The organism is Escherichia sp. MOD1-EC7011, assembly GCF_002965005.1.
Taxonomy (GTDB): domain Bacteria; phylum Pseudomonadota; class Gammaproteobacteria; order Enterobacterales; family Enterobacteriaceae; genus Escherichia; species Escherichia ruysiae.
Genome location: NZ_PTRD01000023.1, coordinates 1 through 57,671, shown reverse-complemented (window position 1 = coordinate 57,671; position 57,671 = coordinate 1). Strand labels below are relative to the sequence as shown.

35 protein-coding genes, 1 pseudogene and 1 other annotated feature (1 of these 37 running past the window's edge) are annotated in these 57,671 nt (G+C 54.8%); of the genes and pseudogenes, 22 read left to right on the top strand and 14 right to left on the bottom strand.

The genetic code is table 11. The annotated features are described in order from the left end of the window. Positions 1-455, bottom strand: partial view of a primosomal replication protein N'' gene (gene priC, locus A7098_RS11375; protein ID WP_032224799.1) — the 5' portion only. It extends 73 nt beyond the left edge of the window; 455 of the gene's 528 nt are visible here — the first part of the coding sequence; it begins with the start codon at positions 453-455; its stop codon lies off the left edge, out of view. Between the two features lie 69 nt (positions 456-524). Between priC and A7098_RS11370 the strand changes: the two genes are divergently transcribed. The 8 genes from A7098_RS11370 (at position 525) to hemH (ending at position 8,720) form a co-directional block, all read left to right on the top strand. Beyond that, positions 525-902, top strand: a complete 378-nt coding sequence (locus A7098_RS11370) for a DUF454 family protein (protein ID WP_001188910.1) — start codon at positions 525-527, stop codon at positions 900-902. 152 nt (positions 903-1,054) lie between these two features. Beyond that, complete coding sequence (gene apt, locus A7098_RS11360) at positions 1,055-1,606, top strand: adenine phosphoribosyltransferase (protein WP_001515901.1); 552 nt, start codon at positions 1,055-1,057, stop codon at positions 1,604-1,606. Between the two features lie 118 nt (positions 1,607-1,724). Continuing rightward, positions 1,725-3,656: a DNA polymerase III subunit gamma/tau gene (dnaX, locus tag A7098_RS11355; RefSeq protein ID WP_032224802.1), complete on the top strand. Its 1,932-nt coding sequence runs from the start codon at positions 1,725-1,727 to the stop codon at positions 3,654-3,656. Further along, positions 2,989-3,053 (top strand) — a sequence feature (DnaX frameshifting element). (Overlaps the previous gene by 65 nt.) A 52-nt stretch (positions 3,657-3,708) precedes the next feature. Beyond that, entirely contained in the window at positions 3,709-4,038 is a 330-nt protein-coding gene (locus A7098_RS11350; protein WP_001515903.1) for a YbaB/EbfC family nucleoid-associated protein, read from the top strand. Then, positions 4,038-4,643: a recombination mediator RecR gene (recR, locus tag A7098_RS11345; RefSeq protein WP_001195025.1), complete on the top strand. Its 606-nt coding sequence runs from the start codon at positions 4,038-4,040 to the stop codon at positions 4,641-4,643. The genes A7098_RS11350 and recR overlap by 1 nt, the downstream gene beginning before the upstream one ends. 109 nt (positions 4,644-4,752) lie before the next feature. Then, a complete protein-coding gene (htpG, locus tag A7098_RS11340; RefSeq protein ID WP_000678201.1) occupies positions 4,753-6,627 on the top strand; it encodes a molecular chaperone HtpG in 1,875 nt (624 codons plus the stop codon). Between the two features lie 258 nt (positions 6,628-6,885). After that, positions 6,886-7,530: an adenylate kinase gene (adk, locus tag A7098_RS11330; protein ID WP_001313630.1), complete on the top strand. Its 645-nt coding sequence runs from the start codon at positions 6,886-6,888 to the stop codon at positions 7,528-7,530. 227 nt (positions 7,531-7,757) lie between these two features. Beyond that, a complete protein-coding gene (hemH, locus tag A7098_RS11325; RefSeq protein WP_105280818.1) occupies positions 7,758-8,720 on the top strand; it encodes a ferrochelatase in 963 nt (320 codons plus the stop codon). Here hemH and aes read toward each other — a convergent pair. After that, positions 8,717-9,676 (bottom strand): acetyl esterase, encoded by a 960-nt coding sequence (gene aes, locus A7098_RS11320; protein ID WP_105280817.1) that lies wholly within the window; start codon positions 9,674-9,676, stop codon positions 8,717-8,719. The genes hemH and aes overlap by 4 nt on opposite strands. 151 nt (positions 9,677-9,827) lie before the next feature. On the opposite strand from aes, the gene gsk reads away from it, so the two are divergent. After that, positions 9,828-11,132, top strand: coding sequence for an inosine/guanosine kinase (gene gsk, locus A7098_RS11315; RefSeq protein WP_000671589.1), 1,305 nt, complete (start codon positions 9,828-9,830; stop codon positions 11,130-11,132). A gap of 117 nt (positions 11,133-11,249) precedes the next feature. Here gsk and ybaL read toward each other — a convergent pair whose 3' ends face one another. Continuing rightward, the gene (gene ybaL / locus A7098_RS11310) at positions 11,250-12,926 is read right to left on the bottom strand and encodes a YbaL family putative K(+) efflux transporter (RefSeq protein WP_000546195.1); all 1,677 of its coding nucleotides are present in this window, start codon (positions 12,924-12,926) and stop codon (positions 11,250-11,252) included. Between the two features lie 237 nt (positions 12,927-13,163). Continuing rightward, positions 13,164-14,384, bottom strand: coding sequence for a fosmidomycin MFS transporter (fsr, locus tag A7098_RS11305; RefSeq protein WP_001251623.1), 1,221 nt, complete (start codon positions 14,382-14,384; stop codon positions 13,164-13,166). 220 nt (positions 14,385-14,604) lie between these two features. On the opposite strand from fsr, the gene ushA reads away from it, so the two are divergent. Then, positions 14,605-16,257 carry a bifunctional UDP-sugar hydrolase/5'-nucleotidase gene (gene ushA, locus A7098_RS11295; RefSeq protein WP_105280816.1) on the top strand — a complete coding sequence of 551 codons (1,653 nt, stop codon included), beginning with the start codon at positions 14,605-14,607 and terminating at the stop codon, positions 16,255-16,257. Positions 16,258-16,293: 36 nt separating this feature from the next. On the opposite strand, the gene ybaK is transcribed toward ushA, so the two are convergent. Continuing rightward, positions 16,294-16,773, bottom strand: coding sequence for a Cys-tRNA(Pro)/Cys-tRNA(Cys) deacylase YbaK (gene ybaK, locus A7098_RS11290; protein WP_000186623.1), 480 nt, complete (start codon positions 16,771-16,773; stop codon positions 16,294-16,296). Between the two features lie 204 nt (positions 16,774-16,977). Then, complete coding sequence (locus tag A7098_RS11285) at positions 16,978-17,772, bottom strand: TraB/GumN family protein (RefSeq protein WP_000365146.1); 795 nt, start codon at positions 17,770-17,772, stop codon at positions 16,978-16,980. 132 nt (positions 17,773-17,904) lie between these two features. Between A7098_RS11285 and A7098_RS11280 the strand changes: the two genes are divergently transcribed. Together A7098_RS11280 and A7098_RS11275 are read left to right on the top strand one after the other, a co-directional pair. Continuing rightward, positions 17,905-18,207 (top strand): type II toxin-antitoxin system RelE/ParE family toxin, encoded by a 303-nt coding sequence (locus A7098_RS11280; RefSeq protein ID WP_032224814.1) that lies wholly within the window; start codon positions 17,905-17,907, stop codon positions 18,205-18,207. 35 nt (positions 18,208-18,242) lie between these two features. Further along, entirely contained in the window at positions 18,243-18,584 is a 342-nt protein-coding gene (locus A7098_RS11275) for a HigA family addiction module antitoxin (protein ID WP_000806439.1), read from the top strand. Positions 18,585-18,641: 57 nt separating this feature from the next. Here the strand turns inward: A7098_RS11275 and copA are convergent, their stop codons facing one another. Then, the gene (gene copA, locus A7098_RS11270; protein ID WP_105280815.1) at positions 18,642-21,146 is read right to left on the bottom strand and encodes a copper-exporting P-type ATPase CopA; all 2,505 of its coding nucleotides are present in this window, start codon (positions 21,144-21,146) and stop codon (positions 18,642-18,644) included. Between the two features lie 261 nt (positions 21,147-21,407). On the opposite strand from copA, the gene glsA reads away from it, so the two are divergent. The 7 genes and pseudogenes from glsA (at position 21,408) to cueR (ending at position 49,961) form a co-directional block, all read left to right on the top strand. Further along, positions 21,408-22,340 carry a glutaminase A gene (gene glsA, locus A7098_RS11265; protein ID WP_032224818.1) on the top strand — a complete coding sequence of 311 codons (933 nt, stop codon included), beginning with the start codon at positions 21,408-21,410 and terminating at the stop codon, positions 22,338-22,340. A gap of 2 nt (positions 22,341-22,342) precedes the next feature. Further along, a complete protein-coding gene (locus A7098_RS11260; protein ID WP_000982146.1) occupies positions 22,343-23,635 on the top strand; it encodes an APC family permease in 1,293 nt (430 codons plus the stop codon). 343 nt (positions 23,636-23,978) lie between these two features. Beyond that, positions 23,979-25,334, top strand: coding sequence for a TolC family outer membrane protein (locus tag A7098_RS11255; RefSeq protein ID WP_000113318.1), 1,356 nt, complete (start codon positions 23,979-23,981; stop codon positions 25,332-25,334). A gap of 108 nt (positions 25,335-25,442) precedes the next feature. Continuing rightward, a pseudogene (locus A7098_RS11250) lies at positions 25,443-46,219 on the top strand (Ig-like domain-containing protein). Between the two features lie 3 nt (positions 46,220-46,222). Then, positions 46,223-48,385: a type I secretion system permease/ATPase gene (locus tag A7098_RS11245; RefSeq protein WP_105280814.1), complete on the top strand. Its 2,163-nt coding sequence runs from the start codon at positions 46,223-46,225 to the stop codon at positions 48,383-48,385. Continuing rightward, the gene (locus tag A7098_RS11240; protein ID WP_105280813.1) at positions 48,382-49,557 is read left to right on the top strand and encodes an HlyD family type I secretion periplasmic adaptor subunit; all 1,176 of its coding nucleotides are present in this window, start codon (positions 48,382-48,384) and stop codon (positions 49,555-49,557) included. Before A7098_RS11245 ends, A7098_RS11240 begins: the two co-directional genes overlap by 4 nt. Continuing rightward, positions 49,554-49,961 (top strand): Cu(I)-responsive transcriptional regulator, encoded by a 408-nt coding sequence (gene cueR, locus A7098_RS11235; protein WP_001026747.1) that lies wholly within the window; start codon positions 49,554-49,556, stop codon positions 49,959-49,961. The genes A7098_RS11240 and cueR overlap by 4 nt, the downstream gene beginning before the upstream one ends. Positions 49,962-49,965: 4 nt before the next feature. Here cueR and A7098_RS11230 read toward each other — a convergent pair whose 3' ends face one another. From A7098_RS11230 to A7098_RS11220, 3 genes are all read right to left on the bottom strand, one after another. Next, positions 49,966-50,169: a hypothetical protein gene (locus A7098_RS11230; protein ID WP_000650964.1), complete on the bottom strand. Its 204-nt coding sequence runs from the start codon at positions 50,167-50,169 to the stop codon at positions 49,966-49,968. After that, positions 50,166-50,588 carry a hypothetical protein gene (locus A7098_RS11225; protein WP_105280812.1) on the bottom strand — a complete coding sequence of 141 codons (423 nt, stop codon included), beginning with the start codon at positions 50,586-50,588 and terminating at the stop codon, positions 50,166-50,168. The genes A7098_RS11230 and A7098_RS11225 overlap by 4 nt, the downstream gene beginning before the upstream one ends. Before the next feature lie 117 nt (positions 50,589-50,705). Further along, positions 50,706-52,148 (bottom strand): YadA-like family protein, encoded by a 1,443-nt coding sequence (locus A7098_RS11220; protein ID WP_105280811.1) that lies wholly within the window; start codon positions 52,146-52,148, stop codon positions 50,706-50,708. A gap of 365 nt (positions 52,149-52,513) precedes the next feature. On the opposite strand from A7098_RS11220, the gene A7098_RS11215 reads away from it, so the two are divergent. Next, positions 52,514-52,876 (top strand): hypothetical protein, encoded by a 363-nt coding sequence (locus A7098_RS11215; RefSeq protein ID WP_001001645.1) that lies wholly within the window; start codon positions 52,514-52,516, stop codon positions 52,874-52,876. Positions 52,877-52,986: 110 nt separating this feature from the next. On the opposite strand, the gene A7098_RS11210 is transcribed toward A7098_RS11215, so the two are convergent. Then, on the bottom strand, positions 52,987-53,445 hold the full coding sequence (locus tag A7098_RS11210; RefSeq protein WP_000571573.1) for an NfeD family protein: 459 nt from the start codon (positions 53,443-53,445) through the stop codon (positions 52,987-52,989). Further along, positions 53,442-54,359 (bottom strand): SPFH domain-containing protein, encoded by a 918-nt coding sequence (locus A7098_RS11205; protein WP_000904498.1) that lies wholly within the window; start codon positions 54,357-54,359, stop codon positions 53,442-53,444. The genes A7098_RS11210 and A7098_RS11205 overlap by 4 nt, the downstream gene beginning before the upstream one ends. A 145-nt stretch (positions 54,360-54,504) precedes the next feature. Here A7098_RS11205 and fetA point away from each other — a divergent pair, with 145 nt between their 5' ends. Both fetA and fetB read left to right on the top strand, forming a co-directional pair. Continuing rightward, positions 54,505-55,182: an iron ABC transporter ATP-binding protein FetA gene (fetA, locus tag A7098_RS11200; RefSeq protein ID WP_001157528.1), complete on the top strand. Its 678-nt coding sequence runs from the start codon at positions 54,505-54,507 to the stop codon at positions 55,180-55,182. Beyond that, positions 55,169-55,948 carry an iron export ABC transporter permease subunit FetB gene (gene fetB / locus A7098_RS11195; RefSeq protein ID WP_010347707.1) on the top strand — a complete coding sequence of 260 codons (780 nt, stop codon included), beginning with the start codon at positions 55,169-55,171 and terminating at the stop codon, positions 55,946-55,948. The genes fetA and fetB overlap by 14 nt, the downstream gene beginning before the upstream one ends. Before the next feature lie 62 nt (positions 55,949-56,010). Here the strand turns inward: fetB and cnoX are convergent, their stop codons facing one another. Both cnoX and ybbO read right to left on the bottom strand, forming a co-directional pair. Next, entirely contained in the window at positions 56,011-56,865 is an 855-nt protein-coding gene (cnoX, locus tag A7098_RS11190) for a chaperedoxin (protein WP_001295322.1), read from the bottom strand. Positions 56,866-56,925: 60 nt separating this feature from the next. Beyond that, positions 56,926-57,671 (bottom strand): NADP(+)-dependent aldehyde reductase (gene ybbO / locus A7098_RS11185; RefSeq protein ID WP_105280810.1); only part of this gene is annotated, 746 nt, incomplete at its 5' end.

The following is a 57,671-nucleotide window of genomic DNA, read 5'->3' as shown; positions in this document are numbered from 1 at the left end:
TAGGCTTCTACTTCACGATGCAGCGTTTGCTGCTCTACGAGATCGGTTGCCTGCGCCAGACGGGATTTTCGTTCCGCTACCATCTCACGTAATCGCCGTTCAAAATCCTGATGTTGAATCCTTTTTCGTTGCCAGCGGGCAATTTTTGGTGGCGCGCTGTCCCACTCGCGCAGTGACCAGGATGCCGCTTCACGGGCAATCGCTTCCAGTTGGGCGACCAGGTGTTCTGCCAGCCAGGCTACTTGCGGCAGCTGCTGCTGTTCGACTGCGTGACGAAGCGCAGCCATGTTATCGCCCGCCTCATCAAGACAAGCCTGTAACGTTGTCGCGCGAGTCTGAAAAAGATGTCTGTCGAAACGGGCGCTTAACGTGCTGAACTGCGCCACCGGGACACAACGCTGGCGCAGCGTGGCGAGCTGACCTTCCAGTTTTTCCAGCAGCAAGGTAGTTTTCACGATAAGACCTCAATGAAAATGATAATTGTTATGCTAAAGTAGCCACTCTGTAAGCTGACAACACTCAATATGCAACGAATCATTTTAATCATCATTGGCTGGCTGGCGGTAGTGTTGGGGACGCTGGGCGTGGTATTACCGGTATTGCCGACTACGCCGTTTATCCTGTTGGCGGCCTGGTGCTTTGCGCGCTCTTCCCCGCGTTTTCACGCCTGGCTGTTGTACCGCTCATGGTTTGGCAGCTATTTACGTTTCTGGCAGAAATACCATGCAATGCCGCGTGGCGCAAAACCACGGGCGATTTTATTGATACTCGTGACTTTTGCTATTTCACTATGGTTTGTGCATATGGTGTGGGTACGCATTTTGTTGCTGGTGATCCTCACTTGTTTGCTGATTTTTATGTGGCGAATCCCGGTGATTGATGAAAAGCAAGAAAAGCACTGAAGCACAACAATCGCTGTTGCAATTATCGCGCACAGCCAGTACATTCTGGCGTTTTCGAGCACAGGCGCAGGCGGTCAAAGGTTAAACAAAAGTTACTTTTGATACGTTTAAAACGCGCCGTGAGTACCACCGTAACAAGCAGGCATACACTTATGACCGCGACTGCACAGCAGCTTGAGTATCTCAAAAATAGCATCAAAAGCATTCAGGACTACCCAAAACCCGGCATTCTGTTCCGTGATGTCACCAGCTTACTGGAAGACCCGAAAGCTTACGCTCTCAGCATCGACCTGCTGGTTGAGCGTTACAAAAATGCGGGTATTACCAAAGTTGTCGGCACCGAAGCACGTGGCTTCTTGTTTGGTGCTCCGGTAGCATTGGGTCTGGGCGTAGGTTTTGTACCGGTACGTAAACCGGGCAAACTGCCGCGCGAAACCATCAGCGAAACTTACGAACTGGAATACGGCACCGATAAGCTGGAAATCCACGTTGATGCCATTAAACCAGGCGACAAAGTATTGGTAGTCGACGATTTGCTGGCAACTGGGGGCACTATTGAGGCGACAGTGAAATTGATCCGTCGTCTGGGCGGTGAAGTCACTGACGCTGCATTCATCATTAATTTGTTCGACCTCGGCGGTGAACAGCGTCTCGAAAATCAAGGCATTACCTGTTATAGCCTTGTCCCGTTCCCGGGCCACTAATTTTCGACAGCCCGCGCCATGGGCAGCACAAGATGTACATTCAGCCTCGCCGTTCTGACGGGGCTGTGTTAGCATTACCCCTTCGTGAATCCACCTTCCAGCGTTTCAGAGCCTGCCAATGAGTTATCAGGTCTTAGCCCGAAAATGGCGCCCACAAACCTTTGCTGACGTCGTCGGCCAGGAACATGTGCTGACCGCACTGGCGAACGGCTTGTCGTTAGGGCGTATTCATCATGCTTATCTTTTTTCCGGCACCCGTGGCGTCGGAAAAACCTCTATCGCCCGACTGCTGGCGAAGGGGCTAAACTGCGAAACAGGCATTACCGCGACGCCGTGCGGCGTATGCGATAACTGCCGCGAAATCGAACAGGGGCGCTTTGTTGATCTGATTGAGATCGATGCCGCCTCGCGCACCAAAGTCGAAGATACCCGCGACCTGCTGGATAATGTTCAGTACGCGCCAGCGCGCGGTCGCTTTAAAGTCTATCTGATCGACGAAGTGCATATGCTGTCGCGCCACAGCTTCAACGCACTGTTAAAAACCCTTGAAGAGCCACCAGAGCATGTGAAGTTCCTGCTGGCAACCACCGATCCGCAGAAATTGCCGGTGACGATTTTGTCGCGCTGTCTGCAATTTCATCTCAAGGCGCTGGATGTCGAGCAAATTCGTCATCAGCTTGAGCATGTTCTCAACGAAGAACATATCGCCCACGAGCCTCGGGCGCTGCAACTGCTGGCGCGCGCCGCTGAAGGCAGCCTGCGAGACGCGTTAAGTCTGACTGACCAGGCGATTGCCAGCGGTGATGGTCAGGTTTCGACCCAGGCGGTCAGTTCGATGCTCGGTACGCTCGACGACGATCAGGCGCTGTCGCTGGTAGAAGCGATGGTGGAAGCCAACGGCGAGCGCGTAATGGCGCTGATTAATGAAGCCGCTGCTCGTGGTATTGAGTGGGAAGCGTTGCTGGTGGAAATGCTCGGCCTGCTGCACCGCATTGCGATGGTACAGCTTTCGCCTGCTGCGCTTGGCAATGACATGGCTGCCATTGAGCTGCGGATGCGTGAACTGGCACGTACCGTGCCGCCAACAGATATTCAGCTTTACTACCAGACGCTATTGATTGGTCGCAAAGAATTACCGTATGCGCCAGACAGACGCATGGGCGTTGAAATGACGCTATTGCGCGCGCTGGCGTTCCATCCGCGTATGCCTCTACCCGAACCGGAAGTGCCGCGCCAGTCCTTTGCGCCAGTCGCGCCGACGGCGGTAATGACGCCAATGCAGGTGCCGCCACAGCCGCAATCAGCGCCGCAGCAGGCACCGACCGTACCGCTCTCAGAAACCACCAGCCAGGTGCTGGCGGCGCGCCAACAACTACAGCGCGTACAGGGAGCAACCAAAGCAAAAAAGAGTGAACCGGCAGCCGCTACCCGCGCGCGGCCGGTGAATAACGCTGCGCTGGAAAGACTGGCTTCGGTCACCGATCGCGTTCAGTCGCGTCCGGCACCATCGGCGCTGGAAAAAGCGCCAGCCAAAAAAGAAGCGTATCGCTGGAAGGCAACCACCCCAGTGATGCAACAAAAAGAAGTCGTCGCCACGCCGAAGGCGCTGAAAAAGGCGCTGGAACATGAAAAAACGCCAGAGCTGGCGGCGAAACTGGCGGCAGAAGCCATTGAGCGCGATCCGTGGGCAGCACAGGTGAGCCAACTTTCGCTACCAAAACTGGTCGAACAGGTGGCGTTAAATGCCTGGAAAGAGGAGAACGGCAACACGGTGTGTCTGCATTTGCGCTCCTCTCAGCGTCATTTGAATAACAGCGGTGCACAACAAAAACTGGCTGAAGCGTTGAGTACGTTAAATGGCTCAACGGTTGAACTGACTATCGTTGAAGATGATAATCCAGCGGTGCGTACGCCGCTGGAGTGGCGTCAGGCGATATACGAAGAAAAACTTGCGCAGGCGCGCGAGTCCATTATTGCGGATAATAATATTCAGACCCTGCGTCGATTCTTCGATGCGGAGCTGGATGAAGAAAGTATCCGCCCCATTTGATCGTAAGCACAGCTTACGATCGTCATCCTTAACGTGATTGAGAGAGAAACCTATGTTTGGTAAAGGCGGTCTGGGCAACCTGATGAAGCAGGCCCAGCAGATGCAAGAAAAAATGCAGCAGATGCAGGAAGAAATCGCGAAGCTGGAAGTGACCGGCGAATCCGGCGCAGGTCTGGTGAAAGTGACCATCAACGGCGCACACAACTGCCGTCGCGTTGAGATCGACCCAAGCCTGCTGGAAGATGACAAAGAGATGCTGGAAGATCTGGTTGCTGCGGCATTCAACGATGCGGCGCGTCGTATCGAAGAAACTCAGAAAGAAAAAATGGCCTCTGTTTCCTCCGGAATGCAGTTGCCGCCAGGCTTTAAGATGCCGTTCTGATGCAAACCAGCCCGCTGTTAACACAGCTTATGGAAGCACTGCGCTGTCTGCCGGGCGTTGGCCCGAAGTCAGCGCAGCGTATGGCGTTCACGCTGCTTCAGCGCGATCGTAGCGGCGGGATGCGTCTGGCGCAGGCGCTCACCCGGGCGATGTCGGAAATCGGTCACTGCGCCGATTGCCGCACCTTCACTGAACAGGAAGTCTGTAACATCTGTTCAAACCCGCGTCGTCAGGAAAACGGTCAGATTTGCGTGGTAGAGAGTCCTGCGGATATCTACGCCATTGAGCAGACGGGGCAGTTTTCCGGTCGCTATTTTGTGTTGATGGGGCACCTGTCACCGCTGGACGGCATTGGCCCGGATGATATCGGACTTGATCGTCTGGAACAGCGTCTGGCGGAGGAAAAAATCACCGAAGTGATCCTCGCCACCAACCCAACGGTCGAAGGTGAAGCCACCGCTAACTACATTGCCGAGCTTTGCGCGCAGTATGACGTGGAAGCCAGCCGTATTGCCCACGGCGTACCGGTTGGCGGCGAACTGGAAATGGTCGATGGCACCACGCTGTCGCACTCACTCGCCGGGCGTCATAAGATTCGTTTTTAAGCAAACGAGAGCAGGATCACCTGCTCTCGCTTGAAATTACCCCCCCTTGTCCCCATCTCTCCCTCATCCTGTTTTTAACCTTAAAATGGCATCATTGAGGTAGACCTACATGAAAGGACAAGAAACTCGTGGTTTTCAGTCAGAAGTGAAGCAGCTTCTGCATCTGATGATCCATTCTCTCTATTCCAATAAAGAAATCTTCCTGCGTGAGCTTATCTCTAACGCCTCCGATGCGGCGGACAAGCTGCGTTTCCGCGCGCTCTCTAATCCGGATCTGTACGAAGGTGATGGCGAACTGCGCGTTCGTGTCTCTTTCGATAAAGACAAGCGCACGCTGACTATTTCCGACAACGGCGTGGGGATGACCCGCGACGAAGTGATCGACCACCTGGGGACTATCGCTAAATCCGGCACCAAATCGTTCCTCGAATCTCTGGGGTCTGATCAGGCGAAAGACAGCCAGCTGATCGGTCAGTTTGGTGTTGGTTTCTACTCCGCATTTATCGTGGCCGATAAAGTAACCGTGCGTACTCGCGCGGCAGGCGAAAAACCAGAAAACGGCGTCTTCTGGGAATCGGCTGGCGAAGGTGAATACACCGTTGCCGACATCACCAAAGAAGATCGCGGTACTGAAATCACCCTGCATCTGCGTGAAGGCGAAGATGAATTCCTCGATGACTGGCGCGTTCGCTCCATCATCAGCAAATACTCCGACCATATCGCGCTGCCGGTAGAGATCGAAAAACGCGAAGAGAAAGACGGCGAAACCGTTATTTCCTGGGAGAAAATCAACAAAGCGCAGGCGCTGTGGACGCGTAACAAGTCGGAAATCACCGATGAAGAGTACAAAGAGTTCTACAAACACATCGCCCACGACTTTAACGATCCGCTGACCTGGAGCCACAACCGCGTTGAAGGTAAGCAGGAGTACACCAGCCTGCTGTACATCCCGTCCCAGGCTCCGTGGGATATGTGGAATCGCGATCATAAACACGGCCTGAAACTGTATGTTCAGCGTGTGTTCATCATGGACGACGCAGAACAGTTCATGCCGAACTATCTGCGCTTCGTGCGTGGTCTGATTGACTCCAGCGATCTGCCGCTGAACGTTTCCCGTGAAATCCTCCAGGACAGCACGGTAACGCGTAACCTGCGCAATGCGCTGACCAAGCGTGTGCTGCAAATGCTGGAAAAACTGGCGAAAGACGACGCGGAAAAATATCAGACCTTCTGGCAACAGTTTGGCCTGGTACTGAAAGAGGGGCCGGCGGAAGATTTCGCTAACCAGGAAGCGATCGCCAAACTGCTGCGTTTTGCTTCTACTCATACCGACTCTTCTGCGCAGACTGTGTCTCTGGAAGACTATGTTTCCCGCATGAAAGAAGGGCAGGAGAAAATCTACTACATCACCGCAGACAGCTATGCGGCAGCGAAGAGCAGCCCGCACCTGGAACTGCTGCGTAAGAAAGGCATCGAAGTTCTGCTCCTTTCTGACCGCATCGATGAGTGGATGATGAACTATCTGACTGAGTTCGACGGTAAACCGTTCCAGTCTGTGTCCAAAGTTGACGAGTCGCTGGAAAAACTGGCTGACGAAGTTGATGAGAGCGCGAAAGAAGCGGAGAAAGCACTGACTCCGTTTATCGACCGTGTGAAAGCCTTGCTCGGCGAGCGTGTGAAAGATGTCCGTCTGACTCACCGTCTGACCGATACGCCAGCGATTGTGTCTACTGATGCGGACGAAATGAGCACTCAGATGGCAAAACTGTTCGCCGCTGCGGGGCAGAAAGTGCCGGAAGTAAAATACATCTTCGAACTGAACCCGGATCACGTGCTGGTGAAACGTGCGGCAGATACTGAAGATGAAGCGAAGTTCAGCGAGTGGGTAGAACTGCTGCTGGATCAGGCGCTGCTGGCAGAACGCGGTACGCTGGAAGATCCGAACCTGTTTATTCGTCGTATGAACCAGCTGCTGGTGTCGTAAGCCTTTTACCCCCTTACCCTAACCCTCTCCTCAAAGGGGAGAGGGGATCGATCGTGCAGATATTAAAGAACTGCGCTGGTTTTCACCCTCGCCCCTTTGGGGAGAGGGCCGGGGTGAGGGGCTTCAACCGCACTTTCCCCCAAACTTTCTCCCCTTAACCGTTTCAGCCCCATGTGCCTTTCTTGAGGCAATTGCCTGTTGGTGGTATCGTTTATCGCTTTTTCAAAAAATTCGACACATTTTAAGGGGATTTTCGCAATGCGTATCATTCTGCTTGGCGCTCCGGGCGCGGGGAAAGGGACTCAGGCTCAGTTCATCATGGAGAAATATGGTATTCCGCAAATCTCCACTGGCGATATGCTGCGTGCTGCGGTCAAATCTGGCTCCGAGCTGGGTAAACAAGCAAAAGACATTATGGATGCTGGCAAACTGGTCACCGACGAACTGGTGATCGCGCTGGTTAAAGAGCGCATTGCTCAGGAAGACTGCCGTAATGGTTTCCTGTTGGACGGCTTCCCGCGTACCATTCCGCAGGCAGACGCGATGAAAGAAGCGGGCATCAATGTTGATTACGTTCTGGAATTCGACGTACCGGACGAACTGATCGTTGACCGTATTGTCGGTCGCCGCGTTCATGCGCCGTCTGGTCGTGTTTATCACGTTAAATTCAATCCGCCGAAAGTAGAAGGCAAAGACGACGTTACCGGTGAAGAACTGACTACCCGTAAAGACGATCAGGAAGAAACCGTGCGTAAACGTCTGGTTGAATACCATCAGATGACTGCGCCGCTGATTGGCTACTACTCTAAAGAAGCGGAAGCGGGCAACACCAAATACGCAAAAGTCGACGGCACCAAACCGGTTGCTGAAGTTCGCGCGGCTCTGGAAAAAATCCTCGGTTAATTCGAAAGCGCGCACGGATAGTCCCCTTGCCCTCGGGGAGAGGGTGAGGGGAACAGGCTCGCACAAGCAAACTTATCAGCAATCTCAGGCCGGATTTTCATTCGGCCTTTTACAAAAACCTCAATCTGCGTTATTCCTTTTTCTGATTTGACCTCTCACAGCAATTAGTTCTTCTTCCTCACTTTTCCGCTACAATTATCAACAAGTTGAATCGATAAGAGGCGGTAATGCGTCAGACAAAAACCGGTATCCTGCTGGCAAACCTGGGCACACCCGATGCCCCCACACCTGAAGCGGTAAAACGCTACCTGAAACAATTTTTAAGCGACAGACGCGTAGTCGATACTTCACGGCTGTTGTGGTGGCCATTGCTGCGCGGCGTGATTTTGCCGCTGCGCTCGCCGCGTGTGGCGAAGCTGTATGCCTCTGTCTGGATGGAAGGTGGCTCGCCGCTGATGGTTTACAGCCGCCAGCAACAACAGGAGCTGGCACAACGTTTACCGGAGACGCCCGTGGCGCTGGGAATGAGCTACGGCACGCCATCGCTGGAAAGCGCCGTAGATGAACTACTGGCTGAACATGTTGATCATATCGTGGTACTGCCGCTCTACCCGCAATACTCCTGTTCAACGGTCGGTGCGGTGTGGGATGAACTGGCTCGCATTCTGGCGCGCAAACGTAGCATTCCGGGGATATCGTTTATTCGCGATTACGCCGATAACCACGATTACATTAATGCGCTGGCGAATAGCGTTCGCGCCTCTTTCGCTAAACATGGCGAACCGGATCTGCTGTTGCTTTCTTATCATGGCATTCCCCAGCGTTATGCAGATGAAGGCGATGATTACCCGCAACGTTGCCGCACAACGACTCGTGAACTGGCTTCCGCACTGGGGATGGCACCGGAAAAAGTGATGATGACTTTCCAGTCGCGCTTTGGTCGGGAACCCTGGTTGATGCCTTATACCGACGAAACGCTGAAAATGCTGGGAGAAAAAGGTGTCGGCCATATTCAGGTGATGTGTCCGGGTTTTGCTGCGGATTGTCTGGAGACGCTGGAAGAGATTGCCGAGCAAAACCGTGAAGTCTTCCTCGGTGCAGGCGGAAAAAAATATGAATATATTCCGGCGCTTAATGCCACACCGGAACATATCGAAATGATGGCTAATCTTGTTGCCGCGTATCGCTAAAGCTGAGCGGTAAAGAATTGAGCGCCGTCGCGAAGAGCATCGTCGGCGGTTTTCATCATCCGTGAATAATGCAAAAAGGCGTGCAGCGTGCCTGGGTAGAGTTTGAACTCACAGGGCTGCTGATGCGCCGCTAACGTCTGGTAAAGCAGACGGCTGTCATCCAGCAGCGGATCGAACTCCGCCCCGGCAATAAAACAGGGCGGAACTTCGCGAGTGAGATCATTATTAAACAGACAGTAATACGGTGACTCGCGGTCCGCGTCGTTGCTTAAATACGCCTCTTCATACATCTGCAAATCCTGTTGCGTTAAGCCATCCCAGTTACCCCCCAACAGACGACGAGTCACGGAATCGCGTAATCCGTAAAGCCCATACCACAGCAAAACACCCACAACTTTGCCGCAATCGATCTGCTTTTCACGCAACCATAAAGCACTGGCGAGCGCCAGCATGGCGCCAGCGGAATCACCGGCAAAACCAATGCGTGACATATTGATCTGATAATCGCCCGCCTGCTGGTGGAAGTGACAACAAGACGCCACGATTTCCTCTATCGCTTGCGGAAAACGCGCTTCTGGCGAAAGGGTGTAACCAATGCCAATCACCGTACACTGGGTGTACTTTGCCAGCAGACGCATAATGCGATCGTGGGTATCGAGATTGCCGAGAATAAAACCACCGCCATGTAGATAAAACAGCGTCGCCGGACTATCCGGGTTCGGACAAAATTGCCGTGCTTTCACCTGTCCATATTTTGTCGGAACCGCGTAAGCTCTGGTTTCCATTTCTGGAGTGTCAGCGTTCCAGAATCGGCGCTCAAGCGTGTAATGCTGGCGTTGTTCGGCAATCGTTCCCGTTGCGGGCCAGGGCGGTAAATCGGGCTGAAGAGTATTAACAACCGCCTTCATTTCGGCAGAGATTAGCTCCAGCACGGGTAGTTTGTTTTCCGGCTTCATGCAAAAACTCCTTTCAAATGGCACCATTGTAAGGAACATCTCCCATGAAAATGCGATCCCGTCGGCTGATATTGAAACTGCCTGCATCTCGCGCGTTCAGGCATGATTGTGTTAACATTCGCCGCTCAGTTAACCACCCGTAAAAACAACCATGAAATTTCCCGGCAAACGTAAATCCAAACATTACTTCCCCGTAAATGCACGCGATCCGCTGTTGCAGCAAATCCAACCAGAAAACGAAACCAGCGCAGCCTGGGTGGTCGGTATCGACCAGACGCTGGTGGATATTGAAGCCAAAGTGGAAGACGATTTTATTGAACGTTATGGATTAAGCGCCGGGCATTCACTGGTCATTGAAGATGATGTTGCTGAAGCACTTTATCAGGAGCTGAAACAGAAAAACCTGATTACTCATCAGTTTGCAGGTGGCACTATTGGCAATACCATGCACAACTATTCTGTACTGGCAGACGACCGTTCGGTGCTGCTGGGCGTGATGTGCAGCAATATTGAAATTGGCAGCTACGCCTATCGTTACTTGTGCAATACATCCAGCCGTACCGATCTTAACTATCTGCAGGGTGTGGATGGCCCGATTGGTCGTTGCTTTACGCTGATTGGCGAGTCTGGCGAACGTACCTTTGCTATCAGTCCAGGTCATATGAACCAGTTACGGGCAGAAAGCATTCCGGAAGATGTTATCGCCGGAGCGTCGGCGCTGGTATTAACGTCCTATCTGGTGCGTTGCAAGCCGGGTGAACCGATGCCGGAAGCGACCATGAAAGCCATTGAGTATGCGAAGAAATATAACGTACCGGTGGTGCTGACGCTGGGCACTAAATTTGTCATCGCCGAGAATCCGCAATGGTGGCAGCAATTCCTCAAAGAACACGTCTCCATCCTTGCGATGAACGAAGAAGAAGCTGAAGCGTTGACCGGAGAGAGCGATCCGCTGCTGGCATCTGATAAGGCGCTGGACTGGGTTGATCTGGTGCTGTGCACCGCCGGGCCAATCGGCTTGTATATGGCGGGCTTTACGGAAGACGAAGCGAAACGCAAAACCCAGCATCCGCTGTTGCCGGGCGCTATCGCGGAATTTAACCAGTATGAGTTTAGCCGCGCCATGCGCCACAAAGATTGCCAGAATCCGCTGCGCGTCTATTCGCACATTGCGCCGTATATGGGCGGGCCAGAAAAAATCATGAACACTAACGGTGCCGGTGATGGGGCGCTGGCGGCGCTGTTGCATGACATTACCGCCAATAGCTATCACCGCACTAACGTGCCAAATTCCAGCAAGCATAAATTCACCTGGCTGACTTATTCGTCGTTAGCGCAGGTGTGTAAATATGCTAACCGTGTGAGCTATCAGGTACTGAACCAGCATTCACCACGTTTAACGCGCGGTCTGCCGGAGCGAGAAGACAGTCTGGAAGAGTCTTACTGGGATCGTTAAGCCATTGAACCAATGACAGTCGGATGCGGCGTAAACGCCTTATCCGACCTACGGAAGATGGCACCTGTGGGCCGGATAAGATGCGGCAGCATCGCATCCGGCAATGGCGTCAATGTATTACCCCGTCACCACTTCACCCGCCGGTGGCGTTTCCAGCAGTTCCAGCATAGTACGGGCGATTTCACGTTCACCCATCACTACCTGATTCGCGCCACGTTCGGTGATATACGCCACCTCATCGTCATAATGGGCGCGGGCGATAATCTCAATATCCGGGTTTTTGGCGCGAGCAGAGGCCACAATCTCGCCAGCTTCGTAACCGTTAGGAATGGTCAGAATCAGCCATTTCGCGCACTCCAGATGCGCCAGTTGCATGATCTCTTCATTCGCCGCGTTGCCCAGTACCGCGCGAACGCCACGCTCACGCAGTTCATCGACGCGGGTTCGTGATGTTTCAATCACCACTAACGGAATATCAGAGGCGAGTAATTTCTCCCCCAGCAGACTGCCTACACGACCGTAGCCCACCAGTAGCGCATGGTTGCAAATATCCACCGGGATCTGCTTCTCTTCTTCGATAGCTTCTTCCAGCGTCTGTTCTTCCAGCGTTTCGGTTTTTGCCAGATATTTCTCCAGCAGCGCGAACAGCACCGGGTTGAGCATAATCGACAGGATCGCGCCTGCCAGTACCAGGTTTTGTCCGGCCTGCGGCAGTAAATTCAATGCCATTCCCAGTCCCGCCAGGATAAACGCGAACTCACCAATCTGCGCGAGGCTGGCGGCGATGGTTAACGCCGTGCGCTGGGAGTGACCAAACAGCCGGACGAGGAACAGTGCCGCCACTGATTTACCAAACAGAATAATTGCCAGCGTTGCCAGCACTGCCAGCGGTTGCTGAATCAGAATTAACGGATCAAATAACATCCCGACGGAGACAAAAAACAGCACCGCAAAGGCGTCGCGCAATGGCAGCGTATCGTGTGCGGCGCGGTGGCTAAGTTCGGATTCATTCAGCACCATCCCGGCGAAGAATGCACCGAGCGCAAAGGAGACGTCAAACAGTTCTACCGCACCAAAAGCAATGCCTAACGCCAGTGCCAGCACCGACAGGGTAAACAGTTCACGCGAACCGGTTGCCGCGCTGCGTGCCATAATCCACGGCACCAGACGGCGACCCACTAACATCATTATGGCGATAAATGCTACCACCTTGCCGATGGTGATCCCCATATCAACCGCCAGCGTCGCGAAGCCCACATCGCCCTGTTCCAGCATCCCTGCCACTGCGGGCAGCAACACCAGCGTCAGAACCATCACCAAATCTTCCACAATCAACCAGCCGATGGCGATTTGCCCGCGCTGACTGTCTATTAATTGCCGTTCTTCAAGTGCGCGCAGTAACACCACGGTACTGGCGGTGGAAAGACATAAACCGAACACGATACCGGTCATTAACGACCAGCCCAGCACGGCAGAGAGCGCCATACCCAGCAGCGTCGCCACGGCTATCTGGGCGATCGCGCCGGGAATGGCAATGGACTTTACCGCCATCAAATCCTTGAGCGAAAAATGCAAACCGACGCCGAACATCAGCAAAATAACGCCCAGCTCCGCCAGTTCCGGCGCAAGCTTGGTATCGGCAACAAACCCTGGAGTGAATGGCCCTGCCAGCACGCCCGCTAACAGATATCCCACCAGAGGAGAAATACGCAGTTTATTAGCAATCATGCCGAGGATAAAAGCGAGCACAAGGCCGCCAACAATGGTGGTGATAAGCGGGGTGGCGTGATGCATTCCGTCTCCTGTTCCTGGTGGTTGTTGTCCATTTTTGGCTGGGAAAACCAAAATTACAGGTAATAGTTTATGACAATTTCATGGTTGATGTTTATGAATAATTGTTGAATTTTGCAGAAAAATGGAATTAACCGCAAAAAAGGCACGGATCGGAAAAGTGATAAGGTGTATGAAGAGGAAAGGCTTATGGCTACTGCAAAATGAAGCAGCCAAAGTTTACCTTTGGCTGCATGGAAATCAGGATTTATGCCGGTTATCAGGCAGGAATATGGTCAACATACCAAGAAGTGGAAGGAAAGCACAGATTTTATAAACTAACTCGATACTGGTATGATCGGCGATAAGCCCCAGAACCGCAGCGCCCAGCCCCCCCATACCGAAAGCAAAACCGAAAAACAGTCCAGAAACCATGCCGATACGTCCCGGAAGTAGCTCCTGAGCGTAGACCAGAATGGCGGAAAACGCCGAGGCGAGGATAAATCCAATAATCACCGTTAAAACCCCCGTCCAGTACAGGCTGGCGTAGGGTAAAATCAAGGTAAATGGCGCAACGCCGAGGATAGAGCCCCAAATCACATATTTTCGGCCGATTTTATCGCCTACAGGCCCGCCAATCACCGTACCCGCCGCGACGGCAAACAGGAAGGCAAACAGATGAAGCTGGGCATTCTGGATAGATAATCCGAATTTTTGCATCAGATAAAAGGTGTAATAGCTGCTGATGCTCGCCATATAGAAATATTTCGAGAAAATCAGCACTAACAGCACACAAACAGCCAGCACGACCTTATTACGCGGCAGTGGATTGATTATTATTGCTTTCGGTTTGCCTTTACTCATCCGATGCTGTGCAGAGTACCAACGGCTGATTTGCGCCAGTACCACGATAGCCAGCAACGCCGCCAGCACAAACCATGCAACGTTGCCTTTGCCGTAAGGGGCGATGATCACCGCCGCCAGCAATGGCCCCAACGAACTACCAAAGTTACCGCCTACCTGGAAGATAGATTGCGCCAGGCCATGACGTCCACCAGACGCCATACGCGCCACGCGGGAAGATTCCGGGTGAAAGACCGACGAACCCGTACCGACCAGCGCCGCCGCCAGCAGAACCGTGCCAAAACTACCCGCCAGCGCCAGCAGTATCAGGCCGCTCATGGTAAAGCACATGCCAATCGGTAATGACCACGGCATTGGGTATTTATCTGTCCAGTAACCGACTACCGGTTGCAACAGCGAAGAGGCGAGCTGAAAGGTGAGGGTAATCATCCCAATCTGCATAAACGTCAGGGAAAACTCTGACTGAAGCAGCGGATAAATCGCAAGAATTAGCGATTGGATCATGTCGTTCAGCAGATGCGAAAGGCTGATTGCGCCTAAAATACCAAATGATGTACGAGCCTTAGTGGTCGATGCAGCCGCGCCCGCCGCAGGCTGGGTTTGTTCACTCATTGCCATAGGAAAGTCACTTTTTCAGAGTTGCGATGTAAAGAATGATCTTATTTGTGATTATTACCCGACTAACATACCTGTATGCGCTGTCTGAAGGAAGTCTCAATGCTTAATACAGAATTTCCATTTTTGTATGTAGATTTACCATCACCGAACACAGACTTGTCTATTATGTCGCGTCATACTAATTTTCAACACGTTGATATCTGGTCAGGGAGAGAGAAATATGAAGTTTTTGCAGCGGGGTGTGGCATTAGCACTATTAGCCGCATTTACACTGGCGAGTGAAACCGCCCAGGCTTATGAGCAGGATAAAACCTACAAAATTACGGTACTTCATACCAACGACCACCACGGTCATTTCTGGCGTAATGAATATGGCGAATATGGTCTGGCGGCGCAAAAAACGCTGGTGGATGGTATCCGCAAAGAAGTCGCGGCTGAAGGCGGTAGCGTGCTGTTACTTTCTGGAGGTGACATTAACACTGGTGTTCCAGAGTCTGATTTACAGGACGCCGAACCGGATTTTCGCGGCATGAATCTGGTGGGTTATGACGCGATGGCAATCGGTAATCATGAATTTGATAACCCGCTCACCGTATTACGTCAGCAGGAAAAATGGGCAAAGTTCCCGTTGCTCTCCGCCAATATCTATCAAAAAAGTACCGGCGAGCGTTTGTTTAAACCCTGGGCGTTGTTTAAGCGTCAGGATCTGAAAATCGCGGTAATTGGTCTGACGACCGATGACACGGCGAAAATTGGTAACCCGGAATATTTCACCGACATTGAATTTCGTAAACCTGCCGACGAAGCGAAGCTGGTGATTCAGGAACTGCAACAGACAGAAAAGCCGGACATTATTATTGCAGCCACGCATATGGGGCATTACGACAATGGCGAACACGGTTCAAACGCACCGGGCGATGTAGAGATGGCGCGCAGCCTGCCTGCCGGATCGTTGGCGATGATTGTCGGCGGTCACTCGCAAGATCCGGTCTGCATGGCAGCAGAAAATAAAAAACAGGTCGATTATGTGCCGGGTACACCTTGCAAGCCGGATCAACAAAACGGCATCTGGATTGTCCAGGCGCATGAGTGGGGCAAGTATGTGGGACGAGCCGATTTTGAGTTTCGCAATGGCGAAATGAAAATGGTCAATTACCAGTTGATTCCGGTGAACCTGAAGAAAAAAGTGACCTGGGAAGACGGAAAAAGCGAACGCGTGCTGTACACCCCGGAAATCGCCGAAAACCAGCAAATGATCTCGCTGTTATCACCGTTCCAGAACAAAGGCAAAGCACAGCTGGAAGTGAAAATTGGTGAGGTTAGTGACCGTCTTGAAGGCGACCGCAGCAAAGTTCGTTTCGTACAGACCAATATGGGACGGTTGATTCTGGCAGCACAAATGGATCGCACCGGAGCCGACTTTGCGGTGATGAGCGGAGGCGGAATTCGTGACTCCATCGACGCGGGTAACATCAGTTATAAAAACGTGCTGAAAGTGCAGCCGTTCGGCAATGTGGTGGTGTATGCCGACATGAGCGGTAAGGAGGTGATTGATTACCTGACCGCCGTTGCACAAATGAAGCCGGATTCCGGTGCCTATCCGCAATTTGCCAACGTCAGCTTTGTGGCGAAAGATGGCAAACTTAACGACCTGAAAATCAAAGGCGAATCGGTCGATCCGGCAAAAACTTACCGCATGGCGACGTTAAACTTCAATGCCACCGGCGGTGATGGTTATCCGCGCCTTGATAACAAACCGGGCTATGTCAATACCGGCTTTATAGATGCTGAAGTGCTGAAAGACTATATCCAGAAAAACTCGCCGCTGGATGCGAGCGCGTATGAGCCGAAAGGTGAGGTGAGCTGGCAGTAATCTGAAAGTGCCGGATGTTTGCATCCGGCACAATGCTTAATCCCGGCGGGCGATATCGGCAAATTTCGCATCGAGGATCTTCGCCAGATCGCCTGCCGCAAGTTCAATATCCAGTCCGCGCTTGCCACCGGAAACATAAATAGTGGCAAATTCTTGCGCGGGGGCATCAATAATCGTCGGCAGACGTTTTTTCTGTCCTAGTGGGCTAATTCCCCCAACTAAATATCCCGTCGAACGCTGTGCCACCATCGGATCGGCCATCTCTACCTTTTTGGCACCCAGCGCCTTTGCCACCTTTTTAAGATCCAGTTGACCGGCGACCGGCGTAACGGCCACCGCCAGATGTTTCATATCGCCGTTCACTGCGACCAGCAGCGTTTTGTAGACCTGATCTGCATTCAAGCCTAATTTTTTGACCACTTCATCGCCAAAGTTGGTTTCAGCCGGATCGTGATCGTAGGTATGAATCTGGAATGAAATCTTGTTTTTTTCGAGTAATTTAACTGCGGGTGTCATCGTAATTTTCCTGCCTTAAACAAAAAAACGGAGAAAGCATACGCCTGATGGCGGCTCAAAAAAAAGAGTCATCTTGCCTAATAGTATTGGCAGGATGGTGAGATTGAGCGACAATCGAGTTACACCGTCGCTTAAAGTGACGGCATAATAATAAAAATATGAAATTCCTCTTTGACGGGCCAATAGCGATATTGGCCATTTTTTTTAGCGCAACATTTGTGGCAAATTCCCTTCTCCATACAGATGTAACGCACCGACCGCGACCACATAGCGCCCCGGTGGCATGGCCCGTAATTTATCCCGCCAGGCAAGATTTCGCTGATGCATCAACACGTCGTACAGCGACTGGCTGAACGTATTGGGCAGCGTTATTTCATTATTTTGTGGCGGCGCATTCAGCCACCAGCTCATCATTTGTTGTAGTAGCCGTGCGTTGGTATGCCAGTGGGTCAGCGTATCGTCCAGCAGCGCCAGTCCTTTGTCGGGCAGCTGGAGCAACATGGCAATCTGATTTTCTGCCCCTTCCAGTTCAATCACGGGCTTATGTTGTTGTTTCGCCGCCTGCAATAGCTGGTAATCGATACCATATTCTGCCCGCAGCCCCAGTTTTTGCGCCTGCGTCGCCTGGAGAACCATCGCGATTTGCCACAGTGGTTGGGTAGAAAAGAGCGACGGAGAAATGCCCATTTCCTGGCTGATGTGCTGCAGATTTTGTAATTGTTCTTCGCTGATGCGCTCTTCCAGCGCCTCGCAGGCAGGCAAATTAGCAAAAGGCGTATCGCTGGTGGAAACATCTGCCTCGACAATCAGCGCATCGGCTTGTTTGAGCTTTTTAAGCAAACGGGCGGGTAGAGGAGCCATATCGTGGCTACCCATATGAATACTGCCAATCAGATGAAAATGGCGATTGCCGGGGAGGGAGATATCGATGGCAGGCCAGGTGTAATGATTACCGCGCAGCGCGGCCCAAAGTGTTTTTACCCGGTACAACAGATCCATACGACCTCCCTTTGTGAAATATCATGCTAGCGCGCGGGGAGGGATGGCGCAAATGGAGTTGATTGTTGCACTTGTGCACAGTGCTTGTGTGCATTATAATGATTAAATAATGGACAAGGAGATGAGAATGGAATGGCTCAAAAAATCAACATAAGGAGTTTTCGTGATCCCTGGCTGGCTGGTTTTTTTGTCCACTCAACGCCACATCGAAAGATCCCTGCTGAAATCCATAACGCGTTATCAAGAAAATTGGACATCATTAATGCTGCCACTTCCCATCGGGATTTACGTTCCCCACCAGGGAACCGGTACGAAGAGTTATCGGGGAAATTGCAGGAATACTCCTCCATTAGAGTGAATAAACAGTACCGACTGATATTTAAATGGGTTAATGGCAAGGCCGAAGAATTGTTTTTAGATCCACACAACTACTAAAACATAGCTGTCGTATTGACGAGAAAGGTAAAACCATGAAACAGGCAACAAGAAAACCGACGACACCCGGAGATATTCTTCTCTATGAATATCTGGAACCGCTCGATTTGAAAATCAATGAGTTAGCAGAGTTGCTGCATGTTCATCGTAATAGCGTCAGTGCACTGATCAATAATAATCGTAAACTCACCACTGATATGGCATTTCGTCTGGCGAAAGTTTTTGATACCACAGTCGATTTTTGGCTAAACCTCCAGGCGGCAGTTGATCTTTGGGAAGTTGAAAACAACATGCGCACCCAGGAAGAATTGGGACGGATTGAAACAGTGGCTGAATATTTGGCACGCCGTGAAGAGCGTGCAAAAAAGGTCGCGTAGAATCATTTCCCTATAACGGATGCGCCACCCTAAAGCAGCGCATCCGCAATGACATACTTATTCCTTCGGTTTAAACCGCAGCAATCGGTTAGCGTTACTCACCACCGTAATCGACGAGAGCGCCATTGCCGCTCCGGCGACCACCGGGTTAAGCAGTGTTCCGGTGAACGGCCACAAAATACCGGCGGCGACCGGAATACCGATACTGTTGTAGATAAACGCGCCAAGCAGGTTTTGCTTCATATTGCGTAGCGTCGCGCGGGAGATGGCGAGTGCGTCTGCAACCCCCATCAGGCTATGGCGCATCAGGGTAATCGCCGCTGTTTCAATGGCAACATCACTCCCGCCACCCATTGCAATACCGACATCCGCCTGGGCCAGCGCCGGCGCATCGTTAATGCCGTCGCCCACCATTGCTACCTGGCGACCCTCGCTTTGCAGACGTTTAATCGCTTCGGCTTTTCCATCCGGCAATACACCCGCAATCACTTCATCAATCCCTGCTTCTTTGGCGATCGCATTGGCGGTGGTTGGGTTATCGCCGGTTAACATTACCAGACGATATCCCGCTTTATGCAGACGTTGCAGCGCCGCCACGCTATCGCTACGCAATGGATCGCGTACCGCCAACAGAGCCACCGCTTTGCCATCAACGGCCAGTAACACCGGCGTTGCGCCTTGTGATGCCTGGGCTGAAATATCAGCTTCAATCGCTTTCGTATCGACTTGCTGGTCATTTAACAGAGCCTGATTCCCCAGCAGCAGTGAATGGCCTTCCGCTTCGCCACTTACCCCCAGTCCGCGCAATGTACGGAAGCTATTGACCTGTGGCAGCGTGATATCGCCTGCTTTATCGAGGATTGCCCGCGCCAGCGGATGGCTGGAACCTTGCTCCAGTGCCGCCGCCAGACGCAATGCCTGCGCTTCATCAACATCAGCAAACGTTTTTACTGCGACAACCTGTGGTTTACCTTCGGTCAGCGTCCCGGTTTTATCGAACACCACGGTATCCAGCGTACTGGCACGTTGCAGCGCATCGGCGTCACGCACCAGCACCCCAAATTCTGCCGCGCGCCCGACGCCGGAAATAATCGACATCGGCGTTGCCAGCCCCAGCGCACACGGACAGGCGATAATCAGCACCGTGGTGGCAATCACCAGGGTATAAACAATTTGCGGTGCGGGTCCAAAGAAATACCAGATTGCCGCACTGATCAACGCAATCACCACTACCACCGGCACAAACACGGCAGAGATTTTATCCGCCAGTTGACCGATTTCTGGCTTACTGCTCTGAGCCTGGCGCACCATGCGAATGATCCGCGACAGCGTGGTATGGCTGCCGACTGCGCTGGCGCGAAACAGCACACTACCGTCCTGTACCACTGTCCCGGCATGAACGCTATCGCCTTCGCCTTTTTGCTGTGGAATAGGTTCGCCCGTTAACATCGCCTCATCCAGCCACGCTTCACCCTGAGTGATTTCGCCATCCACCGGCACACGGTCACCGGTTGTCAGGCGCAGCAACATACCTGGCTGAACGTCTGCCAGCGGCACACTCTTTTCACCTTCGTCAGTAACCAGTCGCGCCGTCGGCGGGGTTAAATCGAGTAATTTCTCCAGCGCCTTTGAAGAACGCTGACGCGCACGCGCTTCCAGCATATGACCGAGATTAATCAGACCGATAATCATCGCGCTGGCTTCGTAATAAAGATGTCGTGCTTCCATCGGGAACCACTGCGGCCACAGGTTAACGCTCATTGAATAGAGCCATGCCACGCCAGTACCCAGCGCCACCAGCGTATCCATCGTCGCCGCGCCGTTGAGCAGGCTTTTCCATGCACTGCGGTAAAAATGTCCGCCAGCGAAAACCATAACCGCCAGGGTTATCAGCCCAATAACCAGCCACAGGCTGCGGTTGTCGGCGGTGACCATCATGTTATCGCCGATCATCCCCCAGACCATTACCGGGATACCCACCGCCAGAGCGACAATTGCCTGCCAGCGGAAGCGTTTCATGGTAGCGACGGCTGTTTCCTGCTGGCGCTCACGGCGTTTAGCGTCATCTTCAATCGCTTCTGCGCCGTAGCCCGCTTTTTCCACCGCCTGCACTAAATCTTGTGCGGAGGCACTGCCCATCACCAGCACAGTGCGCTCCGCCAGGTTTACCCGTGCCTGGGTGACGCCCGGTACGCTTTGCAGCGCATTTTGTACGCGGGTGACACAACTGGCGCAGCTCATGCCGCTCAACAGCAACTGCTGGCTATCGTCGTCATCGGCGGTTGCTGCCGGAAGCTCATCAGAAACCGCTGTCAGTGCTTCCGACGGGATTGATGACTCCGCCAGCGGTTTAGCCTTTGGGTGGCTTACAGATGCGTCATAACCCGCTTGCTTGATGGTTTCGATAAGCTGTTCCGCGCTGGCAGTACCTGTGACGTGCGCTTCAGTAATTGACACGTCTGCCTGCTCAACGTCCGGGCGCTGTTCGAGACTTTCTTTCACGCGTTTAACGCAGTGACCGCAGGACAAGCCGTCCAGGGTCAGGTCGATAGTTTGTGACATAACGTACTCCTTTAAGACAGTTTTGACTGACTGTGATAAAGGGTAAACCTTCCAGCAAGGGGAAGGTCAAGAAATTATTTCGTAGCGCAATGAAAACGCGGTGGAGATTAAAAGATTGGCTCAATTTGCATCAGGATTAGACATTTATCTCTTTGTTTTCCTTTGGTTAAGTTGCGGGTGCTAAGTTAAATCAGGATGCCTGAAAATTGGCATCGGGATGAGGAATAGCCTCCCGCATCTATAAAAAGGAGTTAACAACAGATGTCAGATGCAAAAAATTTACAGCAGGCAGTGGATCAGGCATATGCCCAATTTCACTCACTTAGCGGCGGGCAAAATGCCGATTACATTCCCTTTCTGGCGAATGTCCCCAGCCAACTGGCGGGGGTAGCTATTGTGACTTGCGATGGCAACGTCTATCGCGCGGGTGATAGTGATTACCGCTTTGCGCTGGAATCCATCTCGAAAGTCTGTACTTTAGCCCTCGCGCTGGAAGATGTCGGCTCGCAGGCGGTGCAGGACAAAATTGGCGCTGATCCGACCGGATTACCTTTTAATTCAGTCATTGCCTTAGAACTTCATGGTGGCAAGCCGTTGTCGCCGCTGGTAAATGCAGGCGCTATCGCCACTACCAGTCTGATCAAAGCCGATAATGCTGAACAACGCTGGCAGAGAATTTTACACATCCAACAACAACTTGCTGGTGAGCAGGTGGCGCTTTCTGAGGAAGTGAACCAGTCGGAACAGACCACCAACTTCCACAACCGGGCGATTGCCTGGCTGCTGTATTCCTCTGGATATCTCTATTGCGATGCGATGGAAGCCTGTGATGTGTACACCCGCCAGTGCTCCACGCTTATCAATACCGTTGAGCTGGCTACGCTTGGCGCGACACTGGCGGCGGGCGGTGTTAATCCGCTAAGCCAAAAACGCGTTCTCCAGGCTGACAATGTGCCGTACATCCTGGCCGAAATGATGATGGAAGGGCTGTATGGTCGCTCTGGTGACTGGGCGTATCGCGTTGGCTTACCCGGCAAAAGCGGCGTCGGTGGCGGCATTCTGGCGGTAGTGCCTGGCGTGATGGGGATTGCCGCGTTCTCGCCACCGTTGGATGAAGAAGGCAACAGTGTTCGTGGACAAAAAATGGTGGCATCGGTCGCTAAACAACTCGGCTATAACGTGTTTAAGGGCTGATCATGATGAACACGGAAGGTAATAACGGTGACAAACCTCTGGGACTATGGAATGTGGTTTCCATAGGTATCGGGGCGATGGTGGGGGCGGGGATCTTTGCCCTGTTGGGGCAAGCGGCGTTGCTAATGGAAGCCTCGACCTGGGTCGCTTTTGCTTTTGGCGGCATTGTGGCGATGTTTTCCGGATATGCCTATGCGCGCCTTGGTGCAAGTTATCCCAGCAATGGCGGGATTATTGACTTCTTTCGCCGGGGGTTAGGCAACGGTGTTTTTTCGCTGGCGCTCTCGTTGCTGTACCTGATGACGCTGGCGGTGAGTATCGCGATGGTTGCCCGTGCCTTTGGTGCTTATGCCGTGCAGTTTTTGCATGAGGGCAGCCAGGATGAGCATCTTATTTTGCTCTACGCGCTGGCGATCATTGCCCTGATGACGCTGTTCAACTCCTTAAGCAACCATGCGGTAGGGCGACTGGAAGTGATCCTTGTCGGCATCAAAATGATGATCCTGTTGTTGCTGATTATTGCGGGCGTCTGGTCGCTGCAACCGGCGCATATTTCCGTCTCTGCGCCCCCCAGCTCCGGCGCATTCTTCTCTTGTATCGGGATTACCTTCCTTGCTTATGCGGGCTTTGGCATGATGGCAAACGCGGCGGATAAAGTGAAAGATCCGGCGGTCATTATGCCGCGAGCATTTTTGCTGGCGATAGGCGTTACCACACTGCTCTATATTTCCCTGGCACTGGTGCTGCTTAGTGATGTTTCGGCATTAGAGTTAGAAAAATATGCCGATACCGCCGTAGCGCAGGCCGCTTCTCCACTGCTTGGGCATGTGGGTTATGTGATAGTGGTGATAGGTGCTTTGCTGGCGACGGCATCAGCCATCAACGCAAACCTGTTTGCGGTGTTTAATATCATGGACAACATGGGCAGCGAGCGTGAACTGCCGAAGCTAATGAATAAATCCCTGTGGCGGCAGAGTACGTGGGGCAACATCATCATAGTGGTGTTGATCATGCTGATGACGGCGGCGCTTAATTTAGGTTCCCTGGCCAGTGTTGCCAGCGCCACCTTTTTGATCTGCTACCTTGCGGTGTTTGTGGTGGCGATCCGTCTGCGTCATGATATTCACGCCTCGTTGCCAATCCTCGTTGTCGGTATGATGGTCATGCTATTGGTAATCATCGGTTTTATTTACAGTCTATGGTCCCAGGGCAGCAGCGCACTGATGTGGATTATTGGCGCACTATTACTAAGCCTTATTGTGGCAATGGTAATGAAACGGAATAAAACCATATAAAATCTACCTGCGCGCAGTGCTTTCTGTGCTGCGCCTTTATTTTTTTTCTTAATCAAATCCTCCGTCTTATACTTTTAATAAATAAGTCACAAAAAAATGGTATATACACGATAAAACTGTGATTCTTATCACTTCTTACTATGGATTATTCTCAATGCGGATGATGGTAATCTAAAACTCGTAGTGTATTCTTAATAAATAACGTATAAGCTTTTTAGCTGCATTTCTTTTAATAGGGGGAATAAAAACGAAAGAGATGCACAAGTTATTACCCTTCTTAAATAAAATGAGGCTGGTTATAAAAACCAGTTAAAATAATGACCTGGAAGGAAGTGACTTATCTATGGCGCGATTACAATTAAAAAACCGTAAAAATAAATGCCTGATATTTTTAATAAGTTTTATTGTGATGGGAGAAAACGCGCTTGCAGCGCCATTACCACAATGGGCTAACGCCCCTGCGGTTACGTCGGTTGCCAGTTTATCCTTACAGGAAAGTATATTACGCGCATTTGCGCGAAACCCCGACGTCACCCAACAGGCGGCGCAGATAGGTATTGGTGAAGCGCAAATCGATGAAGCCAAAAGTGCCTGGTATCCGCACGTTGGCTTAACCGGTAACGCGGGGCCGTCCCGACAAACGGACTCCAGCGGCAGGCTTGATAACAACGTTTCGTATGGCATAACCCTGACGCAGTTGGTGTATGACTTTGGTAAAACGAACAACGATATCAAACTGCAAACTGCCGCTCGTGACAGCTACCGATTTAAATTGATGGCAACCCTAACCGATGTCGCAGAGAAAACGGCGACCACCTATATGGAAGTTAGCCGTTATCAGGCTTTGTGCGATGCGGCTCAACGTAATATCCACTCGCTGGAAAATGTCTACAACATGGCGGCACTGCGTGCTAACGCCGGCCTGAACTCATCTTCTGATGAATTGCAGGCTCAGACACGCATTGCCGGAATGCGCTCGACGCTGGAGCAATATCAGGCGCAAATGGCGAGCGCCAAAGCGCAACTGGCGGTGCTGACTGGCGTACAGCCGGAGGCGATAGCCGCGCCACCTGCGGAATTAGCCGAGCAGCCGGTATCGCTAAAAAATATTGATTACCAGTCCATTCCGCTGGTGCTGGCGGCAGAAAATTTACGCCAGTCGGCACAGTACGGCGTGGAAAAAACCAAAGCGCAATACTGGCCGACGCTCAGTATTCAGGGAGGCAAAACGCGCTACCAGACCAGCGATCGCTCGTACTGGGACGACCAGTTACAGCTGAACGTTAACGCGCCGTTGTATCAGGGCGGTGCGGTTTCTGCCCAGGTACAACAGGCCGAAGGGCAACAAAAAATCTCCGCCTCGCAGGTCGAACAGGCAAAACTGGATGTATTACAACGGGCATCAGTGGCGTATGCCAACTGGACTGGCGCACGGGGGCGCGAAGAAGCCGGTTTAGCGCAATCCGAAAGTGCGCACAAAACGCGAGATGTGTATCAAAATGAATATAAATTAGGTAAACGCAGTCTGAATGATCTATTAACCGTCGAGCAAGATGTCTTTCAGGCGCAATCGGCTGAAATAAATGCCAGTTATGATGGCTGGGTTGCCGCAGTAAATTATGCCGCTGCGGTTAATAACCTTATTCCATTAGCGGGAATTAAACAGGGCTTATACAACGACTTACCCGATTTAAAATAATCCTGCCATTATTAATATCAGGTAGGCATCGTTGTTGAGTTATTACCTTTGTCTTATTTAGATAAATGGACTCGCTAAGGATGTGCGCCATTTATCAGGAATGCCATTATGAGCCTGATTATTGATGTTATTTCGCGAAAAACATCCGTCAAACAAACGCTGATTAATCCTGGCGACGTTACGGTTGTTATTTATGAGCCCTCTGTGGTGCAGGTTCATGCTCAGGCATCTGCCGTTGCGCGTTACGTTCGCGAAGGAAATGATCTGTTGATCTATATGCAGGATGGCACGGTTATCCGTTGCAACGGCTATTTCCTGCAAGCGGCAAATACCACTGAACAATCGGAACTGGTCTTTGCCGATGGACAACAGCTAACTCACGTAACGTTTGCCGATGCCGCAGCGGGGGGATTAGCCCCCGTAGAACTGAGCGCCCAGACCACCGCTATTGAAAGCATTGCGCCATTTCTTGATACCGTTGCTCAGACCAGCACCTTCCCGTGGGGATGGTTAGCCGGTGCGGCGGTAGGTGGCGGTGCGCTTGGCGCTTTACTGGCAAGCGGTGGCGATGACGATTCAAAAACTGAAGTGGTTAACAACCCTCCGCCACCCGCCGAGCCAGGCAATGCGACCCCATCATTTTTAGTCACCGATAATCAGGGCGATCAGCGCGGTATTCTTGCCACCAATGACATCACCGATGACACCACGCCAACCTTTAGCGGTAGCGGGCAGGCGGGTGCGACCATCCAAATCAAAGACAGCAACGGCAATACTATTGCCAGTGCTCAGGTAGACAGCAACGGGCACTGGAGCGTCTCTTTACCCACGCAAAGCGCAGGTGAACATACCTGGTCAGTGGTGCAAATTGTCGGTAGCACCATCACTGACGCTGGTTCGATAACGTTAACCATCGACGACAGCCAGGCCAGCGTGCAGGTCGCCACCACCGCAGGCGATAACATTATTAACGCCAGCGAACAGGCCGCCGGATTTACGCTTTCAGGTACGACGAGCAACTTGCCGCAGGGAACAGAACTCAGCGTCACGCTAAACGGTAAAACCTACACGACCAGCGTAGGTGCTAACGGCGCGTGGAGCGTGCAGGTGCCGACCGCTGACGCCCAGGCGTTAGGCGAAGGGAATCAGGCAGTGCTGGTCAGCGGGAAAGATGCCACGGGCAATACGGTCACCGGCGCGCAGCTGTTAACCGTCGATACCCAGCCGCCGACGCTTGCTATCAACACTATCGCCCAGGACAACATTGTCAGCGCCGCAGAACATAACGCCGCGCTGGTACTGAGCGGGACTTCGAATGCTGAAGCCGGGCAAATCGTTACACTGACAGTAAATGGTAAAAGCCATACAGCAACCGTCGGTAGCGATGGCACATGGCAGGTGGCGCTGCCTGCCGCAGAAGTGCAGGCGTTGGCAGATGGTAACTACGCCGTAAATGCCAGCGTCAGCGACCGGGCAGGAAACACCACCAGCAACAGCGCGAATTTCGTGGTAGATACCAGCGCGCCGACGATTAACGTCAACACCGTGGCGGGCGACGATATTCTTAATAATGCCGAACAGGCCGTCGCACAGATCATCTCCGGAAATGTCAGCGGTGCTTCTCCTGGCGATACGGTGACTGTGAAATTGGGCGCTCATGTCCTGACGGGCGTCGTGCTGGCAGACGGTAGCTGGAATGTGGCGCTGGATCCGGCGGTAACCCGCACGCTGGATCGCGGAGCCAATACGATTTTCGTCACTGTGACAGATGCCGCCGGAAATACCGGCGCGGCGTCTCGTGCAATCATGCTGGTAGGTGTTTCTCCGTTGATCACCATTAACACCGTCTCCGGCGATGACATTATCAGTGGCGCAGAAAAAGGTGCGCCACTGACCCTTACCGGTAGCACTCAACAGGCCGAGACAGGACAAACCGTCACAGTAACCCTCGCCGGACAGAGTTTTACCACTACCGTGCAGGCCGATGGCTCCTGGAGTCTGACAGTACCCGCTGCCAATATGGGTGATCTGCCTGACGGTGCGGTAGCGATTACCGCTTCTGTGACGGATCTCAGCGGTAATACCGGCAACACCTCCCGCACCATTACCGTCGATAGCCAGGCGCCGGCCTTAAGCATTGATCCACTGACCGCCGACAACATCATCAACGCCGCCGAAAGCGGGCAGGATCTGCACATCACTGGCACCACTGACGCCCAGCCGGGGCAGACGATAACGGTGACGCTTAACGGGCAGACGTATCAGGGCATCGTGCAGTCAGATGGCACATGGAGTGTGACGGTTCCCGCCGCCAACGTTGACGCACTGGCTGACGGCAACGCCACGGTCACCGCCAGCGTGAACGATGTTGCTGGTAACCCGAGCAGCGTTTCACGCGTGGCGCTGGTCGATGCCACGCCGCCTGTGGTGACCATTAATCCGGTGGCAAGCGATAACGTCATTAACACGCCGGAACATACCCAGGCGCAAATCATCAGCGGCACGGTTACCGGCGCGCAGGCTGGCGATATTGTCACCGTTACGCTGAATAATGTGGATTACACCACGGTGGTGGATGCTTCCGGCAACTGGAGCCTGGGCGTTCCGGCTTCCGTTGTCAGCGGGCTGGGGGACGGCAGTTATCCGATCAACGTTTCAGTGACTGACCGCGCCGGAAACAGCGGCAGCCAGGCACTCACCGTCACGGTTAATACCGCCGCGCCAGTGGTTGGAATTAATACCATTGCTGGCGATGATGTGATTAACGCCAGCGAAAAAGGAGCCGATGTCCAGATTACCGGCACCAGCGATCAGCCTGTTAATACCGTCATCACCGTGACGCTGAACGGGCAAAATTACACCACCACGACCGACGCCTCCGGCAACTGGAGCGTCACCGTTCCGGCGTCGGTGGTAACCGCATTAGGCCAGGCCAACTACACGGTGACGGCAGCGGTGACCAGTAGTATTGGCAACAGCGCCACCGCCAGCCATAACGTGCTGGTCGATAGCGCGCTGCCCGGCGTGACCATTAATCCTGTGGCGAGCGACGATATTATTAACGCCGCCGAAGCGGGCGCTGCGCAAACCATCAGCGGACAGGTGACGGGAGCAGCCGTTGGCGACACGGTAACTATTACGTTGGGCGGTAATACCTACACGACTACCGTCCAGGCTGGTTTAAGCTGGAGCGTGAGCGTTCCGGCAGCAGATATTCAGGCGTTGGGTAATGGTGATTTAACGGTTAATGCCTCGGTCACCAATCAAAACGGTAACACCGGCAGCGGCACGCGGGATATCACCATCGACGCCAATCTGCCCGGTCTGCGGGTCGATACGGTAGCGGGTGATGATGTGGTCAATATCATCGAGCACGGGCAGGCACTGGTGGTCACCGGCAGCAGTTCGGGGCTGGCTGAAGGCACGCCGCTAACCGTCACAATTAATAACGTCGAATACACTACTGCGGTGCAGGCCGATGGTAGCTGGAGCGTGGGTGTTACAGCGACGCAGGTTAGCGCCTGGCCTGCGGGGACGGTGACGGTTGCCGTGTCCGGGGAAAGTAGCGCCGGAAATCCGGTGAGCATCGCCCATTCCGTTACGGTCGATCTCACACCGGCGGCGATCGCCATCAATACCATCGCCACGGACGACGTGATTAACGCCGCAGAAAAAGGCACTGATTTAACGCTTTCCGGCACCACCACTAACGTAGAAGCCGGACAAACGGTCACCGTCACTTTTGGCGGTAAAAATTACACAGCCACGGTTGCAGGCGATGGTAGCTGGACAACCACTGTACCCGCTGCCGATTTAGCGTCATTAACCGATGGTAGCGCCACCGCGCAGGCCAGCGTCAGCAACGTCAACGGCAATAGCGCCTCGGCGGTGCATAACTACAGCGTCGATAGCAGCGCGCCGACCATCATTATCAATACTGTTGCCAGCGACAATATCGTTAACGCCAGCGAAGCCGATGCGGGCGTGACGGTGAGCGGCAGCACCACCGCTGAAGCGGGGCAGATTGTTACGGTAACGCTCAATAGCCCGACCGTGCAGACCTATCAGGCAACGGTACAGGCCGATGGCAGCTGGAGTATTACTATTCCGGCGGCAGATCTTGAGGCATTGACAGATGGTAGCCACACCCTGGCCGCCACGGTCAATGATAAAGCGGGCAACCCGGCGAGCACCACGCACAATCTGGCGGTGGATCTCACCGTTCCTGTACTCACCATCAACACCATTGCGGGCGACGATATTATTAACGCCGCCGAACACGGGCAGGCGCTGGTGATTTCCGGTTCCAGCACCGGCGGGGAAGCGGGGGATGTCGTTACCGTCACGCTAAACAGTAAAACCTATACCACGACGCTGGATGCCTCCGGCAACTGGAGCGTCGGCGTTCCGGCGGCGGATGTCACCGCGCTTGGTAGCGGCTCGCAAACTGTTACCGCCACGGTGACTGATGCGGCAGGCAACAACGATAGTGAGACGCACACGGTCACCGTCAACCTTACCGCGCCAACCATTGGCATTAACACCATCGCCACCGATGACGTGATTAACGCCACGGAAAAAGGCGCGGATCTGCAAATCAGCGGCACCAGCAACCAGCCCGCAGGCACCGCAATTACGGTGACGCTTAACGGGCAAAATTACACCGCGACGACGGACGCAGCAGGTAACTGGAGCACCACGGTGCCCGCTTCCGCAGTAGGTGCGCTGGGCGAAGCCAGCTACACGGTGACGGCGAACGTCACCGACAGCGCAGGTAACAGCAATTCCGCCAGCCATAACGTGCAGGTCAATACCGCGCTGCCTGGCGTCACCATTAATCCGGTGGCGAGCGACGATATTATTAACGCCGCCGAATCGGGCGTGGCGCAGACCATCAGCGGCCAGGTGACGGGCGCGGCGGCGGGCGATACCGTCACCGTAACGCTGGGCGGGAAAACCTACACCGCCACCGTGCAGGGCAATTTAAGCTGGAGCGTGGACGTTCCGGCGGCGGATATTCAGGCCATCGGTAATGGCGATCTGACGGTTAACGCCTCGGTAACCAACGGCGTTGGCAATACCGGCAGCGGTTCGCGCGATATTGTGATAGACGCCAACCTGCCGGGTCTGCGCGTTGATACCGTGGCGGGCGATGATGTGGTCAACAGCATCGAGCACGCTCAGGCGCTGGTGATCACCGGTAGCAGCAGTGGGCTGGCGACGGGCGCGGCACTGACGGTGGTGATTAACACGGTCACTTACGCTGCAACAGTATTAGCCGATGGCACATGGAGCGTTGGCGTTCCGGCGGCAGATGTGGGCAACTGGCCTGCGGGGACGGTGAATATCACGGTTTCAGGCGCCAGTAGCGCCGGAAACCCGGTCACTATTACCCACCCGGTCACCGTCGATCTGGCGGCGGTGGCGATCTCCATTAACACCGTTTCCGGTGATGATGTGATTAACGCCGCCGAAAAAGGGGCAGATTTAACCCTGTCCGGTAGCACCTCTGGCGTGGAAGCGGGGCAAACGGTCACCGTCACCTTTGGCGGAAAAACCTATACCGCGACCGTAGCGGGCGATGGTAGCTGGACAACCACCGTGCCTGTAGCCGATCTCAACGCGTTACGCGATGGCGACGCCACGGTACAGGCCAGCGTCAGCAACGTTAACGGCAACACGGCTTCGGCGACGCACGCCTATAGCGTCGATGCCACGGCACCGACACTTGCCATTAACACCATCGCCACTGACGATATTCTTAACGCCGCCGAGGCGGACAATCCGTTAACCATCAGCGGCACCACTACCGCTGAAGCGGGGCAGATGGTCACCGTTACCCTTAATGGCGTGACTTATACTGGCACCGTCCAGGCGGACGGAAGCTGGAGCGTCAGCGTGCCGACAACGGATCTCAGCAATCTGACCGCCAGCCCGTACACCGTCAGCGCCTCGGTAAACGACAAAGCGGGTAACCCGGCGTCCGCAACTCACGGTCTGGCGGTGGATCTCACCGTGCCGGTGCTGACCATCAACATCGTCTCCGGCGATGACATTATTAACGCCGCCGAACACGGGCAGGCGCTGGTAATCTCCGGTTTCAGCACAGGTGGGGAAGCAGGCGATGTCATCACCGTCACGTTAAACAGTAAAACCTACACCACCACGCTGGACGCTTCCGGCAACTGGAGCGTCGGCGTTCCGGCGGCAGATGTCACTGCGCTGGGCAGCGGCGCACAAACCATCACCGCGACCATTACCGACGCGGCAGGCAACAGCGACGACGCCAGCCGCACGGTTACTGTGAATCTCACCTCGCCGACAATTGGCATCAACACCATTGCTACAGATGACGTGATTAACGCCACGGAAAAAGGCGCGGATCTGCAAATCACCGGCACCAGTAATCAGCCAGCGGACACTACGGTTACGGTGACGCTAAACGGTCAAAATTACACTGCCACTACCGATAGCAACGGCAACTGGATCGCCACGGTGCCAGCCTCGGCGGTTAGCGCGCTGGGTGAGGCCAACTACACAGTAACGGCAAACGTCACTGACACGGCAGGCAACAGTAATTCCGCCAGCCATAATGTGCTGGTCAACAGCGCGCTGCCTGGCGTTACCATTAACCCGGTGGCGAGCGATGACATCATTAACGCTACCGAATCGGGCAATGCACAAACCATCAGCGGGCAGGTCACGGGTGCGGCGCAGGGAGATACGGTCACCATTACGCTGGGCGGCAATACCTACACCGCCACGGTGCAGGCTAATTTAAGCTGGAGCGTCAGCGTTCCGGCGGCGGATATTCAGGCGCTGGGTAATGGCTCCTTGACGGTTAACGCCTCGGTGACCAACGTCGTCGGCAACACCGGCAGCGTCTCGCGAGACATCACTATCGATGCCAATCTGTCTGGCCTGCGTGTCGATACCGTAGCGGGTGATGATGTTATTAACAGCATTGAGCACAATCAGGCGCTGGTGATCACCGGGAGCAGCAGCGGATTAACGGTGGGAACCGCGTTAACGGTCGTTATCAATAACGTCACTTACGGCGCGACAGTGTTAGCCGACGGCACATGGAACCTCGGCGTTCCGGCGGCAGACGTCAGTAACTGGCCTGCGGGTACGGTGGATATCACGGTAAGCGGCACCAACAGCGCCGGAACAACCTCCACCATTACCCATCCAGTCACCGTCGATCTGGCGGCGGTCGCTATCACCATTAACACCCTTTCCGGCGATGATGTGATCAACGCCGTCGAAAAAGGCGAAACGCTGGTCGTAAGCGGCAGCACCAGCGGCGTGGAAGCCGGGCAGACGGTGACCGTGACCTTCGGCGGCAAAAATTACACCGCTACCGTGGAAGCCAACGGTAGCTGGACGGTGAATGTGCCGCCTGCCGATCTCGCTGCGCTGCCGGACGGCGCGGGCAACGTGCAGGCGAGCGTCAGCAACATTAACGGTAACAGCGCCCAGGCCGATCGCGCGTACAGCGTCGATGCCACCGCGCCGCTTGTGACCATTAACACCATCGCCAGCGACGATACTCTCAACGTGAGCGAAGCGGGCGCGGGGATAACCATCAGCGGTACCACCACGGCACAGGCCGGACAGACGCTGACCGTCACGCTCAATAACAACACGTACCAGACCACCGTTCTCGCGGATGGCACCTGGAGCGTGAATGTTCCGGCAACGGATTTGAGCGGATTAACCGCCAGTAGCTATACCGTGACTGCGACGGTGAGCGATAAAGCGGGTAACCCGGCAAACGCCGACCACTCGCTGGCGGTTGATATCACCGCGCCGGATCTCACCATTAATACCGTCGCGGGCGATGACATTATCAACGCCATCGAACACGGTCAGGCGCTGGTGGTGAGCGGCACCAGCACGGGCGCGGCGGCGGGTGATGTGGTAACCGTCACGCTGAACGGTAAAAACTACACCACCACGCTGGACGCCTCCGGTAACTGGAGTGTGGGCATTCCGGCGGCGGATGTCACGGCGCTGGCAACCGGAAGCCAGACGATCACCGCCAGCCTGAGCGATCGCGCGGGCAACAGCGACAGTACGACTCACGATGTGACCGTTGATCTCAGCGGCCCGACGCTGACCATCAACACCGTCTCCGGCGATGACATCATTAACAATACCGAGAAAACCCAGGATCTGATCATCAGCGGCGGATCCAGCGGTCTGGCGACCGGCACCACGGTCACCGTGATGTTGAACGGACTGGCGTACAGCGCCACCACCGATAGTGCTGGCAACTGGAGCGTTACCGTGCCGGCTTCGGCAGTCGGCGCATTAGGCGAGGCGGTGTACCAGATTAGCGCCAGCGCCACCGACAGCGCCGGCAACAGCGGCGCTACCACCCATACGGTGAATGTCGAATCGCTCCTGCCTGGGGTGATCATTAATACCGTGGCAGGCGATGACATTATCAACGCGGCTGAAAGCGGTGTTAACCAGACTATTAGCGGCCAGGTAACGGGGACGGCGCAGGCGGGGAATACGGTGACGGTCACGCTTGGTGGCAACCAGTATACCGCTACCGTGCAACCAGATTTAAGCTGGAGTGTCAGCGTGCCGGCGGCAGATTTGCAGGCGTTGGGTAACGGTGAGCTGACCATCAGCGCCTCGGTGACCAACACCACAGGCAATACCGGCACCGCCACGCACGACATCGTGATAGACGCTAACCTGCCTGGTCTGCGCGTCGATACCGTGGCAGGCGATGATGTGGTCAATATTATCGAACACGGTCAGGCGCTGGTTGTCACTGGTAGCAGTACCGGACTGGCGGTGGGGACGCCACTAACCGTGGAAATCAACAGCGTCACCTATGGCGCAACGGTATTAGCCGATGGCACCTGGAGCGTGGGCGTTCCGGCGACGGATGTCGCTAACTGGCCTGCGGGGACAGTCGATATTACGGTTACAGGCACTAACACCGCCGGAACAACTACCAGTATTAGCCATCCGGTCACAGTCGATCTCGCTGACGTGGCGATTACCATCAATACACTTTCCGGCGACGATGTGATTAACGCCGCCGAAAAGGGCAGTGATTTGCAGCTTTCCGGCACCACCTTCGGCGTGGAGGCGGGGCAGACTATTACCGTTATTTTTGGCGGCAAAAGCTACACCACGACGGTCGCTGCGGATAATACCTGGGGGATGACGGTTCCGGCAGCGGATCTCACGGCTTTACCGGACGGTGCAGCAAACGTACAAGCCAGCGTCAGCAACGTAGCTGGCAACATTGCCCAGACAATACATGCTTACAGCGTTGATGCCACCGCGCCCTCTGTCACCATCAACACCATCGCCACGGACGATATTCTTAATGCCGCCGAAGCCGGAACGGCGCTGACCATCAGCGGCACCAGCACGGCAGAAGCCGGGCAGATGGTGACCGTGACGCTAAACGGCGTCAATTACAGCGGCAACGTACAAGCAGACGGAAGCTGGAGCATCAGCGTACCAACTGGCGATTTAGCGAATCTCACCGCCAGCTCGTATACCGTCAACGCAGCGGTCAGCGACAAAGCCGGAAATCCGGCCTCGGCAACGCATAATCTGGCGGTGGATCTGATTGCCCCAGTCGTCACCATCAACACGGTGGCGGGCGACGACATCATCAACGCCACTGAACACGGACAGGCGCAGATTATCAGCGGCTCGGCAACGGGCGCGACCACAGGTAACACGGTTTCCGTGACGATTGGCACGACCACCTACACCACCGTGCTGGACGCCAACGGCAACTGGAGCATCGGCGTGCCTGCCAGCGTGATTTCCGCACTGGCGCAGGGCGATGTGACCATTACCGCCACGGTCACCGACTCCGCAGGCAACAGCGGCATAGCTTCGCACATCGTCAGCGTGGCGCTCGGTGCTCCGGTACTCGGCATTAACACCATCGCCGTCGACGACATCATCAACGCCACGGAGAAAGGCGCGGATCTGGCGATTTCCGGCAGCAGCAACCAGCCTGCGGGCACGCAGGTAACCGTGATGCTCAACGGGCAAAATTACACCACCACAGCCGATGCTTCCGGTAACTGGAGCGTGACCGTTCCGGCGTCTGCGGTTGGTACGCTTGGTGAAGCGACTTACACGGTGACCGCCGCCGCTACTGACTCCGCTGGCAACAGCGGTTCCGCCAGCCATAACGTACAGGTCAATACCGCGCTGCCTGGCGTCACCATTAACGTTGTGGCAACGGACGATATTATTAACGCCGCCGAAGCTGGGGTAGATCAAACTATCAGCGGTCAGGTTACAGGCGCAGCGGCGGGCGACACGGTAACCGTCACGCTGGGTGGCGAGACTTACACGGCGACAGTGCAGGCCAATTTAAGCTGGAGTATTAATGTTCCGGCAGCCGCTTTACAGGCGTTGGGCAACGGCGAGTTGAGCATTTCGGCTTCGGTGACGAACAGCGTGGGCAATACTGGCAGCGGTACGCGTGACATTACCATTGACGCTAATCTCCCAGGTCTGCGGGTCGATACGGTCGCTGGCGATGATGTGGTGAATATCATCGAGCACGGTCAGGCACTGGTGGTAACCGGCAGCAGTTCTGGTCTGGCAGCGGGTGCCGTACTCACGGTTTCGATTAATAGCCAGAACTATAGCGCAACGGTTTTAGCCGATGGTTCATGGAGCGTCGGCGTTCCGGCGGTGGATGTCAGCGCCTGGCCTGCGGGGACGGTCACGATTACGGCGAGTGGTAGCACCACCGCCGGAAATCCGGTCAGCGTCACGCACCCGGTCACCGTCGATCTCACGGCGATTGCCGTCAGCATCAACGCCATTACCGCTGATGATGTGATTAACGCCGCCGAAAAAGGCGCGGCGTTAACTCTCTCCGGCAGCACGTCCGGCGTGGAGGCCGGGCAAACGGTCACCGTCACCTTTGGCGGCAAAAACTACACAGCAAGCGTCGCGGCGAATGGTTCGTGGAGCACCACGGTTCCGGCGGCGGATATGGCAGCCCTGCGTGATGGCGATGCCAGCGCACAGGCCAGCGTCAGCAACGTTAACGGCAACAGCGCCACCACCACCCACGCTTACAGCGTCGATGCCAGCGCGCCAACGGTCACCATCAACACCATCGCCACGGACGATATTCTTAATGCCACCGAAGCCGGTACGGCGCTGACCATCACCGGCAGCAGCACGGCGGAAGCGGGGCAGACGGTGACCGTCACGCTCAATGGCACAAACTATACCGGCACCGTACAAACGGACGGTAGCTGGAGCGTCAGCGTGCCGCCAGCAGCGTTAAGCGCCTTGACCGCCAGTAACTACACCGTCAGCGCGGCGGTGAGCGACAAAGCCGGAAACCCGGCCTCCGCTAACCATAACCTGACGGTGGATACTTCCGTTCCGATTGTCACCATCAACACGGTGGCGGGTGATGATGTGATCAACGCGACTGAACACGCCCAGGCGCAGATTATCAGCGGCTCCGCCACGGGTGCGGCAACCGGTAGCACCGTGACGGTGACTATCGGCACCAATACCTTCACCACCGTGTTGGATGCCAGCGGTAACTGGAGCGTCGGCGTACCGGCAAGCGTTGTCTCGGCACTGGCGAACGGCACGGTGACCATCAACGCCAGCGTCACCGATGCCGGGGGCAACAGCGGCAGCGCCACGCATCAGGTGACGGTCAATACCGGCCTGCCAACCATTACCTTTAACGCCATCAGCGGCGATAACGTGCTGAATGCCGATGAAAAAGGTCAGCCGTTGACCATTAGCGGTAGCAGTACGGGGCTGGCGACGGGCGCGCAGGTCACCGTCACGCTCAACGGTCATAACTACAGCGCCACCACCGACGCGGCGGGCAACTGGACGTTAACCGTACCGGTGAGCGATCTGGCGGCCTTAGGCCAGGCTAACTATACGGTCAGCGCCAGCGCCACCAGTGCGGCAGGCAACACCGCCAGCAGCCAGGCGAATTTACTGGTCGACAGCGGCCTGCCGGGCGTCACCATCAATACTGTGGCGGGTGACGATATTATCAACGCCGCCGAAGCCGGGGCCGATCAAACCATCAGCGGAGTGGTCACTCGCGCCGCCGCAGGCGATACGGTTACCATCACGCTGGGTGGCAATACTTATACTGCACAAGTTCAGGCCGATTTAAGCTGGAGCGTCAGCGTTCCGGCAGCCGATTTACAGGCGTTGGGTAATGGTGATTTGACCATTAACGCCTCGGTCACCAACGCTAATGGCAATACTGGTAGCGGCACGCGGGATATCACCATTGACGCCAACCTGCCAGGTCTGCGCGTGGATACCGTCGCGGGCGATGATATCGTCAACAGCATAGAGCACGGACAGGCGCTGGTGATCACTGGTGGCAGTAGCGGTTTGAATACCGGCGCCGTGCTGACGGTCACCATCAACGGCACGGCCTATGCGGCCACGGTACAGGCGGATGGTAGCTGGAGCGTAGGTATTCCGGCGGCAAACGTCAGCGCCTGGCCTGCGGGGCCGTTAACCGTTGAGGTAGCAGGGCAGAGCAGCGCCGGAAACCCGGTCAGCGTCAGCCATCCGTTCACCGTCGATTTAACGGCGGTGGCAATCAGCATCAACACCGTTGCCAGCGACGACGTAATTAATGCCGCCGAAAAAGGTGCCGATCTGACCCTTTCCGGCAGCACCAGCGGGATTGAAAGCGGGCAAACTGTTACCGTTACTTTTGGCGGCAGAACCTACACCGCAAGCGTCGCCGCCAACGGGAGCTGGAGCGTAACTGTTCCGGCGGCGGATCTGGCAACCCTGCCAGACGGCGCGGCAAACGTGCAGGCCAGCGTCAGTAGCGCGAGCGGCAACAGCGCCTCGGCGACCCATGCGTATAGCGTCGATGCCAGCGCACCGACGCTCACCATAAACACCATTGCCAGCGATGACATCCTTAACGCCACAGAGGCAGGAAGCCCGCTCACCATCAGCGGCACCAGCACCGCCGAAACCGGGCAGACGGTCACCGTCACCCTTAACGGCGCAACCTACAGCGGCAATGTACAGGCGGACGGTAGCTGGAGCGTCAGTGTTCCCACTTCAGCCTTAGGTGCGCTGACCGCAAGCAATTACACCGTCAGCGCCACGGTCAACGACAAAGCGGGCAACCCCGGCAGCACGAGCCATAATCTGGCGGTAGACACCACCGAGCCAGTTCTCACCATTAACACCGTCGCGGGCGATGACATCATCAACGATGCCGAACACGCGCAGGCGCTGGTGATCTCCGGCACCAGCACCGGCGGGGAGGCGGGCGATGTGGTGAGCGTTGTGCTCAACGGCAAAACATATACCACCACGCTGGATGCCTCCGGTAACTGGAGCGTTGGTGTTCCGGCGGCGGATATGACGGCACTGGGTAGCGGTGCACAGACCATCACTGCCAGCGTCAGCGATCGGGCGGGTAACAGCGACGACGCCAGCCGCACCGTGACCGTCAGCCTCAGCGCGCCAGTGATTAGCATCAACACCATCGCGGGCGATGATGTGATCAACGCGACGGAAAAAGGATCGAATCTGGCGCTTTCCGGCACCAGCGATCAACCCGTAGGTACGGCGGTCACCGTGACGCTGAACGGACAAAACTACAGTACCACCATCGATGCTTCCGGCAACTGGAGCGTTACCGTTCCCGCTTCGGCGGTCAGTGCGCTGGGCGAAGCGGCCTACAGCGTGACGGCGAGCGTCACCAACGCCCAGGGCAACAGCAGCACCGCCAGCCATAACGTACAGGTCAATACCGCGCTGCCGGGCGTCACCATCAATCCGGTGGCGACGGACGATATTATCAACGCCGCCGAAGCAGGCAGTGCGCAAACCCTCAGCGGCCAGGTCACCGGGGCGGCGGCGGGCAGCACCGTCACCGTTGAACTGGGCGGTAAAACTTACACCGCCACCGTCCAGCCAGATTTAAGCTGGAATGTGAGCGTACCTGCCGCCGACTGGCAGGCGTTGGGTAACGGTGAGTTAACGGTTAACGCCTCGGTGACCAGCGCCGTTGGCAACACCGGCAGCGGCACGCGCGATATCACCATCGATGCCAGTCTGCCAGGTCTGCGGGTGGATACCGTTGCGGGCGATGATGTGGCCAATATCATCGAACACGCTCAGGCACAGGTGATCACCGGCAGCAGTTCCGGCTTTGCGGCAGGCACGGCGTTGACGGTGGTGATAAATAACCAAACTTACGCCGCCACGGTGCTGGCGAACGGCACCTGGAGCGTCGGCGTTCCGGCGGCGGATGTCAGCAACTGGCCTGCGGGAACGCTGAATATTACCGTTAGCGGGGCGAACAGTGCCGGAACGCAAACCAGTATTACCCATCCGCTGACCGTTGATCTCACCGCCGTCGCCATCAGCATGAACAGCATCACCAGCGATGATGTGATTAATGCCGTTGAAAAAGGTGCAGCGTTAACGCTCTCCGGCAGCACCTCCGGCGTCGAAGCGGGGCAAACCGTCACCGTCACCTTTGGCGGTAAAACCTACACCACCACGGTGGCGGCAAACGGTAGCTGGAGCACCACCGTTCCGGCAGCGGATATGGCGGCTCTGCGTGATGGCGATGCCAGCGCCCAGGTGCGGGTGACAAACGTTAACGGCAACAGCGCCACGGCAACGCATGAATACAGCGTCGATAGCGCCGTGCCAACGGTGACTATCAACACCCTTGCCAGCGATAACATCATCAACGCCAGCGAAGCGGCAGCGGGCGTAACGGTATCCGGCACCAGCACGGCGGAAGCGGGGCAAACGCTGACCGTCACGCTTAACGGCAGTAACTACCAGACCACGGTGCAGGCAGACGGGAGCTGGAGCTTAACGCTGCCTGCCGGCGACTTAACCGCGCTTGCCAATAATGGCTACACCCTGACCGCTACGGTCAGCGATCTGGCGGGTAACCCTGGCAGCGCCAGTAAAGGCGTGACCGTCGATACCACCGCGCCGGTGATCAGTTTTAACACCGTGGCGGGCGATGATGTGATTAACAACGTCGAACACACCCAGGCGCAGATTATCAGCGGCGCCGCCACGGGCGCGGTAGCTGGCGACCGCCTGGTGGTGACCATCGCCGGGCAGCAGTATGTCACCAGCACCGATGCCAGCGGCAACTGGAGCGTCGGCGTGCCTGCCAGCGTGATTTCCGGCCTTACGGATGGCACGGTGACCATCAGCGCCACCATCACCGATAGCGCAGGCAACAGCAGCACCCAAACGCATAACGTGCAGGTCAATACGGCGGCGGTATCGCTCTCGGTCAGCACCATCAGCGGCGATAACCTCATTAACGCCGCCGAAGCAGGCAGTGCGCTGACCCTTAGCGGCACCGGCACCAATTTTGCGACAGGCACAGTGGTGACCGTGTTGCTTAACGGCAAAGGCTACAGCGCCACCATTCAAAGCAACGGGAGCTGGAGCGTGAATGTGCCAGCGGCAGACGTCGCGGCACTTGCGGATGGCACCAGCTATACGGTTAGCGCCTCCGCTCAGGACAGCGCCGGAAACAGCGCCACGGCCTCGCGCAGCGTGGCGGTAGATCTCACCGCGCCGGTTATCAGCATCAACACCGTTTCAACGGACGACCGACTCAACGCCGCCGAACAGCAGCAGCCGTTAACCCTTAATGGATCGACCAGCGCGGAAGTGGGGCAGACGGTCACCGTGACCTTTGGCGGCAAAACCTATACCGCCACGGTTGCCGCCAATGGCACCTGGGCGCTGAACGTGCCTGCGGCGGATCTGGCAGCGTTCGGGCAGGGCGCGCAGACCATTACCGCCAGCGTGAACGATCGCGCCGGTAACCCCGGTCAAACCACGCACGCCCTGACCGTCGATACCGTTGCGCCAACGGTCACCATCGCCACCGTGGCGGGCGACGATATTATCAACAACGTCGAGCAGCTTGCCGGGCAGATCATCAGCGGCGCCACCACCGCCGAAGTGGGTCAGACGGTGACCGTTACCTTTAACGGTCAGAGCTGGAGTGCAACGGTTGGCAGCGGTGGAAGCTGGTCAGTGTTTATTCCGGCGCAGCAGTTTGCCGGATTAAGCGACGGCAGCTACACCATCAGCGCGTCGGTCAGCGATCAGGCCGGAAACCCCGGCAGCGGCAGCCGTGGCGTCACGTTGAACGGCGACGTCCCCACCGTCACCATCAACACCTTTGCGGGCGATGATGTGGTGAACGCGGCGGAACACGGTTCGTCTCTGGTTATCAGCGGCACCACCACCGCGCCGGTCGGCCAGACGCTGACTCTTACCTTAAACGGCAAAACCTACACCACCACGGTGCAGACCGGCGGTAGCTGGAGCTACACTCTCGGTAGCGCCGATGTCACCGCGCTGGCGGATGGCAACGCCTATGTGATTAACGCCTCGGTCACTAACGCCATTGGCAACACCGGCAGCAGCAATCACACTATCACCGTCGATCTCAGCGCCCCGGCGATGGGGATTAATATCGATTCCCTGCAAGCCGATACCGGCCTTAGCGCCAGCGACTTTATCACCAGCGTCAGCCCGGTGGTGGTCAATGGCTCACTCACCGCCGCGCTTGCCAGTAACGAGACGGCGCAAATCAGTATCGACGGCGGCGCAACCTGGAGCACGCTCACCGTGACCGGCACGACCTGGCGCTATAACGACAGCCGCACGCTGACTGATGGCAACTATCTCTATCAGGTGCGGGTGATTGATGCGGCGGGCAATGTCGGTGCGACTGACAGCCAGAACGTGGTGATCGACACCATCGCGCCAGATCCAGCGGTGAAAACCATCGCCATCAGCGCGATCACCACCGATACTGGATTGATCACTAACGATTTTATCACCAGCGACACGACGCTGGCGGTGAGCGGCACGCTGGGGGCGACGCTTTCTGCCGGCGAGTTCGCGCAAATCAGTATCGATGGCGGCACCACCTGGCAGAATCTTTCGGTAAGCGGTTTGACCTGGACGTACCTTGATGGGCGCACGCTGACTGACGGCAACTACAACTATCAGGTGCGGGTTATCGACATCGCCGGAAATATCGGCGCGACCGCCAGCCAGATTGTCACCGTTGACACCAGCGCGCCGCTGGCGAGCAAAACCATCGTCATTGCGGGCATTAGCGATGACACCGGCTTAAGCAGCAGCGATTTTGTTACTCGCGACACGACGCTGACCGTGCGCGGGACGCTCGGCGCGGCGCTTGCCGCCGATGAACGGGCGCAAATCAGCCTCGACGGCGGTGTCACCTGGACTACGTTAACCGTTATCGGCACCAGCTGGAGCTATGCCGATGGTCGCACACTGACCGACGGCACCTGGAACTACACGGTGCGGGTGGTGGATCTGGCGGGGAACGTCGGGCAGACCGCGACGCAAAACGTGGTGGTCGATACCACCAGCCCGGAAGCGGCGAAAAGCATCACCATTACCGGTATCAGCGATGACACCGGAGCCAGCAGCAGCGACTTTATTACCAGCGATACTACGCTTACCGTGCGCGGCGTGCTGGGCGCGGCGCTCGGCGCTAACGAATTCGCGCAAATCAGTACCGACAACGGCGCAACCTGGGTGAACGTGACGCTGGCGGCAGACGGCCTTAACTGGACATACGCTGATGGGCGCACGTTGACTAACGGCACGACAACCTGGCTGGTGCGGGTGGTCGATCTGGCGGGCAACGTTGGTGCCACCGGCAGCCAGTCGGCGCAGATTGATACCGTTAACCCGGCGCAGGTGTTGACCATCGCTAGCATCAGCACCGATACGGGGAGTTCGGCAACTGACTTTATCACCAGCGATACCTCGCTCACGCTGACCGGCTCGCTGGGCGCGGGGCTTGCCAGCGGCGAAGTGGCGCAGATTAGCCTTGATGGCGGCCGACCTGGACTACGCTCACCACCAACGGCACGCAGTGGACCTACACCGACAGCCGCACATTGACCGACGGCAGCTACGTTTATCAGGTGCGGGTGCTGGATCTGGCGGGAAATACCGGCCCGGTGGTGTCGAAAACGGTGGTGGTCGATACGATTAACCCCACCGCCACGCCAGGTATTGTGTCGTATACCGATGATGTCGGGCAGCGGCAGGGGACGTTAAGCAGTGCGCAGGCTACCGACGATACCACGCCGCTGCTGAACGGTGTACTTTCCGCGCCGCTTGCCAGCGGTGAAGTCGTTTACCTCTACCGCAACGGCCTGCTGTTAGGCGCGGTAACGATGGTCGGCGCACTGAACTGGACCTACAGCGACAGTGGTCTGGTCAGCGGTGCCTATACCTACAGCGCGCGAGTGGTGGATCTGGCGGGGAATATCACCTCCTCCAGTGATTTTATCCTGACAGTCGATACCTCTATTCCGACGACGCTGGCGCAAATCACCAGCCAGACCACGCGTGACACCACGCCAATTATCAGCGGCGTAATCACCGCTGCGCTTGCCAGTGGGCAGTACGTCGAAGTGGTGATCAACGGCAAAACCTACACCTCACAGCCGGGCGGCGCGGTAGTGGTCGATCCGGCGCACAATACCTGGTATGTGCAACTGCCGGATACCGATGTGCTGGCAGCGTCCGCAACTGCTTATAACATCACCGCGCAGGTGAAAAGCTCGGCGGGCAACGGCAACACCGCCAACGTCAGCAATGGCACGGTGACAGTCAACGCGGCAATTGACTACACGCCAGCCTGGACGACCGCCAATAAAACAACGGCCTGGGGGCTGACCTACGGCCTCGACACGCACGGAATGTGGACGGTGCTGGCCAACCAGCAGGTGATGCAATCTACCGACCCGCTTACCTGGTCGAAGACCGCCCTGACGCTGTATCAGAGCGGCAACAACTACGCCACCAGTTCCATTGCCGATTACGACCGTAACGGTACGGGCGATCTGTTTATTACCCGTGATGATTACGGCACGGGCTATATCAACGGCTTTACCAATAACGGCGACGGCACGTTTTCCAGTGCCATTCTGGTCGCCGTTGGCACTCTGACGTGGTATGGCTCGGTAGTGGCGTTTGATAAAGAGGGCGACGGCTATCTTGATTTCTGGATTGGCGACGCCGGGGGGCCAGACTCCAATACCTTCCTGTGGAACAACGCGGGCACCCTGGTAGGCAACTCCACTGTTGCCAACAACGGGGGGAGCGCCACGGTCGGCGGGGCGGTGACGGGGTATCTTTCACTCAACGAGGGTTCTGGCGTTGATCTTAACAACGACGGCAGGATTGACCTGGTTCAGCACACCTTCAACCTGAACAACTATTACACGCTGTCCTCGCTCATCAGCCAGGGCAACGGCACGTTTGTCTGGGGGCAGAACACCATCAATACCTTCCTCAGCACGGCGGGCAGCGGCGGCAACTCGACGTCTGTCTCCATGACCTGGGCGGATTTCGATGGCGACGGCGATATGGATCTCTTCCTGCCCGCCAGCCAGGGAAGAGCTAACTACGGCTCCCTGTTATTCAACACCAACGGCGTGCTGGGAAATCCGGTGGCGGTGGGGGCAACGGCGACGACCTACGCCAGCCAGTTTAGCCTGGCGGTGGACTGGAACCACGACGGTCTGATGGATATCGCCCGTATTGCCCAGACCGGACAATCCTACCTTTACACCAACGTTGGCGGAGCCAGCAACTGGACGCAGTCGGTACTCGGCGGCAGCCAGAGCGGCACCACCAGCGGCGTGGCGGCAATGGACTACGACTGGGACGGCGCGGTGGATGTACTGGTGACCAAACAGTCGGGCAGCGTGTTCCTGATCCGCAACACCAACACGGTGAGCTACGGCACTTCGCTGCACCTGCGCATTACCGATCCCAACGGCATTAACGTTTATTACGGCAATACCGTAAAACTGTACAACTCGGCGGGAGTGCTGGTCGCCACGCAAATCATCAACCCGCAGTCGGGGATGGGGGTTAACGACACCTCGGCGCTGGTCAACTTCTACGGGCTGAACGCCGGAGAAACCTACAACGCCGTGCTGATCAAATCCACTGGCGCGACTGCCAGCAATATCGATCAGACGGTAAACACCACCTGGGGCGGCTTACAGGCTACCGATGCCACTCACGCTTACGATCTCAGCGCCGAAGCCGGGACGGCGAGCAATAACGGCAAGTTCGTCGGCACCGGTTATAACGACACCTTTTTTGCCACCGCAGGCACCGACACCTACGACGGTTCCGGCGGCTGGGTGTACAGCTCTGGCACCGGAACCTGGCTGGCAAACGGCGGGATGGACGTGGTTGATTTCCGCCTTTCGACGGTGGGCGTGACCGCTAACTTAAGCAGCACAGCCGTGCAGGCCACCGGCTTTAACACCTCGACATTTACCAATATCGAAGGCATTTCCGGCTCGAATTTTAACGACACTCTGACCGGCAGCACGGGTGATAACCAACTGGAAGGACGCGGCGGTAATGACACCATTAACATCGGCAACGGCGGGCACGACACCTTGCTCTATAAACTGCTCAACGCCAGCGACGCTACCGGGGGCAACGGCTCAGACGTGGTGAATGGCTTTACGGTAGGGACATGGGAGGGCACCGCCGACACCGATCGCATTGATATTCGTGAACTGTTGCAGGGCAGCGGCTACACCGGAAACGGCAAAGCCAGCTATGTCAACGGTGTGGCAACGCTGGATGCGCAGGCCGGAAACATCGGTGATTTTGTCAAAGTTACCCAGAGCGGCAGCGACACCATCGTGCAGATCGACCGCGACGGCACAGGTGGCGGCTTTGCGACAGCTAACGTGGTCACGCTGACGGGCGTGCATACCGACCTCGCCACTTTGCTGGCGAATCATCAGTTGATGGTGGTGTAGATAATGAAAAAAAATGCCCAGTCCGTGGAAGCCTGGCTGGAGGCGATGATCGCCGTGGCGCGTTATTATCGGCTCGATTTTTCTCAGGAGAACGTGCGCGCGACCGTCAACTGGGAGCGCGACAGTAAGCGGGAGGAGTTACTCACCGACATGGCGCGGCAACTGGGAATGGGGCTGCGGCTGGTCGAGTTCTCCGCCGATTCGCTTAACCCCTGGCGACTGCCGCTGATCGCAGTGTTTGATAATCAGCAGATTGGCGTTATCACCCGCCGCGATAATCACGACAATATTAGCGTTCAGTTCAGCGGTGACGAAGGGCTGGAAACCACGCTTAACGTCGCGGATATTGAAGATAAAATCGTCGAACTGGCGCTACTGCGCCCGCTCAGCGCCATCCCTGACGCGCGGGTGGATGACTATATTCGCCCGTATCAGGCGAACTGGTTCTGGAATCTCTCGCTGAAAGACTGGCGGCGCTATGGCGATATTATGCTGGCGTCACTGGTGGCGAACGTGCTGGCGCTGGCGGCGATGGTGTTCTCGATGCAGGTTTACGACCGGGTAGTTCCGGCGCAGTCCTACCCGACGCTGTGGGTACTGTTCGCCGGGGTGATGATGGCGATCCTGTTTGAGTTCTGTATGCGCATGGTGCGCACACATCTTTCCGATGTGATTGGTAAACGGGCGGATTTACGCATTTCGGATCGCGTTTTTGGTCATGCGCTACGGCTGAAAAACAACGTGCGATCGAAATCCACCGGATCGTTTATCTCGCAGATCCGCGAGCTGGAATCGGTGCGGGAGCTTATTACTTCCACCACCATCGGTGCGGTGGCGGATCTGCCATTCTTCCTGCTGTTTGTCTTTATTCTGTGGATGATCGGCGGCTGGCTGGTGCTGGTGGTTTTGCTGGCGCTGCCGTTGCTGGTGATCCCCGGCCTGCTGGTGCAACGCCCGCTGGCGCGGCTGGCGAACGAAGGGATGCGCGAGTCGGCGGTACGCAACGCGACGCTGGTGGAAGCCGTGCAGTCGATTGAAGATATCAAACTGCTGCGCGCCGAACAGCGTTTCCAGAATCAGTGGAATCATACCAACGACGTGGCATCTTCCATCAGCATGAAGCAACGTTTTCTCACCGGGCTGCTGCTCACCTGGACCCAGGAAGTGCAATCCATCGTCTATGTGGTGGTGCTGCTGGTGGGCTGTTTTATGGTGATGAACGGTGACATGACCACCGGCGCACTGGTCGGGACGACGATCCTGGCTTCGCGCACCATTGCGCCGCTGTCGCAGATTTCCGGCGTACTCTCGCGCTGGCAGCAGGCGAAAGTGGCGCGTAATGGCCTTGATGAACTGATGAAGCGCCCGGTGGATCAGCCCGAGCACGGCAAACTGGTGCATAAAGCGGTACTGCACGGTAATTATCAGTTCAGCAACGCGGTGTTTTATTACGACGAAGAAGAGAAGATTGCCGATGTGGCAATTGGCAAACTCAACATTCAGGCCGGTGAGAAAATCGCCATTCTTGGGCGCAACGGCGCGGGTAAATCAACGCTACTGCAAATGCTCGCCGGAATGCGTATCGCCCAGCAGGGGCAGGTGCTGCTGGATAACATCAGCATCGGGCAACTTGATCCGGCAGATCTGCGCCGCGACATGGGGCTGCTCAGCCAGACCGGACGACTGTTTTTTGGTTCGCTGCGGGAAAACCTCACCATGGGAATGCCGGAGGCCAGCGATGAAGATATCGAACGCGCATTAACCCTCAGCGGGGCGCTGCCCTTTGTGCAGAAGCAGAAAAACGGCCTCAACTACATGATTCAGGAAGGGGAATTTGGCCTCTCTGGTGGTCAGCGGCAAACGCTGCTGCTGGCGCGGCTGCTCATCTCTCAACCCAATATCGTGCTGCTCGATGAACCCAGCGCCTCGCTGGACGAAATGGCGGAAGCGTATTTAATCGAACAACTGAAACAGTGGATTGGGCATCGCACGCTGATTATCGCCACTCACCGCACGGCGATGCTGCAACTGGTGGACAGGATAATCGTGATGGATCAGGGGCGCATTGTGATGGACGGCGCGAAAGAGACTATTTTGCGTGAACAGGGCGAACCCACGGCGCGACGCGTGGTGTTGCAGGAGAAGAATAAGGGGTCTGCCGCATGAACGGACAACTGCAATACAACCGTGGCCTGACTGAACCTCGCCTGCCGCGTTCGGCGCTGGCGGTACGCGTGACTGCCGTAATGCTGCTCTGTTTTCTCGGCTGGGCGTGGTACTTCCAGCTTGATGAAGTGACCACCGGCAGCGGCACGGTAGAACCCTCCGGGCGCGAACAGGTGGTGCAGTCGCTGGAAGGCGGAATTCTGTATCATCTCGACGTCAAGGTTGGCGATATTGTTGAACAGGGCCAGCCGCTGGCGCAGCTTAACCGCACCAAAACGGAATCTGACGTTCAGGAAGCGATGTCGCGGCTGTACGCGGCGCTGGCAACCTCGGCGCGGCTGCGGGCGGAAGTGAGTAATAAACCGCTGGCGTTCCCTGACGAACTGAATAAATTCCCCGAACTTATCGAGTCGGAAACGGCGTTGTACAACACTCGCCGCGACGGGTTGAACAAAGCCACCACCGGGCTGACGCAGGGGATTAGCCTGGTCAACCGTGAACTGGCGATGACCCAGCCGCTGGTGAAACAAGGGGCTGCGAGCAGCGTCGAAGTGCTGCGCCTGCAACGCCAGGCCAATGAACTGGAAAACAAACTTAGCGACGTGCGCACGCAATACTACGTACAGGCGCGGGAAGAGTTAGCGAAAGCCAATGCGGAAGTGGAAACCCAGCGTTCGGTGATCCGTGGGCGTGAAGACTCCCTCACCAGGCTCAACTTTACTGCGCCAGTTCGTGGCATTGTTCAGGATATTGATGTCACCACGGTTGGCGGCGTCATTGCCCCCGGTGGTAAACTGATGACCATTGTGCCGCTGGATGAGCAATTGCTGATTGAGGCAAAAATCTCCCCGCGCGATGTGGCGTTTATCCATCCTGGGCAAAAATCGCTGGTGAAAATAACCGCTTACGATTACTCCATTTATGGCGGTCTGCCGGGAGAAGTGGCGGTGATTTCACCGGATACCGTGCAGGATGAAGTGCGGCGCGATGTTTATTACTATCGGGTGTACATTCGCACTTTCAGCAACCATCTGGAAAATAAAAGCAAACAGCAGTTTCCGATATTTCCCGGTATGGTGGCGACGGTCGATATCCGCACCGGCAAAAAGAGCGTGCTGGATTATCTGTTGAAACCCTTTAACAAAGCACAGGAGGCGTTGCGCGAACGATGAACATTAGCGATGTAGCAAAAATTACCGGCCTGACCAGCAAAGCCATTCGCTTCTATGAAGAGAAGGGGCTGGTGACACCACCGATGCGCAGCGAAAATGGTTATCGCACCTACACGCAGCAGCATCTCAACGAACTGACCTTACTGCGCCAGGCGCGCCAGGTGGGCTTTAACCTGGAAGAGAGCGGCGAACTGGTGAATCTGTTTAACGACCCGCAGCGCCACAGTGCTGATGTAAAACGGCGCACGCTGGAGAAGGTGGCGGAGATCGAGCGACATATCGAAGAACTGCAATCCATGCGCGACCAGTTACTGGCGCTGGCGAATGCCTGCCCTGGCGATGACAGCGCCGATTGCCCGATTATCGAAAATCTCTCCGGCTGCTGTCATCATCGGGCGGGGTGAAAAATCAGTTAATCCCCGTTTGCACCGAAAGAATATGCTGCAAACTTTCTACCATAATGCGTCCCGTCTGAAATAAGCCTTCCTGTATTGCGTTGCTGGCATTAACCGCGTGAACCAGGGAGGCTAATAATACTACTTGCAAGAAGGCAAAAATAAACGCACCGATAATCAGAATATGTGTCAGGGATATTTTCTTTTCATCCTTCATTTTAAATAGCCCACAAACTGGCCTTCCTTCATTAATGCGACTTTTCCTGTGTGATGATAAACAATCACGTTATACAGACCCGACTGATAAACTGTGGCATCGGCATTATCTTCATCAATCGCACATAATGAATCATTGAGATAAGCAAAGGTCTTACTGCTCATTCTAAAGGTCACGCCAAAACCTTTATAAATGGATTTTTTAACGGCCTGGGCGTGTTGTGCGGCTTCTGCATTTTTAAATGCCTGCGCTTCGGATGCACTTAAAATAGCCGCCTGACGCTGTTGTTCGGCAAGATAACAGGTGTCATGAGATACGCCTTGCGCCTGGCAGTCTGCAATGCGAGACGCGGGAGAGCTACAACCAGCCAGCATGATTAACGCCAGCAGGGAAATCGATTTAATGGTGCTATTCATCATTGTTAACCTTAAATAATATGAGAATTAATGAAGAGGTGATATTAGGCAAACGTCCTTGCTCTAATTTATTCAATAGTTCTGTTTTTTATTGGTATTTATAAGGTGTCTGGTAAAATTTTAGAACGAATATCCCACACCGACACCAGCACCGAAATCAGATTGCGTATCCGCAGAAACACCCGCTTTAAGCACTGTATGCGTTCCGGCATTAAAAGACGTGCCGACAGATACCGCTGATTCACCATTAAACGTTCCCGCGCCCGCAGACACCATCATTAAATCACCGGTTTTTACCTGCGGCTGTGAGGCAATGGCAATAGCTGACGCAATCCCCGCATTGGCATCTTTACGGTTGTCTTCAACTTCGTTTTTCAGTGAGCTGAAATGGTTATTGAGCGTATTAATTTGTTGGCTGTTATCCGCTACTCGTTTTTGCGTGGTTGATAACTGCTGATGTGTATCGGTGGAATCCTGCACCAGATTTTGAATTTGTTCACCGTAATGAACGCTATCAATCTGTTGTTGTGCCGCCAGCTTACTTACCGCAGTGTTGGTTTTTGTTATATCGCCATGAATTTCTTCCAGTTCTTTTGATTGGTTCTCGGTGGCAACACTTTGAGATACCGTCGTCATGGTAGAAGAAAGAGCGTCAATTTTTTTCCCTTGCTCCGCAGAAGCGCGCGTGCTGGCTTCATTTTCCGCAGCCAGTTTAGCGTTGACCATACTCTGATAACGGGCGGCGGTCTGAACATCACCGGTGGCAGCGATCGTTTTTTGTGTGGCTTCGATTTGCTTTTGTTGCTCGGTAATCTGCGTTTGTTGGGCTTCGGCTTGTTGCTGCTGAGCGTTATCCGCAGCCTCCTGACGGGCGTTTACCATACTCTGATAACGCGCTGCGTTTTGGACATCACCGGTAGCGGCGACTGTTTTTTGTGTAGCTTCGATTTGCTTTTGTTGTTCGGTAATCTGCGTTTGTTGGGTTTCGGCTTGTTGCTGCTGTGCGATATCCGCAGCCTCCTGACGGGCGTTTACCATACTCTGATAACGGGCTGTGTTCTGGACATCACCGGTAGCAGCAACCGTTTTTTGCGTATCGTTAATTTGGTCTTGTTGAGCTCTAAGAATGTTCTTCTGTTCGATAATGTCGTCAGTATTTTTATGAATAGCCGCTTTGCTGGCGTCAATCTCGGTTTGCGCTGACGTAATGGCCTGGTGCGCTTCATTGGCGGTCGACACTGCTGTGTTAGCGGTGGTTTGCGCATTCTGGATGGCGGTATCCTGTGCCGCATCGCGGTCTGCCTGGGTCTGTTCCGGGGAGATATTGTCGCCCGTCTCTGAAGATATATACCCATGCGAAAACAGATAGTCTTGCGCGGCTTCTGTATTTCCAGTACGAATCATGAAGCGTCCAATTTTCTGGTCAACTTCTTCATGTGACATCCCTGGTTGGATTGCCTCCAGTTCTGTCGCTGCCGCCTCAATCGTATCACCCGCAAAGGCAGATGGACTGACAGCAGTAGCAATAACGACAGCCAGTAAAGATATCTTTACAGTTTTCATTCATTTTTTCTCAATTAAAGTAAGTCGCATTTATGTTTCTTATAGCAACATTAATTGTTGTTATAAGAAATATTATGCGTTTCGCATTGATCGAAATCTACGCTGGCATTTGTGTGATGTAAAGCGCGTTTTTATACGATGTAAGCGTAAACAACGCCTAATAGAAACTAAAAAAGTTTCTATTAGAAATAAAATGGAAAATCATTTTGTGCTATTTCTCAGTAACAAACCGTAAAGACTTGTTTTGATAAGCGAAATAAACTCTGTTTCTGCACTAAACGTGATGCTGTTGCTGATGTATGTTAGAATGCGTTTCTTTGATAAATCTCAATTTTGAAGAGGTTTACGCCAGGCAGGAAAATTAAATGAATGAATTTGAGAAGATTTTTAATGAAATGAATCTGGACAGGGCGTTACTCCCTATCCTTTTTCGTTCGAATCGCTCCACGGTGTGGAAGTATTTAAGCGGCGATAGTACGGCTCCTGCCTCTGCCATGTCGCTGATCATGCTGTTGCAGTTGATCCAGAAGAGAAACCCCGATTTGTTAGCCGAATGGTTAACGCTTTCTGATTTCACCATTCCGCCAGAAGTTTACCTGGATCAGCCCGATTACTGGAAAGGGTGGGTGTATACCCAACATAAGGTCAATAAAAACGTCCTGGAATATTTAAAAAAACATTATCCGGATGAAGACCAGAAAAGTATGGGTAAAACCACAGAAGAGTAAATTGCCATTCCCCGTCCACATGCCGGATGCGGCGTAAACGCCTTATTCGGCCTACGTTCGCGCACAGACTGGCTAGTTTTGTAGGCCTGATAAGACGCGTCAGCGTCGCATCAGGCGATGACCGCACGGATGATCAACGTTATCCCTTCAATCGCAATCACCTCAACATGCGTACCAGCGCCGAGATCCTCGCTGGCGCTGACAGGCCATGAACTGTCGCCGACGCGCATATGACCGCGCCCGTTGACCAGCGGCGATTCCAGCACAAACCGCCTGCCAATCAACTGCTGACCACGCTGGTTTAAATGACTGTCGCTGTGCTTTTGTTCGCGTACCCGCCGTGACAACCATTTCCACCACAGCCAGGCGGCGAGCAGCGTCAGGACGGCAAAGATCACCCCTTGCCACTCCCAACCCAGCGGCAGCAGCCAGACCACCAGACCAGTAATCACCGCCGCGACACCGCTCCACAACAGATAACCGTTTCCGCCCAGCATCTCGGCAGCCAGCAATAAACCGCCGAGACTCAGCCAGAAAATATGCGGGTGTACTACCAGCAGCTCGATCATGATTTATTTCGCTCGTTGGCGCTGTCTTTCACCAGTTCGGCAATCCCGGCAATCGACCCCATCAGGCTGCTGGCGTCTAATGGCATCATCACCACTTTGCTGTTACTGGACGAACCGATCTGTTGCAACGCTTCGGTGTATTTCTGCGCTACGAAGTAGTTCACCGCCTGAATATCACCGGAGGCGATGGCTTCAGACACCATTTGGGTCGCGCGAGCTTCCGCTTCGGCGGAACGTTCTCGCGCTTCAGCCTGTAAAAACGCCGACTGACGTTCGCCTTCCGCTTTCAGGATTTGCGACTGTTTTTCACCTTCGGCTTTGAGGATTTCCGCCTGACGGATCCCTTCCGCCTCAAGGATGTAAGCGCGTTTGGTACGTTCCGCTTTCATCTGCGCGTTCATCGAAGAGATAAGCTCTGCCGGTGGGCGCACATCACGAATTTCAATACGGGTGACTTTAATCCCCCACGGGTTGGTGGCTTCATCGACAATATGCAGCAGGCGCGAGTTAATGCTGTCGCGCTGGGAGAGCATTTCGTCCAGTTCCATTGAGCCAAGCACGGTACGGATGTTGGTCATGGTCAGGTTGATGATTGCCAGCTCCAGATTGCTGACTTCATAAGCGGCGCGCGGGGCATCAATCACCTGAATAAAGCACACGGCGTCGATGGTAACGTTGGCGTTATCTTTCGAGATAACTTCCTGGGAAGGGATATCGAGCACTTGCTCCATCATATTGATCTTGCGACCAATGCGATCCATAAATGGCACCACCAGACTGAGCCCCGGCTGTAACGTTTTGGTATAGCGACCAAAACGTTCTACCGTCCACTGATAGCCCTGCGGCACGATTTTGACGCCCGCGCCGACAATCACCAGCGCGACAAAAATGAGAATCGGGATAAAAATAAGCATCGGAAAAACCTCCTGTTGTACCGTCCATAAAGAGCAAAATTGCTGCTTGATTAAACAAATTATACCTGATTACTGAAAGAGAGTTCCCCCTTATTCTTGCGGAGGATAAACTGTTTTTAGTAAAAATCAGAAAAAGGGATGGGTAATGCAGGAAAATAGTCTTTTGCTCCAACTGCAAAATGTTGGATATCAGGTGGGCGATACGAAGATTCTCAATAACATCAATTTTTCGCTGCGTGCTGGCGAATTTAAGTTAATTACCGGCCCTTCCGGCTGCGGCAAAAGTACGCTACTAAAAATTGTTGCTTCATTAATCAGTCCGAGTAGTGGAACGTTACTATTTGCAGGCGAAGATATATTCACCCTGAAGCCAGAGGAGTATCGCCAGCAAGTCTCCTACTGTGCCCAGACACCAGTGTTGTTTGGCGACACGGTATACGATAACCTGATTTTTCCCTGGCAGATCCGTAACCAGCAGCCTGACCCGGCCATTTTTCTCGATTTTCTCGAACGCTTCGCTTTGCCGGACAGCATTTTGACGAAGAATATCGCCGAGCTATCTGGTGGTGAAAAACAACGCATCTCATTGATTCGTAACCTGCAATTTATGCCGAAGGTTTTATTGCTGGATGAAATCACCAGTGCGCTGGATGAAAGTAATAAACATAACGTTAATGAGATGATCCACCGGTATGTGCGCGAGCAAAATATTGCCGTGCTGTGGGTGACACACGATAAAGACGAAATTAATCATGCGGATAAGGTGATTACACTGCAACCGCATGCCGGAGAAATGCAGGAAGCACGCTATGAACACGCATAATATTACCAACGAATCATTAGCACTGGCATTAATGCTGGTGGTGGTGGCAATCTTAATTAGCCATAAAGAAAAACTGGCGCTGGAGAAAGATATTCTCTGGAGCGTCGGACGGGCGATAATCCAGCTGATTATTGTCGGCTATGTGCTGAAATATATTTTCAGCGTTGATGATGCCAGCCTGACATTATTGATGGTGTTATTTATTTGCTTTAATGCGGCGTGGAATGCGCAAAAACGCAGTAAATATATTGCTAAAGCTTTTATCTCGTCGTTTATTGCCATTACGGTCGGGGCGGGAATTACCCTCGCGGTGTTAATTTTATCGGGTTCGATTGAGTTTATCCCGATGCAGGTGATCCCGATCGCCGGGATGATTGCTGGTAACGCTATGGTGGCGGTAGGGCTGTGTTATAACAATTTAGGGCAACGGGTCATTAGCGAACAGCAACAGATTCAGGAGAAACTGAGTCTTGGCGCGACGCCAAAACAAGCTTCAGCGATATTAATACGCGACAGTATTCGAGCGGCGTTAATTCCAACGGTGGATTCAGCAAAAACGGTTGGCTTAGTGAGTTTACCAGGAATGATGTCCGGGTTGATATTTGCCGGGATTGATCCGGTGAAGGCGATTAAATATCAGATTATGGTGACCTTTATGCTGCTCTCAACCGCCAGCTTGTCGACCATTATTGCCTGTTATTTAACCTATCGGAAGTTTTATAATTCGCGCCACCAGTTGGTGGTGACGCAATTGAAGAAGAAATGATGCGATACCGGATGCGCAGCATCGCATCCGGCGTTGTGGTTCATGTGCCGATCAACGGAATATCAATACAACAATGCATACAGCTGGCGGCGATACTTCGACGCCAGCGCATCACCCGTACCCAGCGCAGCGAGGATCTCCTGGAACGTTTTACGTGTCTGACCGTCTGCGGCGGTGAGATCTTTACGCAGATGCCCGAACAGTAACTCCAGCGCCTCTTCATTGCGCCCAACCTGATGCAACTGTAGCGCCAGTTGCGTTGCCAGTGCGGCATCTTCAGGATTCTCCGCTACCTGCTGTTGCAATTGTTGAATTTCCGGCGTATCAGCCGCCTGCTTCAGCAGTTCGATTTGCGCCACCAGCCCCTGGTAGCGGGTGTCCTGATCCTGCAACGGAATGGTTTTCAGCACCGCTTCTGCATCTTCAGAACGGTTCAGCGCAATCAGCGTTTCTGCCAGTAGCAGGCCGATCTCCCCGTTCTGATTCGACAACTGCCAGGCGTCTTTCAGCAATGGCAGGGCGTCGGTGTAATTGCCTTCCTGCATCAGCTGCATCGCCTGCTGCGCTTTCAGCTCTTCTTCGCGCGGCAGCACTTTATCCAGCAGGGCGCGGATCGCCTCTTCCGGTTGCGGCCCCTGGAAGCCGTCTACCGGTTGCCCGTTCTGGAACAGATATACGGTCGGAATCGCGCGCAGACCAAACTGCGCGGCAATCATCTGCTCCGCATCGCAGTCCAGCTTCGCCAGAATAAATTGCCCGTTGTACTGCGCCGCGAGGCTTTCCAGAATTGGGGTTAACTGCAAACAGTGCTGGCTACGTTCAGACCAAAAATAGAACAGCACCGGTGTGGTCATCGACTGTTCAAGAACCTGTTGCAGGTTAGATTCGTTAATGTTGACAATATTTTCTACGGACATGGAGTCGCTCTCTGTTGTCGATATTTTCTTTGACATGGGGGCTTAAGCGCGCGCTTCAACTCACCCCTGCAATATTTTGTCCATCACGCGCCCCGGCAGCAGGCGTTTGAGCACCATTACCGCCCAGGTCACCAGCGTCACCGGATAGCGCATCTTCGGCTTCTCGCTAATAAAAGCGTGGCGCACTTTGGCGACCACCGCTTCCGGCCCCAACGTAAAGCGGGCAGCAATGCCGGGGTTTTCGACCGGTTTATCACTTTGCGTCTGGTTGACGTTGTCGGTAAAGCGAGTACGAATGGGCCCCGGCTCAATCAGGCTGACTTTAATTCCGCTGTGGCGCAGCTCCATGCGCAGTGCGTCTGACCATGCCTCCAGCGCATATTTACTGGCAGCGTAAGCGCCGCGACCCGGTGTGGAGATTAATCCCATCACCGATGAGGTCATCACAATACGCCCTTCACCGTGCGGTAACATAGCCGGTAACAGGCGCATGGTGAGCTGATGCGCGCCGAAAAAGTTGGCGGAAAACTGCTGTTCCATCTGCGCGCGGCTGATGGTGGAAAGGGGGCCATACATGCCGAATCCGGCATTGTTAAAGATCCCATACAGACAATTATCGGTCAGGGCGATCACTTCGTCGGCAGCGCGATCAACACTTTCTGGCGAATCCAGATCGATCAACACACCGGTGAATCCCATGCTGTTCATGCGCTCAACATCATCCGGCTTCCGGCAACCTGCCAGCACATGAAAACCCTGACGTTTTAATTCGAGCGCGCTTTCCAGGCCAATTCCACTGGAACATC

Excerpts from the sequence above, each read along its gene's own strand:
- A7098_RS11285 (WP_000365146.1), bottom strand. The coding sequence starts at position 17,772 with ATGGATCTGTTGTACCGGGTAAAAACACTTTGGGCCGCGCTGCGCGGT.
- A7098_RS11240 (WP_105280813.1), top strand. The coding sequence starts at position 48,382 with ATGAACGGACAACTGCAATACAACCGTGGCCTGACTGAACCTCGCCTG.
- fetB (WP_010347707.1), top strand. The coding sequence starts at position 55,169 with ATGAACACGCATAATATTACCAACGAATCATTAGCACTGGCATTAATG.
- ybaL (WP_000546195.1), bottom strand. The coding sequence starts at position 12,926 with ATGCATCACGCCACCCCGCTTATCACCACCATTGTTGGCGGCCTTGTG.
- aes (WP_105280817.1), bottom strand. The coding sequence starts at position 9,676 with ATGAAGCCGGAAAACAAACTACCCGTGCTGGAGCTAATCTCTGCCGAA.
- hemH (WP_105280818.1), top strand. The coding sequence starts at position 7,758 with ATGCGTCAGACAAAAACCGGTATCCTGCTGGCAAACCTGGGCACACCC.
- A7098_RS11205 (WP_000904498.1), bottom strand. The coding sequence starts at position 54,359 with ATGCTTATTTTTATCCCGATTCTCATTTTTGTCGCGCTGGTGATTGTC.
- fsr (WP_001251623.1), bottom strand. The coding sequence starts at position 14,384 with ATGGCAATGAGTGAACAAACCCAGCCTGCGGCGGGCGCGGCTGCATCG.
- A7098_RS11280 (WP_032224814.1), top strand. The coding sequence starts at position 17,905 with ATGGCTCAAAAAATCAACATAAGGAGTTTTCGTGATCCCTGGCTGGCT.
- cnoX (WP_001295322.1), bottom strand. The coding sequence starts at position 56,865 with ATGTCCGTAGAAAATATTGTCAACATTAACGAATCTAACCTGCAACAG.
- copA (WP_105280815.1), bottom strand. The coding sequence starts at position 21,146 with ATGTCACAAACTATCGACCTGACCCTGGACGGCTTGTCCTGCGGTCAC.
- recR (WP_001195025.1), top strand. The coding sequence starts at position 4,038 with ATGCAAACCAGCCCGCTGTTAACACAGCTTATGGAAGCACTGCGCTGT.
- gsk (WP_000671589.1), top strand. The coding sequence starts at position 9,828 with ATGAAATTTCCCGGCAAACGTAAATCCAAACATTACTTCCCCGTAAAT.
- A7098_RS11220 (WP_105280811.1), bottom strand. The coding sequence starts at position 52,148 with ATGAAAACTGTAAAGATATCTTTACTGGCTGTCGTTATTGCTACTGCT.
- A7098_RS11350 (WP_001515903.1), top strand. The coding sequence starts at position 3,709 with ATGTTTGGTAAAGGCGGTCTGGGCAACCTGATGAAGCAGGCCCAGCAG.
- fetA (WP_001157528.1), top strand. The coding sequence starts at position 54,505 with ATGCAGGAAAATAGTCTTTTGCTCCAACTGCAAAATGTTGGATATCAG.
- adk (WP_001313630.1), top strand. The coding sequence starts at position 6,886 with ATGCGTATCATTCTGCTTGGCGCTCCGGGCGCGGGGAAAGGGACTCAG.
- A7098_RS11210 (WP_000571573.1), bottom strand. The coding sequence starts at position 53,445 with ATGATCGAGCTGCTGGTAGTACACCCGCATATTTTCTGGCTGAGTCTC.
- apt (WP_001515901.1), top strand. The coding sequence starts at position 1,055 with ATGACCGCGACTGCACAGCAGCTTGAGTATCTCAAAAATAGCATCAAA.
- ybaK (WP_000186623.1), bottom strand. The coding sequence starts at position 16,773 with ATGACACCCGCAGTTAAATTACTCGAAAAAAACAAGATTTCATTCCAG.
- A7098_RS11255 (WP_000113318.1), top strand. The coding sequence starts at position 23,979 with ATGGCGCGATTACAATTAAAAAACCGTAAAAATAAATGCCTGATATTT.
- glsA (WP_032224818.1), top strand. The coding sequence starts at position 21,408 with ATGTCAGATGCAAAAAATTTACAGCAGGCAGTGGATCAGGCATATGCC.
- dnaX (WP_032224802.1), top strand. The coding sequence starts at position 1,725 with ATGAGTTATCAGGTCTTAGCCCGAAAATGGCGCCCACAAACCTTTGCT.
- cueR (WP_001026747.1), top strand. The coding sequence starts at position 49,554 with ATGAACATTAGCGATGTAGCAAAAATTACCGGCCTGACCAGCAAAGCC.
- htpG (WP_000678201.1), top strand. The coding sequence starts at position 4,753 with ATGAAAGGACAAGAAACTCGTGGTTTTCAGTCAGAAGTGAAGCAGCTT.
- A7098_RS11225 (WP_105280812.1), bottom strand. The coding sequence starts at position 50,588 with ATGATGAATAGCACCATTAAATCGATTTCCCTGCTGGCGTTAATCATG.
- A7098_RS11260 (WP_000982146.1), top strand. The coding sequence starts at position 22,343 with ATGATGAACACGGAAGGTAATAACGGTGACAAACCTCTGGGACTATGG.
- A7098_RS11230 (WP_000650964.1), bottom strand. The coding sequence starts at position 50,169 with ATGAAGGATGAAAAGAAAATATCCCTGACACATATTCTGATTATCGGT.
- A7098_RS11245 (WP_105280814.1), top strand. The coding sequence starts at position 46,223 with ATGAAAAAAAATGCCCAGTCCGTGGAAGCCTGGCTGGAGGCGATGATC.
- ushA (WP_105280816.1), top strand. The coding sequence starts at position 14,605 with ATGAAGTTTTTGCAGCGGGGTGTGGCATTAGCACTATTAGCCGCATTT.
- A7098_RS11275 (WP_000806439.1), top strand. The coding sequence starts at position 18,243 with ATGAAACAGGCAACAAGAAAACCGACGACACCCGGAGATATTCTTCTC.
- A7098_RS11370 (WP_001188910.1), top strand. The coding sequence starts at position 525 with ATGCAACGAATCATTTTAATCATCATTGGCTGGCTGGCGGTAGTGTTG.
- A7098_RS11215 (WP_001001645.1), top strand. The coding sequence starts at position 52,514 with ATGAATGAATTTGAGAAGATTTTTAATGAAATGAATCTGGACAGGGCG.